This window comes from Chloroflexus sp., assembly GCF_056331925.1.
On record NZ_JBWGQH010000029.1, the window covers coordinates 17,494 to 63,145 of the forward strand.

45 protein-coding genes, 1 tRNA gene and 1 riboswitch are annotated in these 45,652 nt (G+C 55.2%); of the genes, 12 read left to right on the forward strand and 34 right to left on the reverse strand.

Translation table 11 applies throughout. The annotated features are described in order from the left end of the window. From AC01ZF_RS14350 to AC01ZF_RS14415, 14 genes are all read right to left on the reverse strand, one after another. On the reverse strand, nucleotides 1-206 hold a 206-nt coding region (locus tag AC01ZF_RS14350; protein WP_476575452.1), incomplete at its 3' end, for a hypothetical protein. Nucleotides 207-225: 19 nt separating this feature from the next. After that, nucleotides 226-1,380, reverse strand: a complete 1,155-nt coding sequence (gene moeB / locus AC01ZF_RS14355; RefSeq protein ID WP_424677245.1) for a molybdopterin-synthase adenylyltransferase MoeB — start codon at nucleotides 1,378-1,380, stop codon at nucleotides 226-228. After that, nucleotides 1,377-1,661: a MoaD/ThiS family protein gene (locus tag AC01ZF_RS14360; RefSeq protein ID WP_424677246.1), complete on the reverse strand. Its 285-nt coding sequence runs from the start codon at nucleotides 1,659-1,661 to the stop codon at nucleotides 1,377-1,379. The genes moeB and AC01ZF_RS14360 overlap by 4 nt, the downstream gene beginning before the upstream one ends. Before the next feature lie 78 nt (nucleotides 1,662-1,739). Then, on the reverse strand, nucleotides 1,740-2,216 hold the full coding sequence (locus AC01ZF_RS14365) for a M67 family metallopeptidase (RefSeq protein WP_012616235.1): 477 nt from the start codon (nucleotides 2,214-2,216) through the stop codon (nucleotides 1,740-1,742). Nucleotides 2,217-2,298: 82 nt separating this feature from the next. After that, a complete protein-coding gene (locus tag AC01ZF_RS14370) occupies nucleotides 2,299-3,228 on the reverse strand; it encodes a PLP-dependent cysteine synthase family protein (protein WP_424677247.1) in 930 nt (309 codons plus the stop codon). A gap of 34 nt (nucleotides 3,229-3,262) precedes the next feature. Continuing rightward, nucleotides 3,263-3,649, reverse strand: coding sequence for an iron-sulfur cluster assembly scaffold protein (locus AC01ZF_RS14375; RefSeq protein ID WP_424677248.1), 387 nt, complete (start codon nucleotides 3,647-3,649; stop codon nucleotides 3,263-3,265). Between the two features lie 144 nt (nucleotides 3,650-3,793). Next, nucleotides 3,794-4,645 carry a sulfurtransferase gene (locus AC01ZF_RS14380; RefSeq protein WP_424677249.1) on the reverse strand — a complete coding sequence of 284 codons (852 nt, stop codon included), beginning with the start codon at nucleotides 4,643-4,645 and terminating at the stop codon, nucleotides 3,794-3,796. Between the two features lie 71 nt (nucleotides 4,646-4,716). After that, nucleotides 4,717-5,037, reverse strand: coding sequence for a non-heme iron oxygenase ferredoxin subunit (locus AC01ZF_RS14385; RefSeq protein WP_287908651.1), 321 nt, complete (start codon nucleotides 5,035-5,037; stop codon nucleotides 4,717-4,719). 126 nt (nucleotides 5,038-5,163) lie between these two features. Then, nucleotides 5,164-6,579: a Fe-S cluster assembly protein SufB gene (gene sufB / locus AC01ZF_RS14390; protein WP_424677250.1), complete on the reverse strand. Its 1,416-nt coding sequence runs from the start codon at nucleotides 6,577-6,579 to the stop codon at nucleotides 5,164-5,166. A gap of 35 nt (nucleotides 6,580-6,614) precedes the next feature. Beyond that, complete coding sequence (gene sufU / locus AC01ZF_RS14395) at nucleotides 6,615-7,007, reverse strand: Fe-S cluster assembly sulfur transfer protein SufU (protein WP_424677251.1); 393 nt, start codon at nucleotides 7,005-7,007, stop codon at nucleotides 6,615-6,617. A gap of 14 nt (nucleotides 7,008-7,021) precedes the next feature. Continuing rightward, entirely contained in the window at nucleotides 7,022-8,260 is a 1,239-nt protein-coding gene (locus tag AC01ZF_RS14400; protein WP_424677252.1) for a cysteine desulfurase, read from the reverse strand. A 101-nt stretch (nucleotides 8,261-8,361) separates the two neighbouring features. Continuing rightward, nucleotides 8,362-9,576: a Fe-S cluster assembly protein SufD gene (gene sufD, locus AC01ZF_RS14405; protein ID WP_424677253.1), complete on the reverse strand. Its 1,215-nt coding sequence runs from the start codon at nucleotides 9,574-9,576 to the stop codon at nucleotides 8,362-8,364. An 11-nt stretch (nucleotides 9,577-9,587) separates the two neighbouring features. Beyond that, nucleotides 9,588-10,367, reverse strand: a complete 780-nt coding sequence (gene sufC, locus AC01ZF_RS14410; protein ID WP_424677254.1) for a Fe-S cluster assembly ATPase SufC — start codon at nucleotides 10,365-10,367, stop codon at nucleotides 9,588-9,590. Between the two features lie 34 nt (nucleotides 10,368-10,401). After that, nucleotides 10,402-11,079, reverse strand: a complete 678-nt coding sequence (locus tag AC01ZF_RS14415; RefSeq protein ID WP_424677255.1) for a helix-turn-helix transcriptional regulator — start codon at nucleotides 11,077-11,079, stop codon at nucleotides 10,402-10,404. Nucleotides 11,080-11,323: 244 nt separating this feature from the next. Between AC01ZF_RS14415 and AC01ZF_RS14420 the strand changes: the two genes are divergently transcribed. Then, nucleotides 11,324-11,587 (forward strand): DUF4177 domain-containing protein, encoded by a 264-nt coding sequence (locus AC01ZF_RS14420; RefSeq protein WP_424677256.1) that lies wholly within the window; start codon nucleotides 11,324-11,326, stop codon nucleotides 11,585-11,587. A gap of 67 nt (nucleotides 11,588-11,654) precedes the next feature. On the opposite strand, the gene AC01ZF_RS14425 is transcribed toward AC01ZF_RS14420, so the two are convergent. From AC01ZF_RS14425 to AC01ZF_RS14465, 9 genes are all read right to left on the reverse strand, one after another. Next, nucleotides 11,655-12,866, reverse strand: a complete 1,212-nt coding sequence (locus AC01ZF_RS14425) for an AAA family ATPase (RefSeq protein ID WP_424677257.1) — start codon at nucleotides 12,864-12,866, stop codon at nucleotides 11,655-11,657. 215 nt (nucleotides 12,867-13,081) lie between these two features. After that, a complete protein-coding gene (locus AC01ZF_RS14430; RefSeq protein WP_424677258.1) occupies nucleotides 13,082-13,927 on the reverse strand; it encodes a hypothetical protein in 846 nt (281 codons plus the stop codon). Then, entirely contained in the window at nucleotides 13,920-14,705 is a 786-nt protein-coding gene (locus AC01ZF_RS14435; protein ID WP_476575453.1) for a class I SAM-dependent methyltransferase, read from the reverse strand. Before AC01ZF_RS14435 ends, AC01ZF_RS14430 begins: the two co-directional genes overlap by 8 nt. A gap of 86 nt (nucleotides 14,706-14,791) precedes the next feature. Next, a complete protein-coding gene (locus AC01ZF_RS14440; protein WP_424677260.1) occupies nucleotides 14,792-15,940 on the reverse strand; it encodes a glycosyltransferase family 4 protein in 1,149 nt (382 codons plus the stop codon). A 64-nt stretch (nucleotides 15,941-16,004) separates the two neighbouring features. Then, nucleotides 16,005-16,079 (reverse strand) — tRNA-Cys (locus tag AC01ZF_RS14445). A gap of 280 nt (nucleotides 16,080-16,359) precedes the next feature. After that, nucleotides 16,360-16,842, reverse strand: coding sequence for an aminoacyl-tRNA deacylase (locus AC01ZF_RS14450; RefSeq protein WP_424677543.1), 483 nt, complete (start codon nucleotides 16,840-16,842; stop codon nucleotides 16,360-16,362). A 13-nt stretch (nucleotides 16,843-16,855) separates the two neighbouring features. Further along, nucleotides 16,856-17,860, reverse strand: a complete 1,005-nt coding sequence (locus AC01ZF_RS14455) for a sensor histidine kinase (RefSeq protein ID WP_424677542.1) — start codon at nucleotides 17,858-17,860, stop codon at nucleotides 16,856-16,858. 137 nt (nucleotides 17,861-17,997) lie between these two features. Further along, nucleotides 17,998-19,134 (reverse strand): homoserine O-acetyltransferase MetX, encoded by a 1,137-nt coding sequence (gene metX / locus AC01ZF_RS14460; RefSeq protein ID WP_424677541.1) that lies wholly within the window; start codon nucleotides 19,132-19,134, stop codon nucleotides 17,998-18,000. A 79-nt stretch (nucleotides 19,135-19,213) separates the two neighbouring features. Next, nucleotides 19,214-20,509: a homocysteine synthase gene (locus tag AC01ZF_RS14465; protein WP_424677540.1), complete on the reverse strand. Its 1,296-nt coding sequence runs from the start codon at nucleotides 20,507-20,509 to the stop codon at nucleotides 19,214-19,216. A gap of 102 nt (nucleotides 20,510-20,611) precedes the next feature. Beyond that, a riboswitch (SAM riboswitch) is annotated at nucleotides 20,612-20,723 on the reverse strand. Between the two features lie 568 nt (nucleotides 20,724-21,291). Between AC01ZF_RS14465 and AC01ZF_RS14470 the strand changes: the two genes are divergently transcribed. Continuing rightward, on the forward strand, nucleotides 21,292-21,678 hold the full coding sequence (locus AC01ZF_RS14470; protein ID WP_424676934.1) for a LysM peptidoglycan-binding domain-containing protein: 387 nt from the start codon (nucleotides 21,292-21,294) through the stop codon (nucleotides 21,676-21,678). A 61-nt stretch (nucleotides 21,679-21,739) separates the two neighbouring features. Here AC01ZF_RS14470 and AC01ZF_RS14475 read toward each other — a convergent pair whose 3' ends face one another. The 6 genes from AC01ZF_RS14475 to AC01ZF_RS14500 form a co-directional block, all read right to left on the reverse strand. Then, nucleotides 21,740-22,150 (reverse strand): ATP-binding protein, encoded by a 411-nt coding sequence (locus tag AC01ZF_RS14475; protein ID WP_424676933.1) that lies wholly within the window; start codon nucleotides 22,148-22,150, stop codon nucleotides 21,740-21,742. 15 nt (nucleotides 22,151-22,165) lie between these two features. Continuing rightward, nucleotides 22,166-22,531 carry an STAS domain-containing protein gene (locus AC01ZF_RS14480; protein ID WP_424676932.1) on the reverse strand — a complete coding sequence of 122 codons (366 nt, stop codon included), beginning with the start codon at nucleotides 22,529-22,531 and terminating at the stop codon, nucleotides 22,166-22,168. 6 nt (nucleotides 22,532-22,537) lie between these two features. Further along, the gene (locus AC01ZF_RS14485; RefSeq protein ID WP_424676931.1) at nucleotides 22,538-24,508 is read right to left on the reverse strand and encodes a glycosyltransferase; all 1,971 of its coding nucleotides are present in this window, start codon (nucleotides 24,506-24,508) and stop codon (nucleotides 22,538-22,540) included. A gap of 3 nt (nucleotides 24,509-24,511) precedes the next feature. Further along, entirely contained in the window at nucleotides 24,512-26,560 is a 2,049-nt protein-coding gene (locus AC01ZF_RS14490) for a cellulose biosynthesis cyclic di-GMP-binding regulatory protein BcsB (RefSeq protein ID WP_428113480.1), read from the reverse strand. Further along, complete coding sequence (locus tag AC01ZF_RS14495) at nucleotides 26,557-29,382, reverse strand: response regulator (RefSeq protein ID WP_428113478.1); 2,826 nt, start codon at nucleotides 29,380-29,382, stop codon at nucleotides 26,557-26,559. Before AC01ZF_RS14495 ends, AC01ZF_RS14490 begins: the two co-directional genes overlap by 4 nt. A 142-nt stretch (nucleotides 29,383-29,524) precedes the next feature. Then, nucleotides 29,525-30,436: a DMT family transporter gene (locus tag AC01ZF_RS14500; RefSeq protein WP_424676928.1), complete on the reverse strand. Its 912-nt coding sequence runs from the start codon at nucleotides 30,434-30,436 to the stop codon at nucleotides 29,525-29,527. Nucleotides 30,437-30,541: 105 nt separating this feature from the next. Between AC01ZF_RS14500 and AC01ZF_RS14505 the strand changes: the two genes are divergently transcribed. Next, the gene (locus tag AC01ZF_RS14505; protein WP_476575454.1) at nucleotides 30,542-31,267 is read left to right on the forward strand and encodes a plastocyanin/azurin family copper-binding protein; all 726 of its coding nucleotides are present in this window, start codon (nucleotides 30,542-30,544) and stop codon (nucleotides 31,265-31,267) included. Between the two features lie 118 nt (nucleotides 31,268-31,385). Here AC01ZF_RS14505 and rlmD read toward each other — a convergent pair whose 3' ends face one another. The 3 genes from rlmD to thrC are packed head-to-tail and all read right to left on the reverse strand — an operon-like array spanning nucleotide 31,386 to nucleotide 34,944. Next, a complete protein-coding gene (gene rlmD, locus AC01ZF_RS14510; protein WP_428113475.1) occupies nucleotides 31,386-32,582 on the reverse strand; it encodes a 23S rRNA (uracil(1939)-C(5))-methyltransferase RlmD in 1,197 nt (398 codons plus the stop codon). Between the two features lie 10 nt (nucleotides 32,583-32,592). Then, nucleotides 32,593-33,588: an STAS domain-containing protein gene (locus AC01ZF_RS14515; RefSeq protein ID WP_424676925.1), complete on the reverse strand. Its 996-nt coding sequence runs from the start codon at nucleotides 33,586-33,588 to the stop codon at nucleotides 32,593-32,595. A 30-nt stretch (nucleotides 33,589-33,618) separates the two neighbouring features. After that, nucleotides 33,619-34,944, reverse strand: a complete 1,326-nt coding sequence (thrC, locus tag AC01ZF_RS14520; RefSeq protein WP_424676924.1) for a threonine synthase — start codon at nucleotides 34,942-34,944, stop codon at nucleotides 33,619-33,621. 331 nt (nucleotides 34,945-35,275) lie between these two features. Between thrC and mltG the strand changes: the two genes are divergently transcribed. Genes mltG through AC01ZF_RS14540 form a run of 4 tightly spaced genes read left to right on the forward strand, consistent with a single transcriptional unit; the run spans nucleotide 35,276 to nucleotide 38,727 of the window. Continuing rightward, complete coding sequence (gene mltG / locus AC01ZF_RS14525; protein WP_424676923.1) at nucleotides 35,276-36,358, forward strand: endolytic transglycosylase MltG; 1,083 nt, start codon at nucleotides 35,276-35,278, stop codon at nucleotides 36,356-36,358. Then, nucleotides 36,337-37,194, forward strand: a complete 858-nt coding sequence (aroE, locus tag AC01ZF_RS14530; protein WP_424676922.1) for a shikimate dehydrogenase — start codon at nucleotides 36,337-36,339, stop codon at nucleotides 37,192-37,194. Before mltG ends, aroE begins: the two co-directional genes overlap by 22 nt. Next, nucleotides 37,191-37,931, forward strand: coding sequence for a prepilin peptidase (locus AC01ZF_RS14535; RefSeq protein ID WP_424676921.1), 741 nt, complete (start codon nucleotides 37,191-37,193; stop codon nucleotides 37,929-37,931). Before aroE ends, AC01ZF_RS14535 begins: the two co-directional genes overlap by 4 nt. A 16-nt stretch (nucleotides 37,932-37,947) precedes the next feature. After that, nucleotides 37,948-38,727, forward strand: coding sequence for a nucleotidyltransferase family protein (locus tag AC01ZF_RS14540; RefSeq protein ID WP_476575455.1), 780 nt, complete (start codon nucleotides 37,948-37,950; stop codon nucleotides 38,725-38,727). On the opposite strand, the gene AC01ZF_RS14545 is transcribed toward AC01ZF_RS14540, so the two are convergent. Together AC01ZF_RS14545 and AC01ZF_RS14550 are read right to left on the reverse strand one after the other, a co-directional pair. After that, nucleotides 38,724-40,016 carry an adenylosuccinate synthase gene (locus AC01ZF_RS14545; protein WP_424676919.1) on the reverse strand — a complete coding sequence of 431 codons (1,293 nt, stop codon included), beginning with the start codon at nucleotides 40,014-40,016 and terminating at the stop codon, nucleotides 38,724-38,726. The genes AC01ZF_RS14540 and AC01ZF_RS14545 overlap by 4 nt on opposite strands. A 117-nt stretch (nucleotides 40,017-40,133) precedes the next feature. Beyond that, nucleotides 40,134-41,333, reverse strand: coding sequence for an aspartate aminotransferase family protein (locus AC01ZF_RS14550; protein ID WP_424676918.1), 1,200 nt, complete (start codon nucleotides 41,331-41,333; stop codon nucleotides 40,134-40,136). Nucleotides 41,334-41,469: 136 nt separating this feature from the next. Between AC01ZF_RS14550 and AC01ZF_RS14555 the strand changes: the two genes are divergently transcribed. The 5 genes from AC01ZF_RS14555 (at nucleotide 41,470) to AC01ZF_RS14575 (ending at nucleotide 45,242) form a co-directional block, all read left to right on the forward strand. After that, a complete protein-coding gene (locus AC01ZF_RS14555) occupies nucleotides 41,470-42,099 on the forward strand; it encodes a class I SAM-dependent methyltransferase (RefSeq protein WP_424676917.1) in 630 nt (209 codons plus the stop codon). After that, on the forward strand, nucleotides 42,077-42,715 hold the full coding sequence (locus AC01ZF_RS14560) for a ribonuclease HII (protein WP_424676916.1): 639 nt from the start codon (nucleotides 42,077-42,079) through the stop codon (nucleotides 42,713-42,715). Before AC01ZF_RS14555 ends, AC01ZF_RS14560 begins: the two co-directional genes overlap by 23 nt. Next, the gene (locus AC01ZF_RS14565) at nucleotides 42,712-43,251 is read left to right on the forward strand and encodes a hypothetical protein (protein WP_428113468.1); all 540 of its coding nucleotides are present in this window, start codon (nucleotides 42,712-42,714) and stop codon (nucleotides 43,249-43,251) included. The genes AC01ZF_RS14560 and AC01ZF_RS14565 overlap by 4 nt, the downstream gene beginning before the upstream one ends. A 46-nt stretch (nucleotides 43,252-43,297) precedes the next feature. Next, nucleotides 43,298-43,780, forward strand: coding sequence for a hypothetical protein (locus tag AC01ZF_RS14570; RefSeq protein WP_424676914.1), 483 nt, complete (start codon nucleotides 43,298-43,300; stop codon nucleotides 43,778-43,780). Nucleotides 43,781-43,991: 211 nt separating this feature from the next. Continuing rightward, nucleotides 43,992-45,242, forward strand: a complete 1,251-nt coding sequence (locus AC01ZF_RS14575; protein ID WP_424676913.1) for a hypothetical protein — start codon at nucleotides 43,992-43,994, stop codon at nucleotides 45,240-45,242. Nucleotides 45,243-45,652 lie beyond the last annotated feature (410 nt).

Genomic DNA, 45,652 nt, shown 5'->3' on the forward strand with positions numbered 1-45,652 from the left:
TCTTCCGGTCCGACGACCCAACCGCTACCGTTAAAGAGAGGGCGCGAAGGGCGCAGAGTACGCGAAGTTGTTGGATCGTCTTCCGGTCCGACGACCCAACCGCTACCGTTAAAGAGAGGGCGCGAAGGGCGCAGAGTACGCGAAGTTGTTGGATCTGTATGGGATTGTAATCGGCGCGATCCTACCCAACTCAAAACAATGTTCACGCCCTTTGCGCCTTTGCGTTTAATACTTCGGCAAAGATGGATCCACTTCGTCGGCCCAGCGTAGAATACCACCGACCAGATTCTTCACCTTGCGGAACCCCACGCTCTTGAGCAATTCGACCGCGCGCCCACTCCGTGCGCCGCTGCGGCAATAGACCACAATTTCGCGGGCCGAATCAAGTTCATTGATTCGTTCAGGCAATTGGTCAATCGGTATCAGCTTATCGGTACCGGGGATCGAAGCAATTGCCACTTCATACGGGTTACGGACATCGAGTAAGAAGGGACGGTCGGGCCGTTCCAGCCATTCAGCTAGCTCACGGGGAGTAATCTCAAATTGGTTCGACAACGTCGACTCCTCTGGCACAAGACCACAAAACTGCTCGTAATCGATCAACTCAGTAATCGTTGGATGATCACCGCAGACCGGGCATGATGGGTTGCGGCGCAGCTTCAGCTCGCGGAAGCGCATTGCCAGTGCATCGTAGAGCAGCAGCCGCCCGATCAACGGCTCGCCAATACCTGTAAGCAATTTTATCACTTCTGTGGCTTGAATGGTACCGATCACGCCGGGTAATACTCCCAACACACCACCCTCGGCGCAGCTCGGCACTAACCCAGGTGGCGGTGGTTCTGGGTAAAGACAGCGGTAGCAGGGTCCGCCATCACGCACCGAAAAGACTGTTGCCTGGCCCTCAAAGCGGAAGATGCTGCCATAGACGTTTGGTTTGCCCAGTAGCACACAGGCATCGTTCGTCAGGTAGCGGGTCGGAAAATTGTCGGTACCGTCTACGATTACATCGTAGGGACGCATCAACTCCAACGCATTCTCCGAAGTAATCCGTGTCTCATATGTCGTAATCTCGATATACGGATTAAGGTCTTGCAGACGACGCTTGGCCGATTCGGTCTTCGCGATCCCGACGGTACTGGTGCCATGCACTATCTGACGCTGCAAATTTGAAGCATCAACCACGTCAAAATCGACCAGCCCAATATGACCAACACCTGCGGCGGCCAGATAGAGAGCTAACGGCGAACCAAGCCCACCAGTACCGATGAGCAGGACACTGCCTTGTTTAAGTCGGCGTTGACCGGCCATCCCGACTTCTGGCATGATCAGATGGCGCGAATATCGGGCAATTTCTTCGTTTGAAAGGGTTACCTCGCTCATTGCCGTCCTCCACCGGCAATTGCCGGAATAATGCTCACCGTATCGCCATCACGCAACGGTGTTGCTTCGCCATCGAGGTAGCGAATGTCCTCATCGCCGACGTAGAGATTGACAAAGCTGCGCAGCCGACCCCGATCGTCGAGCAAATGGCGACCTAGCGCCGGATACAGCTCAACAAGGCCGCGAATTAATCCGCCAACATCACTCGCGTCGAGCGTAACACTGGCGTTACCACCGGCATATTGGCGCAGTGCTGTGGGAATTGTTACCGTTACTGCCATCGTCTATGCTCCTTTTTTCTTATTGCACGCTTGTCAACTGCGGGATACAAAGATATTACCGATGCCAAAACCACCGTCTCATTCGGCAGTAGCAACTTCCACCGGCTCAGCAATAAAGCGTGTACCTTCGTTCACGAGCAACCATGAGGTCAGCTCGGCGGCAACACCGTTACGCACAGATTGAATGACAAACGAAAAACCTGAACCACTGATCGCCTGTGCGCCAATCCGGTCGCGCTCGGAGGGAATGGCAGCCGCATCCGGGTGTGAATGGTAACAACCAATGATTTCATAGCCCGCAGCACGCGCCGAGCGTTCAACACGCAAATAATCGCGCGGGTCGAGGTAGAAGCGATCGCGCCGCGAAGTCGGATCGTCGGTGATGGCCAATTGTAGCTGCCCACTCCATCGATTTTCGAGCGTTACCACTTCTAACACCGTCTTGTGTTCACCGTTCAACGTACCGACCAGCAATCCAACACATTCATCGGGATAGGTCGTTTCGGCATGAGCAACAATCGTTGCCAGCGCCTTCGCCGGAAGAATCAGTGCCATAGCCACCTTAGTTCGTTCGCCGTGTTTGATGTTGTTCACCACGCAACCTATCTTTCTGTGTACGCAGCAATGTCCATTACGATCAAATCCCAGCCCCTTCAGCAAACCCCGGGTCTTCCCAGAACCGTTCGCTGAGGTAACGATTAGCGCTATCGCACAGGATGGTGACCACCACCCCGCTGCCGGCCTCCCGAGCCACCCGAGCCGCAGCCACCACATTCGCCGCTGCTGAAATCCCGACCAACAGACCGGTTCGTCGCGCTAACCATCGCGCCATCGCAAACGCCTCTTCGCTCCGCACTTCAATCACTTCATCGGCCTGTTCGGGACGGTAAATTGCCGGCACAAATTTGGTTGAAGCCATGTGCTTCACACCTTCGAGAGCGTGGTACGGACTATCAGGCTGAACGGCAATCATGCGAATCGCCGGATTGTATTCACGCAAACGCCGGCTAGCACCCATAAAGGTACCACTTGTACCAAGGGCAGCCACAAAATGCGTAAGCCGACCATCAGTCTGTTGCCAGATTTCGGGGCCGGTGGTCTCGTAGTGGGCTTGGGGGTTGGCCGGATTGCTATACTGGTCAGGATAAAAGTAACGATCGGGATATTCGGCGACCAAGGCACGAATAGCAGCGATTGCGGCATCCATACCTTCAGCCGGATCGGTCAAGATCAATTCGGCGCCAAGCGCCCGTAAGATGCGGCGTCGTTCAAGGCTAGCGTTAGCCGGCATCGCCAGCGTCACTCCGTAGCCCAGTACCGCGCCGATGGTGGCATAGGCAATACCGGTATTACCGCTGGTGGCGTCGGCAATCCGCATTCCCGGTCGCAGCGAGCCGCGTTGCTCACCATCGCGGATCATCCAGAGCGCAGGACGATCCTTCACCGAACCACCAAGATTGTACCATTCGGCTTTACCGTAAAGCTCAATACCATCCGGCAGATCGAGAGCATGATGAAGCGGTAAAAGGGGGGTATGACCGATCAGATTGAGGAGTTCAGGTATCATCTTGGCTCACTTATAACCGGCACAATACGCGGTACTACGATTGGCGCATCGCCATCTGGGCAGCCGCCTTGAGCACACGGTACGCTAATGTCGCACACTGTGGCCGCGCTTGCAGAATATCAGGGCCAACCACCTCAATGGCGGTCACCTCATCGAGTGCAGCCAGATCGGCCAGGGTCGCACCCTGTAACCGTTCGATCAGAATTGATGCGGTACCCAGACTCACACTACAACCCTGACCCGTAAATTGAAGGGCTGTTAGGCGACCATCGGACGCCACATGCAGATAGACGGTCAACGTATCGCCACAATCAGGAACACCGCCGCTGTACGTCAATGCATCGGCGAGTTCGCCATAGTAGCGGGGGCGACGGTAATGATCGAGCAGGCGTTCGATAGCATCTTGGTGCGAAGCAGTCATGGGCGTGCAACCTAGGTATTAGTTAGCAAGACGGCGTCGCGTAGCGAGACGATTGCTCATACACAACGCGATACTATTCGGTCAACGGATAAACGAAGCATACCGCCTTTCGCTTATCCGTTGACGAATGAACGATCGTCTCAGTTAGACATTCTTCTCAATTGGCAAGCCAACACTGTTGCCCCACTCTGTCCAGCTACCGTCATAGTTACGCACGTGCGGATAACCGAGCAGGTAGGTGAGAACAAACCAAGTGTGGCTGCTGCGCTCACCGATACGGCAGTAAGCAATCACCTCTTTGTCTGGGGTTACGCCATGGGTAGCGTACAGCTCTTGCAACTCCTCAACACTCTTGAAGGTGCTGTCTTCATTCACAGCCTTCGCCCACGGGATATTGACCGCCGTCGGAATATGGCCACCGCGCAGCGTTCCCTCTTGTGGATAATCAGGCATATGGGTCCGCTCACCGGTGTACTCTTGCGGACTACGTACATCGACAAGAACACCCTTGCGCTGGCGGACAAACTCGAGCACTTGATCGCGGAAAGCACGGATCGTCGAATCATCACGCGGTGGCGCCACATACGAACCGGGAGGATACAATGGCACCTCGCGGGTGAGCGGGCGACCTTCTGCAATCCATTTCGCCCGACCACCGTTCATAATCCGCACGTCACGATGACCGAACAATTTAAAGACCCAAAATGCGTAAGTCGCCCACCAATTGTGCTTATCGCCGTACAGGACGACGGTAGTATCGTTGCTGATGCCCTTGGCCCGCATCAGTGCCGCAAACCGCTCGGAATCGAGGTAGTCGCGGATCACCGGATCGTTTAAATCCTGCACCCAGTCAATCTTCACCGCACCGGGAATATGACCAGTATCGTACAGTAACAAGTCCTCATCGCTCTCAACAATGCGAACCTTAGGATCGTTCAGGTGGTCGGCAACCCACTGGGTTTCGACCAGCGCTTCAGGATGGGCATAACCGCTCATTGCAACCTCCACTTGACCTGGAACTCTATTTCGCTGCCATTGTAGCGTGTTTTCAACAATTAGTCAAGTTCTTACTCAGAAAACTCAACAAATATCCGATCGTCGCGTACTTCACAGCGATACGTAGCAACCGGAGCAAACGCCGGCAATGTACGAGGCTTACCGGTGCGAAGTTCAAAGAGCGAACCGTGCATTGGGCACTCGACACATAACTCTGTAGTATCAAGCTCACCTTCGCTCAACGAGGCTTCATCGTGGGAACAGAGATCGTCAAGGGCATACACTTCACGCTCAGCAACGCGGAAAACGGCAATCCGGTGCCCATGAATAGTAAAGGCACGCCCACTACCAACCGGTACATCATCCAGCGAACAGACCTCAACCAACGACATAGATTGCTCCTTCATCTGACGACTACACAAACCGACACGCGACCGTTCACACACAATCACGCCATACACAACACGAGCGCTCCCATTGTTGGGAGCGCTCGCCATTCCCGCATCCCGCACTGCGGTCTAACCCACCGAACCTTCCATCTCAAGCTGGATAAGACGGTTCAATTCAACCGCATATTCCATCGGCAGCTCACGGGTGAACGGCTCCATAAAGCCGAGCACGATCATCGAAAGCGCGTCCGACTCAGAGATACCGCGGCTCATCAGGTAGAAGAGCTGCTCAGCACCGATGCGGCCAACCGTTGCTTCGTGGGCCAACGTGCAGCGATCCTCTTCGATCTCGATATACGGGATCGTATCCGACGCCGACTTCTCATCGAGGATCAGAGCATCGCAGTTGACATTGATCTTCGCGCCATAGGCACCCGGCGCCACCTTAGCTAAACCGCGGTAGGTTGTCTTACCACCATCTTTGCTCACCGACTTGTTGGTGATGCGCGAGGTCGTTTCGGGAGCGAGATGCACCATCTTGGCGCCAGCGTCTTGGTGCTGACCACGCCCGGCATACGCTACCGAGAGCACCTCACCACGCGCCTTGCGGCCCATCAGATATACCGACGGGTACTTCATGGTCAGCTTCGAGCCGATGTTGCCGTCCACCCACTCCATACTTGCCTCTTCATAGGCCACCGCTCGCTTGGTGACGAGATTGAAGATGTTGTTGGCCCAATTCTGGATGGTGGTGTAGCGGAACTTGCCACCTTTCTTGACAATGACTTCGACCACCGCCGAGTGGAGCGAGTTGGTGCTGTAGATCGGCGCCGTACAACCCTCGATGTAGTGGGCCTCAGCCCCTTCATCGATAATGATCAAGGTGCGCTCAAACTGACCCATCCGCTCAGCGTTGATGCGGAAGTAAGCTTGCAGCGGAATATCAACCTTCACACCCTTCGGCACATAGACAAACGAACCACCCGACCAGACCGCAGTGTTGAGCGCGGCGTACTTATTGTCTGCTGCCGGCACTATAGTGCCGAAGTACTCTTTGAAAAACTCAGGATATTCCTTCAACGCAGTATCAGTATCGAGGAAGATCACACCTTGCTTTGCCCACTCTTCGCGCAGCGAGTGGTAGACAACTTCTGACTCGTACTGAGCACCGACACCGGCGAGGAATTTACGCTCAGCCTCAGGAATACCCAACCGCTCGAAGGTGTTCTTGATCTCCGGCGGCACCGCATCCCAGTCGGTCTGTGGGCGTTCGTTGGCCCGCACAAAGTAGTGGATGTCGTCGTAGTTCAACTCGGCCAGTTCGGGATTGGCCCACATCCCGACAAGCGGCGTTGGCTTCTTATTGAAAATCTCCAACGCGCGTAGCCGTCGCTTCAACATCCACTCAGGTTCACCCTTCATGCCGGAAAGTTCGCGCACAATGCGCTCATTCAGGCCCTTGGGTGCTTTATAGACATAGCGCTCTTCCTGTCGGAAGCCGTAGCGCGAGTAGTCGAACTGCAAATTAACCGCTTCAGCGACCACTGTTTCACTCCTTTACTAGTATCGTGCGACGCCTCTTATATATCTTCATCCTCCTGCCCCACCCCATACAAACCGGCTTTGAGCGCCTTCAACGAGAGCAACGCGCACTTGAGCCGGGTAGGATTGTGGGCCAGCGGTATTCCAATGATCTCGAGCAAGTCATCCTTGCTAAACTGCTTGGCCTCGGCGACCGGCTTACCCTTAATCGCTTCGGTCAGAAGCGAAGCACTGGCCTGACTGATCGCACAACCACGACCGGTAAAACGCACATCAGCGATGACGTCGTTGACAATCGCTAGTTCGAGCCGGATCTGGTCGCCACACAACGGATTACGCTCCTCGCGAATCACCGTCGGTGCCGGCAAATGGCCGTAGTTGCGTGGATGACGGGCATGCTCGAGGATCTGTTCACGATAGATGTCATCCATAGCTGCTTCACGTACTAGGCAAAGATGTGCCGTGCCTTATGCAATGCCACCACCAACCGATCGATCTCTTCGGGCAAATTGTAGAGATAGAAGCTAGCCCGGGTCGTTGCCGGTACGCCAAGCACCCGATGGAGTGGCTGCGTACAATGATGGCCGGCCCGCACCGCCACCCCTTCTTGATCGAGGATAGCGGCTACGTCGTGCGGATGCACTCCTTCGAGCGAGAAACTCACTGCACCACCTCGATCCGACCCTGCCGGTGGCCCATAGACGGTCAGGCCCGGTACCTCGGCCAACCGCTCGAGGGCATATGCCGTCAATTCTTGCTCATAGGAGTGGATCGCCGTCAAACCGACCTCTTGCAGGTAATCGGCTGCTTCACCGAGCGCAATTGCCTCACCAATCGCCGGCGTTCCCGCCTCAAACCGAGCCGGCACGACGGCAAACGTGCTGTGATCGAGTTCAACCAGGTCGATCATCGAGCCACCACCGAGAAACGGCGGCATCGCGTTGAGCAGCTCACGCCGCCCCCATAGCACGCCGATTCCGGTCGGACCACACATCTTATGTCCACTAAAGGCAAGAAAATCGACCCCTAACGCCTGCACGTCTACCGGCATATGTGGTACACTCTGCGCAGCGTCGAGCAGCACCCGTGCCCCAACCGTTCGTGCCCGCGCCACAATCGGTTCAACCGGGTTAATCGTCCCAAAGACGTTCGATTGGTGTGTAAACGCAACCAACTTCACCCGCTCATCGAGCAAGCGGTCGAGGTCATCGAGCACCAACCGACCCTGACCGTCAAACGGCAAATAGACCAACTCAGCACCGGTGCGTTGTGCCAACAACTGCCATGGTACGATGTTGGAATGGTGTTCCATCATCGTGAGCAAGATGCGGTCACCGGCCCGAATATTGGCGCTCCCCCACGAATACGCAACCAGATTGATCGCCTCGGTGGTATTCCGCACAAAGATCACTTCGCGCTGACTTGGTGCATTGATCAGACGGGCCAGCTTACCACGTGCTCGCTCGTAGGCAAACGTCGCCTCCTCGCTCAGCCGGTAAACCCCACGATGCACGTTGGCGTTATAGCGCCGATAGTAATCTTCCAGCGTCTCGATAACGCGCTGTGGCTTTTGAGATGAAGCCGCACTATCGAGAAACGCCAGCGGCTTGCCATTCACCTGCTGATGAACAATCGGAAACTCGCGCCGCAAAGCTATCACATCAAATTGAGACAAAGTCGCCATAGCTGTACCTTCATCTGAGCACCGGTCTGATACCGGCGCCAGACTAGCCGTCAAAGTGATCGAGTGGTATGCTTCACGGTAAACCACCTCAACGGCAGCAATTAAATCTTTGCTGCGATTTCAGCGATCAACTCAGCACGCAACTCTTCGAGCGGAATCGTATCGAGCGCCGGCTCGAAGAAGCCCATCACGATCATCCGTTGCGCTTCGGCACGCGGAATACCGCGAGTTTGCATATAGAAGAGCTGCTCTTGATCGATGTCGCCGCTGGTTGACGCATGCCCACCTTTCAGCACATCATTCGTGCTAATCATCAGGCCGGGAATACTATCGTTACGCGCCTTGGGGCTAAGGTGCAAGGCATGCTCTTCCAGCCGAGTACTGGTAGCCGCCGACTCGTGCTCGATCTTGATCATACCATCGAAAACACTGTAGGCCGTGTCGTTGACTACCGTCTTAAATTGCATGAAACTCTCGCAATTATGACCGACGTGACGCATCCACGGCGCGATCACCAAGTTCTGGGTATCGGCAGCAAATGTCGCACCGAGCCAATTGAGGCGTGAACCATTACCAACCAGTGTCGTCTCGGCTTCGATATGCTGCACTTGACCACCAAGCTGGATCGACGTCCATTCCAGATTGGCATCGCGATTCAGGATGGCGCGCTGACCGGCCAGATGGTAGACACCGCGCCCCCAATGTTGAATGCTGATGAAGCGGACACTTGCTCCATCACCAACGAAGATCTCGGTGATCGGACCGGCAAAGGAACCGGCACGCTGATCGAGCGAGGTAAACTCCTCGATCAGCGTAACGCTCGCCTGTGGTTCAACGATAACTAAGGTGCGTGGAAAAATCGCTACACCATCGGCACCGAGCGTATAGATCAGGCGAAGCGGCACCTCGATAGCGGCGCCCCTTGGCACGTACAGGAACGCACCGTCTTGCCAGAGAGCAGCCCGCAATGCGCTAAACTTATGCTTCAACGGCTCAACTGCCGTATCCATATATTTCTGGATCAGTGCTTCGTGCGAGCGTAACGCCGCCGCCAGTGTCGTAAAGACAACACCTTGCGCAGCCAACGCCGGATCCCACTGGATCGCAGTCGCATGCGCACTATCCGAGGGAGTAATCGTCGTCGGATCAAGCTTGCTAAGATCGGTTCGCCGCCACTCAGGCGGATTCATCTGGGCAAAGGCAGCCCATGCTTGCCGCCGACGCTCGGTAAGCCATGCTGGCTCGCCGGCAGCTTGCGAACGCGCCACGACGAACTCGGCGCTGATCTCGTTCAAAGTAGGCAACGTTGTTGTCATGGGCATCTCCCTTAGGCGGCACCGGCCAGCTCCTCACGGAGCCAATCGTAACCCTTCTCCTCCAATTCAAGGGCCAGTTCAGGACCGCCCTCACGTACAATGCGACCGTCCATCATTACCGACACGACATTGGGTTTGATATAATTGAGCAGGCGCTGATAGTGGGTAATAACCAACACACCCATGTGTGGGCCGGCCATCCGATTTACACCATTAGCCACAATCCGCAGCGCATCAATATCTAACCCAGAGTCGGTTTCGTCGAGGACGGCCATCGACGGCTTAAGCAACATCATCTGTAAAATCTCAAGGCGCTTCTTTTCACCACCGCTAAAACCATCATTGAGATAACGACGGGCAAAGCTCTCGTCCATCTCTAGCAAGTTCAAGCCTTCACGAAGCAACTTGCGAAACTCAGCCGCCGGAATCGCCGTCTCCTTCGGATCTTTGCCCTCTTCTGCCCGGTGTGCATTGATCGCCGAACGCAAAAAGTTTGCCACTGTAACGCCCGGCACTGCTACCGGATACTGGAAAGCGAGAAACACACCCAGCCGGCTACGCTCATCAGGTTCAAGCTCCAGCAGATTATGGCCTTTGTACCAAATCTCGCCACCCGTTACCTCATACGCAGGGTGGCCGGCAATGATATACGACAGTGTACTCTTACCGCTGCCGTTAGGCCCCATAATTGCGTGGATCGTACCCTGACGTACCGTCAGATTCACACCGCGCAGGATTTCCTTATCACCAATCCGCGCGTAGAGATCTTTAATAACCAAATCGTTGCTCATGAACTCCTCACCACATCATACAAAATAGATAACCTTACACATCAGGATTAGCATCAGCAGCCGGTGGCGTTAATGTCAGTGGAATATCGTGTGGGCGCAGCACAAAGCGACAGTTGTGTGCGCCGGATCGGATCGTATCTTCGAGTACAAGCTTTTCGCCCAATACATACTCGATCATACGCCGCTCCATCGAACAGACCTCAGGATGATCGGCTGCCACATCGTAGAACGGACATGCGAACAAGCGTAACACATCGCCCTCAGGATCGATCTCAGCCGGCACACCACGCTGCTCGAGCAAAGCGCGCAGCTCATTGAGCCGAGCAGCCACGCCGGTACCGGCCATTCGATCGGCGTACTCGCTCGCCAAACGCCTACTTACCCGGTCAAGCAATTGCTCAACCTTCCCTTCCCCTTCTAGTTCGATCAGCTCACGCAGTAAGGTACTGATCAAGCGATCGTACTGTTTGGGGAAGGACTTCTGCGCTTTTTCCGACAAGGTATAAACCAGTCGTGGCCGACCCGGTCCGTTGCGCTCACTGGTCACTTCAACCATATCTTCTGCTTGCAGATGCACCAAATGATCGCGCACTGCCGTCGTGCTGACGCCGAGCAAATCGGCCAGTTCTTTGACGGTCGCTCGCCCATGGCGCTGTAAATAGCACAAGATCATGCCGGCCGGGCTATCAGGTGGGTACCGAGTGTGTTCCATAGTCGCACTACTCCGAACTACTACTGGATAGTCTACCAGCATTTTGAGCTATTGTCAATAAAAAAGCCAAAAACTTTTTTTATTCGAGGGCGTGGGGCGAACAGATACCTATTAGTGTAATTCTGTAATTGACATTACGAAATATTGGGGCTACACTACAGCATGTGCCCGACAGACCGGGGGCACACTGGCAATAGCGGGTGGCCGGCGCCACGGTCACCCGCCCGATCACAAGGAGTTTCGTATGCGCTGGGAGTACAAAGTTGTGTTTGTTGAGGCATGGCAGCGTGTCTCTGTTGAGGGGCACGAGAGCTATCCCGAAACCGGCGAACGCAATACCGGATTTGCCCGCCGCTTTCTCAACGGACTAGGTGCCGAAGGCTGGGAAGTGTGTGGTGTGCAACTGATTATGCCGGGGCGAAGCTATCTGATCCTCAAACGGCCATTGGCCGATGGTGCTGAACCCGATCTGTCGGTAGCACGTCGACCTAATCCAAACGCGCCGTAGTAACGCAAAGAACGCAAAGAACGCTGAGAGCGCAAAGCATGCAGACAGTTTCCTCCTCTTTGCGCTCTCATCTCCCACCATCCCGCGGATCGCGGCGAGGAGCGATCCGTGGACCGCGTGTCGTGAAAATACCACCTTCAGTAGCGTTACTCCGCTCGTGGGTCAGGCTAATGCTGGGAGGCTGTGGCCCGTCGCTCTGACCGACGGCCAACCGTTGCAATTCTTGCTGGCGTAATTCCTCTGCAAGCTCGAGGAGTTCCGGTTTTTCGCAATAGTAAAACTGTAGCGCTTTACCGTGCTCATCGATCCCGGTGTAACGAACCTCTACCAGACTACCGTGGGAAATAGCACCGGAGGCCATTAGATCGGCAAGCTGCGCATCAATATCTTTTAAAATGCGCTGCCGTAACGGACGAGCACCAAATCGTGAGTCAAACCCTTTTGTGAGTAAGTACTCTTTGGCTGCCGGCGTCACCTGCACTTGAACCGCGTAGCGCAAGTATTGCTGATTGCACTCGGCGATCATGCGGTCAAATACATGGCTTAGGGTTTCAGCAGAGAGTGGTCGAAAAGCGATAATTTCATCAAGCCGATTAATCCATTCCGGCTGAAAAACTTTCTGGAGTGCTTCAAACCCGATCTGATAAATATCGCGCCCTGTCGCCTCGACATCGATATGGGGTGTGCGAAAGCCAATCGTGCGTCGGTCGAGAAAATCGACCATCTCTTTTGCACCAACATTTGTCGTAAAGATCACGATGCTGTTCTGAAAACTGACCCGTCGCCCACCGTTGAGTAAGAGGATCTCGCCATCTTCCATCACTTGCAAGAGCAAGTTCCACAACTCCGGCGTCCCCTTTTCGATCTCATCAAACAAGACCACACTATGCTCTTGTTCGATAATATCAGGGTTAAGCAGTGGCTTCTGGTCGCGGCCAACATAGCTCGGCGGTGCGCCAACCAATGCACTCACTTCATGCCCTTGACTAAAGAGTGAGCAATCGATCTTGAGAAAGGCACTACCATCAGGCCGCAGCAGTTCGGCCAGCGCCCGGGCTGTCGCCGTTTTACCAACACCGGTGGGACCAAGAAACAAGAGGGTGGCGCGAGGACGGCGGTTATTACCGGCAGAAAAGCCATATCGTGACCGATTCAACACACGGATGATGCTCTCAATCGCTCGCTCTTGGCCGAAAATTTGGGCACGTAGTCGACGTTCAATCTCATCGAGTGGATTTTGATGACCGCGCACGGCCAATTTCATTTCACCATCACTCATAACGCCTCCCTTGCCAACCACCGGCTGTTCTGCCTCACTGCGCCAGTTTGGACAAAGCGCGCCTGTAATGATAGTGTCGGGATTGGCGCTGCCCATCGATACCGCACGCTATCTTGATGTGGTTGTCCGTTCATATCGCTCAAGCAAACGATCTACACGTAACTCGGCAATTATTGTAGCACTTATCGTTATGTTTATCATTTGCTAAATTGTCATTAGCGCAGCCAAGCTAAGGCGGTAGTCACGACAATAATCGAGAAAAACAGCAGCGCCAATGGAAAACCGCCTAACAGAATGATGAAGCCAATGTAAGGTAATGAACCACAGGCATACGCCACACTCACAACGATCATCAACATCCGACCTCGTTTGCGTCCAGTAGCCCAATCGATCAAACGAGATAGCAGATTTCCGGTCATCGGGCCGAGCAAGAAGGCGACGATAAATCCAAAAAAGCCGGCCCAGCCGATGACCACTCCTGCGACGAGTGTGACCAACAGTGCGTAGATCAGAACGACGACCCCGGCCACCAGCAGTTGGGTCGGCCCAACCTGATAGTTCACCGGTGTCCGCTCACGGGCACACTCTGGACAGATCTGGCCAACCGGTGTGGCCCGCGCACATTCGGGGCAGATCGGACGCCCACAACTGATACAGCGCAGTCCCGTTTCACGTTGCGGATGGCGGTAACAGACGAGTGTCTCCGATGCCGGCATGACCGATGCTGCCGGTGTTTCCTCTACCGCGGCTTCTTCCCGTTCGCGTACCTGTACTCCGGTCGGCGCCAACAATTCACCCGCCGCAAGGCGTGCTTCGACTTGCTCGAGCGTTGCTCGGGCCTCACTGTTTTCGGGATCAACGGCTAAGGCACGCAGCAGATATTCTCGCTTGTCACGGTACGGGCGTAGCGCTGTTGCCATGCCGAGCAACGCATCGACACAGTGCGGATCAATTTCAAGCGCCTCGCGAAAGCGCAATCGCGCTGTTACGGTATCGCCGGCGATCAAGGCTGCTCGTCCGGCCGCTACCAATTCAGCGGCTGTGATTGTCGATTCAGTCATAGCGTCTCCGCAGTACGAAAAAATAATATGCGCCATCGGGCGGTGCCGGTGCTTCGTAGATTCGACGCAATATCGGCTCCCACAATAAGTTGGGCGTGAACGGCGGCGCCAACAACCAACGCCCGGTTAGTGCGCGGGTCAATAAACTTGGCGCACCGTAATAATGACTAATATCGAAGAGCTTGAGAGCGGCATCGCTGATGTACGGCCGACACGCCTCAACGGTAAAACCGGCTTGGGTAAACCGTGCTTCCCACTCGGCTTGGCTCAGCGTGTTGTAGTGGTACGATATCCGATTAAACCAACGTCCGTACCAACTACCGTCGAAACCAAGTCGATTGAGAAGCCATGTCCCAAAGAGGGCCTGCGGGAAGCGTTCCCCTACTACCGAGGCAATAAACGGCCCACCCGGTCGCACCACGCGCGCTATTTCACGCAGAGTTTGGTCGAGTGGTTTGACATGCTCGAGGACGCAGTTGGAGATCGCTGCGGCGAACGTGCCATCGGCAAAGGGAAGTGCCTCACCGGTTGCCACAGCGAGACCGGCATACACCCCACGGCGCGCAGCTTCGTGCGTATCATTGATGCGTGGGTCGATACCGACAATATGCTTGCCGGGAAGCGCAATCTGCACGAAAGTCCCATCGCCCGACCCGATATCAATAATTGGCTCGGGCAGATCGGGGGCTAACTCGGCAAACAACCGCGCTTCTACCGACCGAATCATCGCGCGGTGGATCGGCAACACTACCAAATGTGGTCGTAAATAGTCAGGCATACTTATCTTTCGACCTGCCCGTGGTGGGTAAAATACTCACCACAAGTGTTTTGCTACCACTATGAAATATTGTACCGCGTTCACCCTCAATCGGCGACACCGAGTGAGCGAAAGAGTTGCTCGTACATCTCTGCCGTGCGTTCAGTGCTAAACAAAGCTGCTACCGTTTCACGGGGACGTACATACTGCGACCGATGGGCAATTATGTCGAGGATCGCTTCGGCCAATGCGTTCGCATCACCGATTGGCACCACCTTCCCCATGCCGGTCATCAACGGCGGTTGACGCACACCGGGCAAATTACTGGCAACCGTCGGTGTCCCGCATAGCATTGCTTCGACTTGCACCAATCCAAACGTCTCGGTCGAATTGAGTGACGGTACCACCAGCACGTCAAGATTGGGAAAGAATGCCGCCATCTCGCGCGGATTCAGTGTACCAAGGAACGTCCAATGGTCACGAAACTGCTCAAACAGCGGGGCCAGGCGGCGTGCATAGGCCTCTTCGCCCAAAACATGCTCATGCTGCCCGGCAAAAAGTACCCGAGCCGTGGGATAGATGGCAAGGATGCGCGGTAGCGCAGCTAAGAGTACCTCGACCCCTTTTTCGGCAGCGAGACGAGCAGCCATCCCGATCACCGGTCCTTGCAAATTCCAGCGCCGTCGAAACGCTGCAATTTCATCGTCCGATACCTGCGCCACTTCGACCGGCGGTGGAATGATTGTCACCTTCCGACGCCACTGCCGGAGATAGGGTGAATGGTCGGCAAAGTCTTGCGTGTAGGCGACGATTCGGGTTGCCAATGCTGCTGCTGCCTGGTTAGCAATCGCAACAACTTGATTCGCCACCCGATTGAGCAAGCCTGGTGGAAGCTTGAGATCGCTATGGTACGTCAACACAACCGGTTGTTTGAGCACCTTGCCACGTAACGCCAACCCCGGTGCATCAAATTGTGGCAAGTGCAAGCTCATTGCGTCGTGTTCAAGCGAAAGGCGGGTCGCCAACCACCCAAACGTCGGCATAATGACCCCTTTGCTCACCCGAGCGACTACCGGCGCCCGCACGATCCGTACTCCATCAAGAAACTCGATCTTTGGCAAACTCGGATCGTACTGTGAGGTGAGTACGGTGACGGTATGCCCCCGCCGAACAAGCCCATGAGCCAGCCGTTCGACATAGATCGTTAAGCCGCTCGTATAGGGACGATAGTACGTTAAGGCACACAAAATTCGCATATATTCGCATATAGTGGATGAAACAAAGAACGAGAGGTAGTAACCTCTCGTTGACGGATACTTCTGGAGGCGACGGCGGGAATCGAACCCGCGAATGGCGGTTTTGCAGACCGCTGCATTACCACTTTGCTACGTCGCCACCGAACTTTATTGTAGCACAAACTAACCCGTGGTGCAAATCGGCATGGTACCCAGAGACATCTGTGAGGTGCGCATGGCTTAGTAGGGATTCGGTACCATATCTATAATTCCTCCAGCCAACATCGTATGATGTTTTTATCATTCCCACCCAAATACTATCATTTTATTATGTTTCTCTTCACCTGTAACGACACAACATTGCCAATACATAATGGGTGGATTGTGCAAGGAGACTGTTCTTGATTGCGATGATGAGATAACACGAACGTGCAGCATTATCATGACGACGGTGATACGCAAGCCGCAATCGCTCCCACCGTTGCACCGACCACCCGTACCAAATCAGACGGCGCGATCCCGATCATCACCCCCCGCTGCCCGGCATTGACGTAGATCTTCGGCTGCACCAGCGCCGACTCATCGAGATACGACGGCCAGCGTTTCGCGATGAGCGCTAAAGCGCCGATACCACCAACCCGTAATCCGGTCAACCGCTCAGCTTCGACATGAGGAGCCATCTCGACGCGCTTCACGCCGGCAAGTACAGCCAATCGTTTGAGATCGAGTTGGCAATGAGCCGGTACCATCGCCAACAATGGTCGATCACTCTTGGCAACCAGTGTCTTGAACACATGCGCGGCCGGCATACCAATTGCCTCGGCAACTGCCACCGCATCAGGCAGCGTTGGATCATACTCATGCACGGTGTAGGGGATCTGCTGCCGTTCAAGCACACGCATTGAGTTGAGTTTGCCGCTCATCGCAAGACCTCACTCATCGTTCCACCGACGTTGAGACTGACACCGGTGTAACCGGGATTGAGACGAAAAAGGTCGTTCCTTTGCCGGGCTGACTGGTCACAGCGATTGAACCACCAATGGCTAAACATAACCGTTGGGCAAGCGCCAGACCGATCCCAACACCATCGTATCGCGGGGTGAGCACCTCATCGAAGCGGGTAAACGGCTCGAAGAGCAGATCAAGCTGCTCGTTACTCATGCCGATACCACTGTCGCTGACCGTCAGATTCAACAGGGCCGACCCCTCGGTGCTCGACTTCAGACTAACCCGCAAGGTGATCATACCATCTTGGGTAAACTTCGTCGCATTATGCAAGAGCTGGAGTAGGATCTGACGAATTTTCGCCCGATCACCTTCAATAATTATGGAAGGATCACTATCAAGATCGATGGTTAACCGATTGTGCCGCTGCTGTACAAGTGGAAGGATAGTCTTTTCGAGTTCATCGAGCAAGAGACCGAGTGACCAATGATCGTGATACACCTCAATGTCACCCACCTCCAGCCGAGCTAACACGATCATGTTGTCGATCAATTCCAATAACTGTTTGCCCGACTCGTAGATGCGTTGTAACCAGGTAATCGTTCGGTCTGCTTGTGCTGTGCCGTTCTGTACATCTTCCAGCAGCAATTCACTGTAGCCGAGAATCGTCATCAGCGGGGAACGCAATTCATGACTAACATGAGCAAGAAACGCACTTTTCGCTTTAGCGGCAACGGCTGCTTCCTGTTGCGCGACGGCCAACTCACGTTCAAGCTCGGCCAGACGGCTCCGCATGTGCGACGATGGCGTGACCCTCGACGTAGCGACGAGCCACCCACCACCAAATGCTGCTAAGATCGCCGGCCACCACCAACCCGCCCATACAAACACGGCTATCGCCGTTCCTAGAGCCACAATGGCAAGGAACAGCAACCACCCCTGCCGCGAACTCGACAGCCTCCGCAAGCGCCAGATCAGTAGCCAGAAGCACTTCAATGGTCTCCTCGTACCGAATACGCCAAATAGCATCTAGATGTGGATACTATCTTACCGCAAATCGGTAACGAGGCGAACAAGACATTTTTAATAAACTGATATATCTAATATCTCATACGCCAAGCCAAATGTCACTCCTATTCCGACCCTACCCGATCCAAAAATTCCCGAATGACAACACTCTGGGTAGCTATATCGGTCAGAAACGCATCGTGGCCGGCATCAGTCATGATCAGGTGCGTTGTAAACGACCGCCCGGCAGCCTGTGCCGCTGCTGCCATGTGATACGTCTCGCTCGGTGGATAGAGCCAATCGCTGCTGTAGGCCAACGCCAAAAACCGTGCTCGTGTCAGATCAAACGCCGCTGTTAACGAGCCGTAGCGCGCCGCAAGATCCCAACTGTCCATAGCGCGCGTGATCGTCAAATAAGAATTGGCATCAAACCGTTCGTTGAAACGCGCCGCCTGATGCTCAAGATAGTGTTCAATCGCAAAATGTGGCCCAAGGTCAAGCGGTCCGGAATCACCGCGCCGCCCAAACCGCTGCTCCAACTTTGGCTCACAGAGATACGTAATATGACCGAGCATGCGTGCTACCGCCAAACCATCACGTGGCGGCTCACCATCGTAATAGTCGCCACCACGCCAACGCGGATCGGCCATAATTGCACGCCTGCCGATATAATTCCACGCTACCGTCTGTGGACTCGAACGTGCGCTCGTCGCCAACAAGATCGCACCACGCACACGCTGCGGATACTCGACCGCCCATGCCAATGCCTGAAATCCACCCATCGAACCACCGGCTACGGCCAACAAGGTATCAATCCCAAGGGCATCAATCAGGCGTTGTTGGGCGTGTACCATATCCTCAATGGTAATGATCGGAAACCGTGAACCGTAGGGCTTCCCATCAACTGGATGTGGACTCGATGGGCCGGTCGAACCGCGGCAGCCACCGATCACGTTCGAGCAGATCACAAAGTAGCGGTTGGTATCAAATGCGCGGCCCGGCCCGATCATTCCATCCCACCAGCCCGGTTTGCGATCAGTAGGACTATGATAACCGGCCGCGTGTGCATCACCCGACAAAGCGTGCAGAATCAGAATGGCATTCGAGCGGTCGGGCGCTAGTTCACCGTAAGTCTCGTAGGCAATCGTCAGTGGCCCCAGTGTCGCACCGCTCGTCAGGGGCAGCGGTGTCGTCCAATGCATGCGCTGGGTACGCACGAAGCCAACCCCTTCGGGGGTTGGCGCCGAAGCAATTGCTTCCATATCGATCCTCTCCCTGTCAGCAAGGAACGAGAACGAGCTGCGGCGGCAACGCCATTGTTACCACCACATCGGTCAGAAACTACGATGGTGTTCCGGCCAACGCCTGATCGAGATCGGCCAAAATATCATCTATTGTTTCAAGGCCGATAGAGAGCCGCACGTAGTCGTCGGTCACACCGGTGAGACGCTGTTCTTCAGGGGTCAACTGGCTATGCGTCGTCGTCGCCGGATGGATTGCCAAACTCTTGGCATCACCGATATTCGCCAAGTGTGAGAAGAGGCGTAACCGTTCGATAAAGATTCGTCCAGCGTTACGCCCACCCTTCAAGCCGAACCCGACGATCCCGCTCTGTCCGCGCGGCAGATACTTTTGGGCCAACGGATAACTCGGGTGGCTCGGTAAGCCGGGGTAATTGACCCATGCTACCTTCGGATGTTCGCTGAGATAGCGCGCGACGGCTAACGCATTCTTGCTGTGCCGTTCCATCCGCAACGGCAACGTCTCCAGCCCTTGCAAGAAGAGGAAACTGTTGAACGGGCTGAGGGCTGCACCAATATCACGGAGGCCTTGCACACGCGCCTTGATAATATAGGCAAGATTGCCAAAGGCCTGCGTATACACCAGGCCGTGATAGCTCGGATCGGGGTTGGTGAAATCAGGGAAACGCCCACTCGCCGCCCAATCAAACTTACCACTATCGATAATAATCCCACCGATAGCGGTGCCATGCCCCCCGATATACTTCGTCGCCGAGTGAATGACGATGTCGGCGCCGTGCTTGATCGGCTGCCACAGATACGGGGTTACCGTCGTCGCATCAACAATGACCGGCACACCCCGCTCGTGCGCAATCGCCGCAATCCGCTCGAGATCGAGCACATCCAGCCGCGGGTTACCGACCAGTTCGAGAAAGAAAGCCTTCGTTCGATCATCGATCGCCGCTGCAAACCCATCGTAATCACGGGCGTCAACAAAACGGGTCGTAATACCCAAACGCGGTAAGGTGTGACGGAAGAGATTGTAGGTACCACCGTACAAATCCGATGAGGCGACGATATTATCACCGCTACCAGCCAGATTCAAAATTGCCAGCGTCTCGGCAGCTTGCCCTGACGACAACGCCAATGCACCCACCCCACCTTCCAATGCGGCCATACGCTGCTCGAATACGTCGGTGGTCGGATTCATAATGCGGGTGTAGATATTGCCGAACTCTTGCAGGTTGAACAAGCGGGCTGCGTGGTCGGTGTCTTTGAACTGATAGGATGTTGTTGCGTAGATCGGTACTGCCCGTGATCCGGTTGTCGGATCCGGAATCTGTCCGGCGTGTAAGGCAAGCGTCTCGAAACCGGTGAAGCGTGGCGTGTCAGACATGCAATCCTCCTCAAATAGATGCCCGGTGTAATAGGCAACAAAAACGCCCTCAACTTCGATGAGGGCGTGAAATAACAAGTGCGGATAACCACGATTCCACGTCGCTCATCTTCCAGAACACTTCTGCCGGAATTAGCACCGTTCGCATGCGGCGACGCATGCGAGGGTTGCTGCGGTTTCAACGGGCCGGTCCCTCCACCGCTCTGGATGAGTGCGTGTGTGTTGTTGAGGTGCGTTTTGGTGTCGCCTTCACCAACGTGATGTCGTAAATATAAACTATACGACGTGTATTTGTCAAGTATCACTTCTCAGGCTCTGACATGCGCTGGGATCAAGGATCCTACACACCCTGCGACATCCCAGCTCGTGGTGAGACGGCAGCCCAGCGCGCAAGCTTCCACAACACGCTTACAGATGTCTCGCTGCGCTCGACATGACAGGGAGCGACGGACGGCTGGCGGCGCGCACCCTATCCAGGGCAGGCAACCCCCTCTGTCATTTCGCGCGCAGCGAGAAATCTTGGCATCCGTTGTGCGGCGCGCGCCATGAAGCAGCGATAGGGCATCGAAGCGACGTTGCAGAACCGGACGGATATGGATACCCTTGGGCATGCAGCGTACCGTATAGGTGTTGCAAACTAAGTCTATTGGTTGTAAGGTTCCTCATTTTTTACCTTGGATGTCTTAACCCACGTCCGAATCTCACTCATTTGTATTGACGCCCTCCCATGCGACTGCTACAATGTCTAGTTGTGACAAATAGTACAACATGAGAGGGTGATCGTGATCCGCTACGTGTGGCTTTGGTTCATTGGGCTGCTGATTGTATCGATGAGTATGGGGCTAACCGCGTGCTTTCCCGAGCCGCCACCGCACAACTTGCCTACCTTGCCGGTCGTGCTCGACATTACCCCTGCCCCAACCATCGACCTCGATGCAACGGCGACGGTCTATGCCAGTTTGTCGCGCCCAACCCCAACGGTTGCCGCGTTGTACGTTGTCCAGGCCGGTGATACGCTGAGTACAATTGCCGAACGCTTTGGGGTGACGGTTGATGAATTGGTGGCAGCCAACAATCTGACCGATCCCAACTTCCTCCAGCCCGGTCAGACGTTACTCATTCCATCGTTAATCGGTACGCCACAACCAATACCCACGCCGACACCGTGAGACCCTGCCCTGGTTGTGGTTGAAGATGGAGCAGGGTTAGAGTAGAATGTTTCGGACAGCGTTAGGGGTGGATGAACAACACTAACCGCCAACAATTCCGCTCGCGCAGCCGACGGTACTGCAACCGGTCAAGGATCGCTGCTGCGATTGCGAGTCCCCTTCCCCGTTCTTCCCAATCGTCAGGGAGGACGAACGTCGACTCTGGCCTTTCCCATCGGTGACCACGATCAACGAGTCGCGCCTCGATCAGGTGTGGTGTACAGCGGAGCCGCAACTGGATTGGCTCCGCTTCCGCGGCAACGGCATACTGTAAGATATTCGCAACCACTTCCGCGAGAGCGGTACTAAGCCGTATCTGCGCCTCCGGTGCTACTCCGGCTTCAGCCCAAAACGCATTCAATGCGGTGTGGAGCTGGTCGATCCCTTCTGCGAGCACTGGGCTGAGTTCGTAATGGCGTTCGATACGGTGCATACGATAGATCTGTTGTCACACAGCGTGCAACGCTTCGTCTACATTGGGGTATGGGCGCAAGACGCGATTGAGCGTTGTCAATTCTAAAATCGCCTGTGCTTGGGCGTTTAGGTTAGCTAGGCGCAGATCACCGCCGGCGAGCCGTGCTGCTTTCAGACCACCGATGAGCGCACCTAAGCCTGAACTATCCACAAAACTGACCTCCCCCATATCAACGACGATCAAGCGGAAACCTTCACGAACGATCTGGGATAAGCGCTGCTTCACTTCCGTGGCTACCAAGAGATCGAGACGGCCACGTAGTTGGACGATAACTGCACGTTCATTCATCGGGTTGACGGTAATTTCCATCAGTGCCCCTTTCATAAACTCTTCTAGCATAGCGGTTTACTGCTCCTCGGTGGGTTGGTACAAAGCAGCATCGATGACCACACTAAGCATTATCAGATCGTACACCGCCCAAAAAATATTGACAAGTACGGGAAGCCCATCATTGCGCCAGCCCAGTGTTAGTTGCAGCAATCCCACGACAATTGAGACTGCTAAGAGTATCATCATCGCTAGTTGCCAGCGCACTAAGCCAAAATATCGCCCGGTCTGTCGGGTTTTGGGAGTGACGATAAATCCTAATTTCTTGCCAAACCAGACATTGGCAGCCGCAGACACTACCGCTTTAATCCAGAGCGGGAAGAGCGCCAAACTATACTGCTGCCCGCGCCATGTTGGTCGCCCCCAACTGATCACAGCAAACAAGAGCTGGTTGATCAGTAAATATGGTACTAAGCGCCAAAAAAATTCAGCCGATAACGCATTCACCGGCAAGAGGCCAAACAACAGAAACAGTGGCGGTGATATAAGGTAGATAATCGTTGGTACGCCTGACAGATAACTCCACATTGTATCAAAATAGGCCAGACGCTGCCCCCAGCTTAACCCTGGGAGCGTCAACGGGTTTTCCCGCAGCATAACCTGTATCGTCCCCTGCGCCCAACGGAGGCGTTGTTGCAACGCACTACGCAAATCTTCAGGTGCTAATCCGTGGGCTAGAATCTCATCGTGGTACACCGAACGCCAACCACATGCGTGGAGGCGCATCGATGTTGACATATCTTCGGTCACCGAGATGGTTGAAATCGGGAGATACTCCATCGCTTCATTGACGAGCAGCGGTATCAGTTGACGCACCGTCTCAATGGCAGCCAACGGCGAGCGTTCGCGGGCTGCAAGCTCGGCCAAGATCGCTTCGTCATTCAGCGACCGCATAATCTCTGCCGCTTCAGCAGCTTGTATCTCGGCCAAATCGGCCATTATTTGCTGTAAATCCGCTGCTACTATCAAACGTGCCGCCGCTTCTGCCCGCTGCTGAAAGCGTTCGGTTACTTCTTGGAAGGTATCGCCGCGGCTAAGTTCGTGCCGGGCCTGCCGCACCGCCTGTCGCAATGCGCGCAACGCTGGTGCGATGCGATGACGGTCAGCTTTGGTCAACGTTCGTTCAGCTCGCTTGACGACAGTGTCAGCTTCACGTAAGGTACGCCGAATACGTCGCTCGACATCGCGTACAAAGAAGCGAATACCGGTCCGGGCTAGCGCCTCGCGGCGTAGTACGGCATTCGAGCCACAGAAAAATGCCGCGTTCCAGCCGTCTTTGCCTTGCTGAATCGGACCGTAAAACAGCGGTGCCTGGCTGCCGAACGGATCGCCTGGCGGTACATTGATGAAATACTGTGGTGTTTGCACCAACGCAACCAACGGATCGGTAAAATAGCCGAGGGTACAATCGAGAATGGTTGGCAGCGGTACCTGATCGGCATCGAGGATCAGAATAAAATCACCGGTCGTGTGTTCAAGGGCGTTGATGAGATTGCCGGCTTTGGCATGACGGTCAAATCCCTGCCATACCGGTGAACGGATGATGTATCCGCAACCCTCTTCGGCAGCCATTGCCCGCATCGCCGGACTATTACCATCATCAAGCAGATACGTCTGATGCGGATAGCGGATAGCAATGGCGGCTCGCACCGTCTTGCGTACTAATTCCACCGGCTCGTTGTAACAGGTAATGTAGACATCAACGCGCAATCCCGGCGGTGCTGGCGGTGGCTCGCCCCGTTCTTTGAGCCGAAACACGGTTAAGCCAAAGAGAAAACTACCGATGTAACTGTAGAGTTCGGCTCCGAACAATGCCAGGGCAAACCACCACGCATGCCAATTGAGCGATACCGTGCCTCGCCAGAGAAGATAGTAGGCGCCAAGGATGAGGTTAGTGATGACCAGAATCTTGATCAGACCGCGGCGGAATGCGGCCCATTCCGCCGGTCCCCAACCAATCCGGAGTAAGGTTGTCCGCGCGTATTGCATACCTTACCGCCACCATCGGATACGAATCACGAGGATTGCCGTAGCCAGTAGAGCAATAAACAAAATGGCACCGATCACTTGCCAGACGGGGAGTCGTTCGAGGAGCACCACCTCAATCGTTGGGGTCAAAGTCTGTGGCGGTTTAGCTAACGGCGTCGTCAACGGTACGACGGTAATGTCAAGATTACTGCTAATCTGGGCTTGTGATCCTCGTAAGACCTGTAATAAATCCCGTTCCCGTAGACTGCGTACCCCCAATTGCAGTCCTTTACCGTCAGTCGCTTCGATCCATAATATGCGTGCCTGAGCTTGCCACGGTGAGCGAACAACACTCAGTGTAGCTTGGGTACTACGCCCAGGTTGGTAGACAAAAGGTAGATTCGTAGTGGAGTTCAGAGCAGTTGCGACCGGATTGCGGTTGCGATCACCCAAGACGGCCAGCGGCCCACCGCGATCATCGCCAAGGGTGTCGGCGGTAAGTAAGATTGGTGGCGGCAGATCGGGTAAGCCTCTCCATCGCCCGATTGCGGTCCCTAATTCAAGACCGGCCTGTACCTCGCTCAGATCCGGTTGTGGCGGGAGGACCAGCCGCACCGGCCGCTCACCATCCAACATTGCCGGAAACCGACCGAGATCGTCGCTTGCCGCCGGATCGTTTGGTAAGCGCCACGCGGATGTTGGTTCGATAATCGCCCACGCTGCTGTCGTATCCACCTCTTCACAACCGATATTAGGGAGATCAAGGTAGAGCCGTACCTGTAGATCGATACGACGTAATGGAGTACCGTTCAGATCGCTGTTAAGCAGATCGGCGGGAAGCTCAAACCGGTACCGTTCTATCGCTGTAGAATTGACGCGGAGGCGTTGTGAACCGATCGTTATTCCATTGACTGTTGCCGACAGCCACGACGAGTCGGGCATTAGGCCGGCAGCCGTAACAACGTGCAGTTCTAGCGTTGCCCCCACTCGCAGATCCCAAGCAGGTGGTCGCTCGAAAGCAAAGTCGATGCGATGTTCACCGGCGCCTACCACCTGCCGTTGTTCTACCCCAAGTTGGGCAAAGCTAGCGGCTCCCTCACGCCAAGCCGCTGCAACCGTAGTTGGTGGTGGCTGGGTGACGGCTAACACAGATGCTGCCGGCAAAGCGTGGGTGAGTGCTTGCGCTGCATAGATGAGCGCGTTCGGTGTGGCGCCAGCGACCAATAAGCGCGGTGGCGTGATCGGGGCCAGTGCTAGTAACCCATGGTCAACCGGTAGAGGTTCCCCGTCAACTTCATACCTGTTTCCATTCCAACGCACCGTTCCCCAATCACCATCCGGTAATGCACCATAAGCGACAACAATGGCCGGTGTCTGCGGTGGGATCGTTTCGGCAACGTTGATCACGGAGTCTTGTCCGGCCAAGGCTGCCCACCGGCCCACAGCGAACGCCACTGTACCGGCAGCGTTCAGGGATGTCGGGTCAGTTGGTGGAGACAACACGATGGTCGGCGGTAGGCGAGTTGCCGGCGCGCTCAATGGTAAAGGTGCGAAGAGGGCAGCTACATTGGCGAGGGTCCCTGCCGTCACCGGCTGTACATCTAGGCGGAGGGTTGAATCACCGCTTACGACCACCCATAGCGCCGGATTTTGCACCTCCTCACAGGGGTCATCGGTCAATCGCATATGAAATTGCACTTGGAGAAACAAACCCGGTCCGTTAAAGCCGGCAATCGGCAAAGAGACGGTCAACTGGCCGTTTTCAGCATTGTCGGCGGTGAGACGGATACTCGCCAGCGATTGCCCATTCAACGCAACACTGAGCGTCGAACGATCAGGCTTGAGTAACGGTGAATGCGTGAAGCGCAAGGTCAACACACCGTCACTTGCCGGTTGTAAGCCAAGTGGTATCGGAAAATAGTAGTCAAGCACCGCATCAATGCCACGGGCTGTACGATCACCATAGCCGAGATCGGCAAAGCGTAATACCGTTCCTTGAGCAACAACCGGCGCCGGCAAGCAGATCGACCAAAATGCAAGAATACTTACCATCCACCAGCGCCACACGATCATACGCTATCCTCAGGTGTCAAATCTCGAACTAACACGACGACCGTCAAATCGTCGGTCAACGGACCAAGTAATGCCGGCAGCGCCAATAGGCGATCAACTATCGCCGTAGCTCGCATCCCGTCTTCAAGCAGTTCGTTGATCAGAAACGGATCTTTGGCCAATGCCGGCCACGGATCGAGCAAACCATCACTAAACAAGATGAAGGCATCACCCGGATTAAGGACTGTTTCGCCTTGCCGGTATGGTTCTTGCGAAAAGATACCGAGCGGCGCACCACGCGGTTCAAGTCGATCAAATTGTCCACCGTGTCGTCGAATGAAACCCAGCCCGTGACCGGCATCGACAAATGCCAGGGTATGTGTGTTCAGATTCAACTGCGAATGGCACAGGGTGACAAAACTACTCGTCCGGTCCAGATCGGCATAGAGGGCATTGACGGCATACCGCATATTTACTTCTGGCGATGTTTCCCGCGCCACCGAACGGATGACGGCGCGGGTTGTTGTCATTAACAGTGCCGCCGACATCCCTTTGCCCATCACATCGCCAAAGGTCAGATTAAGCAAGTGTGGAGCGGGGAAGTGCCAGTCGTAGAAATCACCACCCACATCACGAGCCGGAATGCACCGAGCGGCAATGGTGTAGCCCGGTAAGCGTGGCATTTGCTGCGGCAGCATTTCGGCTTGGATCTGGGCAGCGTGCTTGATCTCGGCTTCTAGCTCACGACGTTTCTGCTCCAACCGGCGTTGTAACGCTGCATTTTCTCGTTGGAGGCGTAGATTAGTGAGTGTCCGTTCCAAAACGACCAGTAGCTCTTGCCGGTCGATCGGTTTGCGCAGGTAATCGTCGGCGCCGTGACGGATCGCATTCACCGCGATCTGTTCCGAACCGAAGGCTGTCGTCATTATCACCGCCGGTTCTGGACCGATCCGGCGTATCTGATCGAGGACATCAATACCACTCAGTTCCGGCATCAGAATATCGATGAGGGCAACATCAATCCCACCTTGGACAATGCGCTGCAAAGCCTCGAAACCGCTCTGCGCTATCTCCACCCGGTAGCCCGCATCAACCAACCAAATTTGGAGCAAGCGACAAATGTTCGGGTCGTCGTCCACTACCAAAACGACCGGCGCCTGATAAGTTTGGCTCGGTGAGGGTGGCAGAGTACGGCGTTGCGGCACTTGCACCGAGTGCGTATCGGCAATCACAACGAGATTACGACCTTGGTTTTTAGCCTGATACAGTGCTGTATCGGCTTTTTCAAGTAACGAACCGGTGTCCATCCCCAAACTCCACTCGGCAACGCCGGCAGAGAAGGTGACACGCAACGGCTCACCTTCGCGCTGGTGCTCGATATGGGCAAATCGTTCGCGCAGGCTATCGATCACCATCGCTGCGCTCGCAGCGCGCGTGTCGGGCATAACAACCAAAAACTCTTCACCGCCGTAGCGCCCAATCACATCGGTTGTCCGTAAACGTTGACGGAGAAGGCGGGCCAGACTTTTCAGGACGCGGTCACCCACTTGGTGGCCGTGGCGATCGTTCACTTGTTTAAAATGGTCAATATCGATTAACACGACCGATAACGATTGCCCATTCCGCCGTGCACGCGCTACTTCTCGCATCAAGAGATCCTGCGACACACTGTGGTTAAACAAGCCGGTCAAGCCGTCACGTACCATCAGGCTCCGAATGGCGCGGGCACGTTGAATGCGAGAACTCACTGCTGCTACCAGGTGTTCGAGATTAATCGGTTTAGTGAGGAAGTCATCGCCGCCACGCGCCAACGCGGCCAATTGCGCCGAACGGTCAGTTTCACCCGACAAGAACACGATCGGGATACTGTGGTATTCCGGTTGTTGACGAATCACAGCGGCTAACTCTTGCCCACTACAGCCCGGCATATAGATATCGAGTAAGATCAGATCAGGTTGCTGCTCGGCCAGCAACGTCGGCGCTTCCAGTGGGTCGGTCGTTGCGATCACTTGCATACCGGCAGCCCGTAACGCTAGTGCGTATACTTCAGCCATCAGCGGCGAGTCATCGATGATCAGCACTGTGTACGGTTCGCTAATCGTGCGTTGGGTCATCTGATCGATCTGGTCGATCAATACCCCAAGATCAATAGGGCGCGTAAAATATCCGCGCCCTCCGGCACGCACGGCAGCTAGCCGCAAGGTAAAATCGGCACTGTTCGCGGTAAAGATGATCGGTATGCGATCCCCATACCGATCATGCACGACGGCGGCTGCCGCAATCCCGCTCTGCGGTCCCTCCGCTAGATGCAGATCGATAATCACTAATTGTGGTGCCTCACGCGCAATTGCCGCTAATAATTCAGCACTGCTGGTAAAGCATTCAGTCTTATAGCCGAAATAGGTAATCTGACGGGCAAGTTCGGTCGCCTCTTCGGGGTTATGACCGGCGAGATAGATTAACGTTGTGGTCGTGACCGGCTGCTCTTGAATTACCGTGGTCAGCACCGACGGCGGGTTGCGGAGTGTCTCTAGCAATTGAGCAACGAGACCGGCGATCGATGAGAAATCAGCAGGCAAGTCATCAGCACTGATCAAGGATTGCAAGGCAATATCGAGGGCGCGGGCTGTTTCGCTAACCGCCGTCAACCCAAACGTGGCACCTGAACCGGCAAGATTATGCGCTAATCGTTGCAACTCACGCAGATCGTCCCGGTCATACGTACCGGATTGCAACCGTGTCCAGATGGTCGTGATGCGGTTAGTCTTCTCTTCCAGTTGAGCAAGGTATTGCTGCTGAAGTTCGGTAAATAAGGTGTGTGCCGCGCCGGTATGTGTGTTCATAGTGATCTCACGCTCTTGCCGCCCACACCGGTTTATGTGTGTCTGCGGTATTTACCGTTATCATATCTGATCAAACGATACGTTTATTACTCCTTTCAAGGTTTTTTTCTGCTTCTATGACAGAATGATAACAACTACGTGATTATCGGCTTTGTGTTGTTGGGGAAGTGGTCACCACCAGCGCTACTCCGATCGAAGCAACAATCAACCCGCCGAGCGCACATAGTCCTAATCGTTCACCGAACAATATCCAGGCTTCAAGCGCAGTCACCGGTGGTACTAGATAAAATAAGCTGGAGACACGCGCTGCCGAACGTGCTCTGATAAGGAACATCAAGAGCAAGATTGCCCCAATCGATAACACAAGAGTGAGCCACAGCAAGGCTCCAATGAGTTCTACTCGCCACTCAATAGTGTGGGTCTCGATCAGCAACGCCAGTGGCCCGGTAACAGCCAACGCACCCACATACTGTGCCCACGTTCCACTCAGCAATGGTAAACCGGTGCCAAATCGTTTTTGATACAACGTACCGGTAGTAGTTGCCAATAGGGCGATGATGGCTGATCCAAGCGTTACCGGCGTAATGATCGGTGGCCCGGCAACCATAATTTTATCACCGATTACGGCCGCTACACCAACTAAACCTAACCCCAACCCTAACCATTGCCGCCAAGCGATATGCTCACCGAGCATCCACTGGCTAACCAGCGCCGTGAGGATTGGCTGTAAACTCACGATTAGCGCCGTTAAACCGGCCGGCATCCCGCTATCGATGGCAAAAAAGACCCCACCGAGGTAGCCGCTGTGTAGCAGGATACCGACCACCGCACTGTGTCCGTAAGCACTTGGTTGGCTCAGCCACGGCTGACGAAGGATGATGGTTAACATCCCCAGGAGGAGTAGGACTAATCCAAAGCGGATGCTCAGAAACGTGAACGGCTCGATGTACGGTAGCCCGAACCGTGCGCCGATGAAGCCAGTACTCCACAATAGGACAAACAGCAGCGGAGCACTCGTGGTGAGATGGACGGTAGGAGTCGTTTGATTTTTCATGCAACCTTCTTATCTAAAATTACAAAACCTTTACCTATCAAGTTCTCATTTTATGCTAAACTAGAGTATGTGCTTAATCTCACGATTTGAAACAGGAGGTTCCCGATGAGCTGGCGAGGTTCTGGCAGCAGTTTTCGCCCGCGAAGTAGTGGTGGCAGCCGCAGTAGTGGTAACGGCGGTTCGACCTTTTCCGGCGGTAGCGCCGGTGGGCCGCCCCTGATTGTAATGATGGGCTTAGCGTTTGGGGTCGGTTTCATCATGCTTCTCGTCATGATCGTATCCAACGTGGGTCAAGGTGGTGCAATTGCTTCGGCGCCACGGCCAACGGCGACTCCACGGCCAACGGCGACCCCTCGTCCCACCAGTGCTCCGGCTGCGACGCAACCGACGACGGCCCCGGCTGCGCAGGCGACAAATGCGCCCGGCGGTACGAATGTCGTAAATGAGACACCGGCCCAAACTGTTGAGATACGACCTGATCCAAATGCTCTTGCGTTCGCTCAGACATCACTGTCGCTACCGGCTAACACGGTTGTGAAGCTTGACTTTATCAACCAAAACAACCTTGGTGTCCAACACAACTGGGTGCTGGTCAATGGTGGGGATGATGTGGCTGCTGCTGTTAACAACGCTGCGCAAAATAACGCTGACGCGCTGTTTGTCCCACCACCTGATACACCAAATGCTCTAGCCTGGACGGCAATGCTTAACGCCGGTCAGACCGGCAGCGTTACCTTCCGCACACCGCCGCCCGGTACCTATCTCTACATCTGCACCTTCCCCGGTCACTATCTTGCCGGGATGAAGGGTACTTTGACGGTGACGCAGTAGGGTATGTTGGGGAAGATTAGGTAGTGACGAGGGCGGGCAGCCATAATGGCTGCCCTTGCTGTTAGCGCGGCTTCGCTAAGAGCTTCGTCTCGTCGGGTCGGCCATCGGCTTCTTTTTGTTACCCGCTTCGTTCCAAGACAGCAATCGTTTCAATGTGCGGTGTATGTGGAAACATATCGTAGCCACGTACATCGGTGATCCGATATGCTGCTTGCAGAATATGAAGATCGTTGACCTGGGTTAATGGATTACACGAGACATACACGATCCGCTGTGGGCCAATCCTTAGTAATTCCTTACACACCTGAGGTCCTAGTCCAGTCCGTGGCGGATCGGCCACGATTACTGGCAAGCTACCGCTCGGTTGTGCGTGTAGGTAGTCAAAGGTATCGGCGCAAATCGGGTTGAAGTTGGTGATCCCATTGACCACCGCATTGTGCCGAGCTAAGGTTACACTCTCCGCTACCGCCTCCACGCAATCAACGACGGCTGCCCGTCGGGCCAAGTGTAGCCCAATCGCACCGACCCCACCGTAAAGATCGGCGACGCGCATTGTCGGGTTAGGGTTAGCAGCAGCTACAGCATCACCGATCAGCCGGTCAGCTAAATAGACGTTGTTCTGAAAGAACGTATTGGGACCGATAAAACACGTCATTTCCCCGATCCGCATCGCCAACGTTGCGGACCCCCAGTGTTGTCGCGGTTCGCCAAATGAAACGTCGGTGAGCGTGTTATTAATGAGCCAGTGAAAGCCAACCACACCCGCTTGAGCTAATGCTGTCATTGCTAATTGGGTCATAGTCTCTTCATCGCCACCGGCTGCGGTAACCGCCGCCAACAGCAGTTCATCCATGGCGTTACGCCGGACAACGATGTAGCGCAGAAAACCGGTATGCATACGGATGTCATAATCGGCGATCCCCAGCTCGCCGGCCCGTTGCCAAACAGCCCGCGCTGCCGCGAAAGCCGTTGGTGGAATCAGGTGGCACGTGGTTAGCTCGATAATATAGTTAAACTTACCCCGCGCGCGCAGCCCAAAGCGGCCCTTCGTAGCGACGTAATCCATTCGCGTGCGGTATGCAAACGGATTTGGTGATGGTATCACGATAAACTCGTCAACCGTAATCCCCCCGGTTGCGTACAGTTCACGTAACACGTCTGTCTTGGCGATGACCTGATCGGCATACGACCGGTCTTGAAATGCGCAACCACCACACTCCAGCGCATGCGGACAGCGCGGCGCAACCATCTGACCGGTGAGCGTGCGTGCCATCACCGCTTTGCGTAGGGTTTTGGCCGTAAATGTCGTCACCACAGCCACAACCTCAGTTCAAATCACTTCGCTGCTTCCGTACAACTTTTACCTGCTCATCCATCCAGCGTTGCAACGCTTCTTGGGGCGATGCAGCTACATCGAGTTCACTCAGTTCAATACCAATGTGCGTCAGTGTTAACGCGACCTGTGCCGAAACTCCAGTCAAGATGACTCGACATCCGAGTAGTCGCAATGCACGCACGGTTTGGGTCAATGCATTTGCTACCGCTGTATCGATCACCGGCACGCCGGCGACATCGAGAATAACGAGATTGACACGCCGCTCATGCACAAGTTCGAGTAAGCGGCTGGTGATCTTACCGGCCCGACGGCTATCGATGCCACCGACTAATGGTGCAAGCAGCACTCCTTCGGCAATGCGCACTGCCGGTGTCTCCAATTGACTAACCAACTCGAGCAGCTCTTGCTGGCGCTGATTCTGCTCGACTAATTCCTTACGTTGTTGCTCAATCGCCGCTGCCCGCTCGGCAATTTCGGCGCGCGCTGCTTGAGCATTTGCCGCATTTTGTTCAGCTTCGATCCGGGCCATGTCGAGCGCATAGCGGGCAGTAGCAAGAACGATGACTTGCACAACATAACTGACCAGTGTACCTAGATCAGCCAAAAACCCGTTGATGGTGCTGTCAGTCGCAATGTCACGACCGAGCAGTACGAGAAGGATGGTAAAGCCTACCCCAGCTACCCATCGGGTATTGGTGATTGCTACGGCAAACGCCAGCGGCGTAGAGATCAAAATCAGTTGTTTATCAACCGGTATGGTGGTAGCTATTATCAGCGTAATACCACCAGTAGCCAAAAACCGGGCACCTTCCCACCCTCGCCAATACAGCCACGTTGCCACACCAAAAATAGCTGAAATGAGGAGCGTTAGAATGATTGTAAGTGGTGATTCACCCACGAGTAAATTCGATAATCCACGTATTAACGCATAGACGGCCATGCCACCCATCAGGGCGAAGGCCAACTGTCGCTGACCGATTTTCACACAACCTCCTCATCGGTTGCTACAACATACTTATCCAAACCGGCGGTCGATTTCACGGCGTACTGCATCGATATCTGGTGGTAGTTCGATTGGGGGGTTACGATACTGACCGATGACGTCGCGTAATGTACCTTCATGATACTCGACCTTGAAACGGCTAAACTTAAGCCCATGCGCTGTCGAAATGACGACGACTCGATCACTGCGCTTGATCTCACCCCGTTGCACCAATTTGATCAGCGCGGCCAAAGCTACACCGGTATGGGGGCAGGCATATGCACCGGTGCGGTCGGCACGAGCGGCGGCATCGGCGAGTTCCTGCTCGGTTGCCTGTTCGACGATGCCGTTGAAGCGACGCAGGATGCTGATCGCCCGATTAATGCTAACCGGATCGCCGATCTGAATCGCACTCGCCGCTGTCGGTTGGGCTTTGATCGGCTGATATTCGCGAAAGTCGGTCAGGTACGAGCGATAGAGTGGGTTGGCGTTAGCAGCTTGTGCGGTCACAATCCGTGGCAAGCGGTCGATCAACCCTAACTCGTACATCATGAGCAAGCCCTTGCCGAGGGCAAAGGTATTGCCGAGATTGCCACCGGGAATGATGATCCAGTCCGGCACTTCCCAATCGAATTGCTGCACGATCTCGATCCCAACCGTCTTTTGCCCCTCGATCCTCAGCGAGTTGAGCGAATTAGCTAAATAGATGCCGTTGTCGGGATTAGCCGTGATTTCGCGGACAATCCGCATGCAGCCATCGAAATCGGTATCGAGGGCCAGCACAAGCGCACCGTGGGCGACCGGCTGTACCAATTGGGCAATGCTCACCTTACCTTTGGGTAGAAAGACAATGGTGGGAATACCGGCAGCCGCACCGTATGCAGCCAACGCTGCCGATGTATCACCGGTTGAGGCACAGGCAATCGCACGGATCGGTTTACCCTCACTGATCATCTGCTTGACAACGCTGACCAGCACCGTCATTCCGAGATCTTTGAACGAGCCGGTGTGCGAATTACCACACATCTTGATCCACAAATCTTCTAGCCCGATCTCACGCCCAAACCGTTCGGCCCAGAAGAGGTTGGTCCCGCCTTCAAACATACTGACGACATTTTCGTTATCGACAATTGGGCAGACCCACTCTTTCTTGCCCCATACGCCACTGCCATACGGCCATGTAGTGCGCATCCAGCGCTCATCGAATAGTCGTTTCCACTCTTCAGGGCTGCGTTGAGCTAGTGCCGCCATGTCATGCTGCACTTCCAATAACCCGCCTGATCGACTGTAGTACACTACTTCTGTGAGCGGATAACGCTCGTTGGGGTCATCTTGAGCGGCAAACCAAGCGTGATACATTGTTTCTCGCTCCTGTTGCAGAAATATGGAAGCGGCAGGGGCATGTTTAGGTTGCTCCCTTATCCTTAATCTGTGCCGGTACAAACGTCATGCCTGTTTGATAGTCAATCCCGCTCGTCGCCGAGGCGCTGATTCGCCGTTATCATACCATTGAACGCACGGTTCGTACATCCGCAGTATGGCAACCGTATCACAATGAAAGCGTCTGTTATAATACCTCTGGTACAGAACAACGGTACAGTCTGCCCTGATCGGTATCTAACAGCAACATCACCTAGACCTTTGTTGATGAATGTACGGTGCCGTTCTCAGCACAAGGGAGGTTATCACGATGCGGCATGTCCGCGCCCTCTTATTCGGTCTTTCGCTCCTAGCACTGGTAGTCTCGTGTGCGGGTTATGTCTTCTTGAGTGAATTGCGGGCGACACCGGCGACTACCAACACACCGGTTGAGTTTATCGTCGCCCCCGGTGAAACAACCAACGATATTGCGAATCGGTTGGCCGAAGCCGGTTTGATCCGCCAACCGGCCCTCTTTCGCGCATTGGTACGCTGGCGCGGTCTCGATCAGCAGATACAGGCCGGGCGCTATGTGCTCAGCCCGACGATGACAATGAGCGAGATTCTGATCGTCTTACAGAGCGGAAAGGTGGTCAACGATATTCAGATCACGATCCCGGAAGGATTGCGCCTCGAAGAGATCGCTGCGATTATCGCTGCTGCCGGCCTCGTGAACGAAAACGATTTTTTGACCGTTGCTCGTGACGGCGACCGATTCCGTGCAGATTATTTTCTGCTCAATAGCTTGCCGGAAGGGGCGACGCTCGAAGGGTATCTCTTCCCCGATACCTATCGGTTTGCCCCCTCGTCTGACGCCGAAACAATCGTGCGTAAGCTGCTCGACCGCTTTGTTGAGCAGTATAGCACGATTGAGCGTTCGGTACGGGTACCGGGTGTTACCGTCCATCAAATCGTCACAATGGCGTCAATTGTCCAACGTGAGGCAGCTCTCCTCAGCGAGATGCCACGTATTAGCGCGGTCTTCTGGAATCGTCTCAAACCGCAATATGCCCCCATCTTCGGTGGAGGGTTGCTCGGGGCCGATGCAACGGTACAGTATGCGATTGGCTATGATCCCGGTGAAGGTACGTGGTGGAAACGTAATCTGACCGTTGATGATCTGGCGATTCAAAGTCCGTACAATACGCGCATCAATCCCGGCTTGCCACCAGGCCCAATTGCTGCTCCCGGCCTCGCTGCGCTCACAGCTGCGGCTCAGCCCGATGAATCGTCACCCTATCTGTTTTTTGTCGCCAGTTGCGAGTTTGATGGTTCGCATAAGTTTGCAACGACTATCGAAGAGTTTCGTGTCTATGAAGCGGAGTGGTTGGCGTGCCAGCAGAACCGACCCTAACGGTGGAAATCATCTTGATCGGTGATCCGGTTGCACACTCACGTTCGCCCGCAATGCATAACGCGGCGCTCGCTGCTCTCGGCATTGCTGCACGCTACCGTGCCGTACAAACCTCGGCTGCCGAATTACCACAGCGGATTGCCGACCTGCGCCGAGCGGAGTTCCTTGGAGCAAATGTGACGTTGCCCCATAAGCAGGCTGTCATAGCGTTGCTTGATGAGATCGAACCGATCGCTGCTCGGATCGGTGCCGTCAATACGATTATCCGTCAACCCGACGGTCGCTTGTTGGGTACGAATACCGATGCCCCGGGGTTGCTGGCCGATTTAGCTGCTGCGGCATGGTCGCCGGCCGGTCAAACCGTGGTGATTTTAGGAGCGTCAGGGGCCGCACGGGCTGCTGCGTTTGCCCTGGCCGATGCCGGTGTCGCCGCGCTCACGATTGTCAATCGTCATCTTATGCGCGCGGTTGATGTAGCTGCGGCTGTGGCGGCTGAGCAACCGGCGCTGCGCGTGCGGGCATTGGCGTTGGCCGATCCGGCCGTGGCCGACGCCGTGGCTGAGTGTACGTTATTGATGAACGCTACGGCACTTGGCTGGCACGATGGGGAAACACCATTGCCCGATCCACCGGTTGGAGCGCATTGTCTGGTCTATGATATGGTCTACCGCGAGACGACCCTTTTGCGAGAAGCCGCAATGCGTGGCGCGCACGTGCGTGATGGGCGTGGCATGTTGGTTGAGCAAGGTGCGCTCGCGTTCGAGCGTTGGACTGGGCATCCGGCGCCACGAGACGTGATGTGGCAGGCCGCTTTTGGGGTGGAGCACAGACAATGATAGATCTCTTTGTCGTCGTTGTCGGTCTGGTGCTAGGTAGTCTGCTCAATATCCTGATCATTCGCTTGCCGCGCGAACGACGGTTGTGGGGGTGGCCGCGCTGTATTCGTACCGGCCAACCACTGCGCTGGTGGCAGCTCTTACCGGTGCTTGGGTGGGTACTCCAACGTGGCCGGGCCACCGATGGTCGTCCGCTGCCGGTGATCTACCCGCTGGTTGAAATCGGGAGCGCTCTCTGGCTCTGGCGGCTTTATGATCTGTACGGGTTCAGCCCACTCTTCGCCTATTTCGCCTTCGTCGGTGCAGTGCTTATCGTTACGGGCGTCGTCGATTGGCTCTACCGTTGGATCTACACCTTTGTCATTCTCGGTGGTGCCCTGATTGCTTTCATCTGGGGGTCAATCGCCGGTGCCGGCTGGCGCGAACTGCTGCTCGGTAGTTTGATCGGTGGAGTTGGCTTTCTGTTTCTCTACCTGCTGGCGTTAATCCTCTTCCCAGGCAAATCGGCTCCGTTTGGATTGGGTGATGTTTACCTCGCCATCTTTATCGGTGCTGCCCTTGGGTTGCGTCATCTGGGGCCGGCTTTGATCTACGGTATCTTTATGGCCGGGATCGTTGCAGCCGGTATCTTACTTGCCCGCCGGCTTGGCCGCGAAACCCCGGAATACTTGCCATACGGTGCGTATTTGTGTTTGGGTGTTCTCCTGTACGTCGCGTTTGGTGGTTACCGGTTGTAAGTGAAAAGGTGCTGCGATGATTGGTCTGATCCCCGCCGGCGGGATGGCTACACGCCTGGGACTGTTACCATGCAGCAAAGAGTTGTTACCGGTTGGTGGCTGGGCGGAACCTGATGGTTTGCGACCGCGCCCGATCATTACCTATCTGTTGGCGCAGTGGCAACGTGCCGGCATCACACAGGCATTCATTGTTGTTAAGCCGGGGAAGTGGGATATTCCCGCCTATTTGGGCGATGGGCGTGCGTTTGGGTTGAATCTGGCCTATCTGACGGTCCATGAGCCATACGGTGCTGCGTATACGCTCGCAGCCGCTATGCCCTTTATCGAAGACCGGTCGGTTGCCCTCGGCTTGCCTGACGTTCTGTTATCGCCCGACGATGTGTATGCGACGTTGGCTGCTCACCACGCAACCGCCCAACCTGATTTGACCCTTGGCCTCTTCCCCTGTGCGCGACCGCAAACCGCCGATATGGTTGATCTTGCCACCGATGGTCGCCAGGTGAAGGGTATTGTGATCAAGCCATCAAAGACGTCGTTGCGGTGGACATGGATGGCGGCGATCTGGTCGCCACGGCTGAGCGATCTTTTGGCAACGGTTGTTGCCACCGACCGAGCTGCTCGCCAACACGAAGCAAACCGCGCCGAATTGCATATCGGCGCGGTCTTTCAGGCAGCAATCGCGTCGGGTTTGCGCGTCGAAGGAGTTACCTTTCCCCACGGCCACGCCCTCGATATCGGGACACCAGCCGGTTGGGCGGCAGCCGTTCGGCTTGATCGGGAGCAGCCTCTTTCCTAAAATACGTCTGCTACCATAATCGTTTGTTCACGGCCTGGCCCGACCGAAATAATGCCTAGTCGCGCACCGACCAACTGGCAAATTCGGGCAACGTAGGCTTGGGCAGCATCAGGCAGATCGGCGAAGCGACGAACGTTGCGGGTCGACTCCGACCACCCCGGCATCTCTTCATAGACTGGTTCAACCTGGGAAAGGATGGCGGTGGTTGTCGGTGGATATTCGAGAATCGTATCGTTCAGCTTATAACCGGTACAAATCTTGAGCGTTTCGATACCATCGAGCACATCAAGCTTTGTAATTGCCAATGTATCGATACCATTGACCTGCGCCGCATAGCGCGCCATCACCCCGTCAAACCATCCGACCCGGCGCAATCGACCGGTCGTCGTTCCCACCTCAGCCCACGGCGTACCGATTTGTCGCAACGTATCGGCTACCATCCCATCAACTTCCGTCGGAAATGGCCCTTCGCCTACCCGTGTCGTATACGCCTTGACAACACCGATCACCGAGTTGATCCGCGTCGGACCAATCCCACTACCTTGACAGGCACCGGCTGCACCGGGCGGCGAAGAGGTAACAAAGGGATATGTACCGTGATCGATATCGAGCAGCGCCCCTTGCGCACCCTCAAGCAATACCGGCAAATCCTTGTCGAGCGCCCGATGGATAATCGGATGGACGTCGGTAATGTGATCGGCTAATCGCCGACCGTATTCCAAATACATCATATAGGTGTCGTGTAACGACAAGGGACGAGCGTTGTAGAGCTTCGTTAGAATGCGGTTCTTTTCTTCGAGGACGGTGCGTAGTCGATTCAGCAGTGTCTCTTCGTGCAGCAAATCACCCATCCGAATGCCGGATCGGCTCATTTTATCGGCATAGGCCGGGCCGATCCCGCGCCCGGTTGTCCCGATGCGTCCTTCACCCCGCGCCTCTTCTTGCAACTGGTCAAGCTGGATGTGGTAAGGCATAATCACGTGTGCCCGGTCGCTCACAAACAGCTTGGCTGTCGAGATGCCGCGTGCTTCGAGGTCTTCGATCTCTTTAATCAACGCTTCCGGGTTAATCACAACCCCGGGACCGATGACGTTGACGATACCCGGATCAAAAATGCCGGAAGGAACCAAATGCAACTTAAACGTGCCGAGATGATTTACCACGGTGTGGCCGGCATTATTACCACCGCCATAACGAATCACCAAGCGAGCACGGGCTGCCAGTAGATCAACGAGATGGCCTTTGCCTTCATCACCCCACTGGGCGCCGATCAACGCAACAACAGGCATCGCCGTTCTCCCTATTGCATCGCGTGTAATGTCCGAACTGTTGTTAACTACGACGACTTACGTTCGGGTAGACTACGTAGATCCGCTCTCTCCCTGATTGCCATCATGTCACTTTCTTCACCGTAACGACGCGCGCAATCCGGCCACGGCTTCATCGACATGGTGTGGCTCGATAATCAACGGTGGGAGCAAGCGGATAACATCCTCGCCCGCCGTAGCTACTAACAGCCCATGACGATGTGCTGTCTCGCGGACTGCCCCTGCCGAACCGGCAATACGGATTCCACGCATCAAACCTCGTCCACGCAATTCTAGGACGACATCAGGCCGCTCGGCAGCTAGATCGTGCAACGCTTCATCAAGGTAATTGCTCACCTGCTGAACGTGAGAGAGGAAATGCGGATCACTAACCTTGCGGAAGACCACTGCGCCTACTGCGGTAGCCAATGGATTCCCGCCGAAGGTAGTGCCGTGATCGCCGGGCTGAATGGCGTCCGCGACCGGTTGGCTCATCAAAATAGCACCGATCGGCAAACCTCCGGCCAGTGGTTTCGCTATTGTCATAATATCGGGTTGTACACCAAGCTGTTCGTGCGCCCAGAGCGTACCGGTACGCCCCATGCCACACTGAATTTCATCGAACACCAAGAGAGCATTGTGGCGTTGGCACAGTGCTCGTACCCCTTGCACAAACTCCGGTTCGGCTGCGCGCAACCCACCTTCACCCTGTACCGGCTCAAGCACGACAGCGCAGACATCATCGCCCATAACGGCTTCGAGTGAGGCCGGATCGTTGTAACGGGCAAAACGGACACCGGGCATGACCGGCATAAACGGTTCACGATATTTTTCGCGCGCTGTGATTGCCACTGCCCCCATCGTGCGCCCGTGGAAGCTACCGTCGAACGCCACAATCGTTGTCTTCCCTTCGCCGAAATGGGCACGCGCGTAGCGGCGGGCAAACTTGATTGCTCCTTCAATCGCTTCTGCGCCACTGTTACAGAAAAATACCTTCGCGAAGGCAGGACTGCTCTGAACCAAGAGTGCCGCCAGTTCAATCGCCGGACGGGTGTGGTAGAGATTCGAGACGTGGATCAAGCGCGCAGCTTGCTCATTGATGGCTCGCAACACGTCACGATCACCGTACCCTAGCGCATTGACGGCAATACCGGCCACAAAATCGAGGTAACACCGGCCTTCGCTATCGTAGAGATATACTCCCTCCCCGCGCTCGATAACGAAATCAGCGCGTATGTAACTCTGCAAGAGATAGTCGTGATCGGCTTGAATAAGGTCTGCGGCGCTTTCGCCGGTCATAGCTCGTCCTTTCCTTCGCAATCGGCTAACCTTCTCACGCAATTATACCACCGGCACAGTGTTGCCGTTCCTGCACAATTGCAGTTGGGTTATGGTATAACGGTAGGTGGTAGGTTACGTCATCACGTGAGCGTTCATGTCAAGATTCGTAACACGTTACCGGCAATTAGTTCGCTGGTGCTTTCACCGGCTGTACCACGAGTTTGCATGGAGCTACGACTTCATTGCGTGGCTCGTTTCGGCCGGGCATTGGCAACGGTGGGTGCAGGCCGCCGTGCCAATGTTGCGCGGTCGAGTGTTGGAACTCGGGTGTGGTCCCGGTTATCTGCAACAGGCGCTGGCCGGACGGGCCGGCGTCGTCGGGATCGATCTGTCACCGTTTATGCTGCGGCGAGCAGCACGTTTTACCAAACGACTGGTGCGTGCCGATGCTCGGCAGTTGCCGTTTCCCACCGCTAGCTTCGATACTGTTTGTGCTACGTTTCCCGCAGAATATATCCTCGACCCGGCCACCTTGGCCGAAATCCGGCGCGTCCTTGTTCCCGATGGTCAATTGGTCATTGTTGATGGGGGACGGTTGGAAGGTGGGTACGGGCGTGTGATCGATCTGATCTATCGTCTGATCTGGTTGGGCCGCACTCCACGCCAGTTACCAGAGGTGATACACATCGGTGATTGGCCGTTGCAGGTGCAGCGCGTGGTGGTAGGGGCAAGTAGTGTCTTGATACTGACCGGGAGACCCCATGCGTCCGGATCTAAGTATTGAGCAAACCCTGCTGGCACGTGGGTATCGCGTGTTGGTGGGTATTGACGAAGCCGGTCGCGGTTGTTGGGCCGGGCCGGTGGTCGCTGCCGCAGTCGTGTTGGATCCTATCGTGTACGAACGGCCAGGCTTGCTAGACGCTGTCGATGACTCGAAACAGTTAACAGTCATTGCCCGCGAGCGTGCGTACACTCTTGTCCAACGCTACGCACGTGGGATCGGTGTGGGTACGGTGCCGGCCTTTCTCATCGATGCCTATGGCATTCTGCCCGCTACTCGCCTTGCTATGACGCTGGCCTTGCTGTCGTTGCCTTGTTCGGTTGATGCGTTGTTGATCGATGCCGAACGTCTACCCGGTATTCGTGTACCACAAGAGTCGCTCGTGCGCGGTGACGCCCGTTCGCTTTCGATTGCGGCTGCTTCAATTATTGCCAAGGTGACCCGTGACCGCCTCATGCAAACTGCCGACCGCTGCTATCCGCAGTATGGTTTTGCCCTCCATAAAGGGTACGGAACCCCTGTTCACCGTCGTGCGCTCATGCAACACGGCCCTTCTCCATTCCATCGGCGTACCTTCCAGCCGGTACTTGAGCTTCTCGATTTGGCAGACTCGTCATGAATCTACGCGAACATCTCTTGTGGTCAACGCTACTCGCGGTAAGCCTCTACCCACGCCGTCCATTCGCCGCTGCTAGTCTTATTGCCGGTGGAGTACTCATCGATCTTGATCATCTCGTGCTTTATGTCAGTCGTACCGGTGATTGGAGTATTAGCGGTGCGCTCCACTACAACCGTTATCGCAATCTGTTTCCCAACCGCCACGATAACCGCCCTCGCTATGGTTCGCTCCGCTCGTGGTTGCATCAACCGCTGCTCGTACTGCCACCTCTCTGGATACTTGCTTATCGCCGAGCGTGGCTGCAACCTTTGGTGATCGGTATTACACTGCATCTCGTGCTTGATCATTTACCCCTCCCCTTCATCTGGGCGGCGTACTGGCGATCCGGTGGGCGCTGCATACGCTGTGGCACTGCCAATCACGTCAACGTATACCGACGACCTTGCCCATCCTCCCGCACAATGTGCTGGATCGTCCTGTGTCGACGGTGTGCCGACAAGCGATTGTGGTACACTGAAGATAGTATTTATATCTAAAACCTCTTTTGCCCTACCCAGCCGTTGCTGTGGAAGGAGTTCATATATGGAACCGGACGACTTCTCACCCGAAGACCCGATTACCGAACTTAGCCGTCTGGCCGGTGAAGCGATTGATAGTCAATCCACTGCGACTTCCACTGAGCGCCGGCGGCGCTGTAATCGGGTGCTTGAGATGGAGGCGCAAGGGTATATTACCGATGAGCGTGCATGTTTTTTGGCCGGTTTGGTCATGATCTGCGGTGAGTCGGTGGCCGATTTTCACCACGCCCATCGCTTCGCCCGGCGTGCTACCGAGCTTGGTGATGAACGTGCATGGACGCTGCGTGCTATGGCATGGGATCGCCTCCTGATCGAGTTGGGTCGCCCTCAACATTTCGGCACCCAGATTATCCGTATCGGTGGACGCTGGTCGCTAGGTGCAGTTAATCCGCGTGTCACCGATTGGGAACGCGCATTGTTCGGCGTGCCACCGTTGTACGTCCAACAACAACGGGTTGAAGAGTTGCAGCGCTCTGAACAAGGATAAATCCTATGAAGGGATACAGTAAAACTGTATCCCTTCTTTATGTTTTTGATGCGTATATTATGATAGAGAGTAGTACAAAATCCACCTAATTTTTACCACAAAATCATCTCTTCTTCATAAAAGTGTAATCTACCAAGATTGTTCGTGGCCCACTGTGCGCAGTACAGTTTCATTGCATTATCAGGCTCGTATCAACTCAAAGAGGGAAGCAATGAAACGGCTGTCGCTACGCTTGTGGTTTGCAGTTGGGCTGAGCATCGTTTTAGTACTTACGTTCGCCATTTTTATCTACGGTACGTCAGCCTCACAGGCACGGATTGAAATCTTTACCCCACATGGACTGGCACCGTGTGCAACAATTGACGCACCGGCGCCGGCGATTTTTCAGACCCAAACCCTGTTGGCCCGTTTCGATTACTACCGTGTGCTCGCTCCGCCGTTTGGCCCTGAACCGGTTGAAGTAGATATTACGTTCCCCGATGGTCGTATCTTTACCATCACGGCAGCGCAATTGCTCGATGGGGTTATTGATATGCCGACAAATGTTCAATTTGCCCGCTTTACCAACGAAGCCGGACAACTCTCGCTCAATCTGACGGTACCGGGGACGTGGCCCTACGGTTGTTATCAACTGACCGGACGTGGTCTCAGCAGCGGTGGTGCGAACACTGCTTCAGCATTCTTCGTCGTCATTCCCGGTGGGCGACCGGGGCCGAACGGGAATGTGATCTTACGCGCAACCCTCAACGGACAAGATACCAATGTTATCCAACAAGGCCAGATCCTCGAAATTGATGGGCGCGGATTTATCGGAGGTGAGCTGGTATCGTTCTGGTTAACCGCACCTGATGGTACCGTTATCGACTTCCCGCCCGGCCAGCAGGTAGTCCAAGCAAGCGCTAACGGTGCTGTTTCAACTTCATTCCAGTTTGAGGGTAAAAATCCGGTTGGACGATATACCGTAACAGCCCTTGGTAATACGAGTGGTTTTCGGGCTTTTGCTCACGTTGAATTGCGATCGCGGCCGGTAACACCACGTGGCCCAGCTCGCTTGTCAGTAGTCGTGCCCGCCGGAGCTACCGCACCGCAGCGTTCGATCTTCTACGCCAATGGCGATCTCTTCTTCCCCGGTGAGCGGGTTGATCTGTGGTTGACGATGCCCGATGGCGCAGTGCGTGGCTTTCCCTCAACCTTTGCCGATCCGGTAGCCGGTCAGTTTATGGTCGAGCTATTTCTCGATGAGCGATTACCGGTTGGTTTTTACCAATTGACGGCTCAAGGCGCAGTGAGCCAGCAGTTAGTGATCGCGACGTTCACCGTCACGCAAACGACCGACACTATTGCTAACCCGCAGCCAGTGCCACAGATCGGGTTAGATAATAATCCGACGACACCACCTGATCAAAGTTTCGTCGATCCCAACCCGGCAGATAGTAACGAATACGGCAACCCGGACGAATGAGATACGGTGCTACCGATTGACCGAGTATCTTCCGCATAATAGGATAGAGGTGCCGATGGCGGCAATCGCGTGGATGAGCGGGTTGGGCGGTGCGCGATTGCCGCAGGGCCGGGGTAGGTTGGGCGGGTTTGGCGCACCACGTGGTTGTAAGGGTATCCCAATCCGAAGACGGCTGCTATGCACGCTCCCCATAGCGAACCACACAAATGTTTCGTGTTACCCGTGACCGTCCTCCATTGTCACCCCGAGCGCAGCGAGGGGTCTGGTCACCCCGCGCCGCTTCCTCCATTGTCACCCCGAGCATAGCGAGGGGTCTGGTCACCGCGCGCCGCTTCCTCCATTGTCACCCCGAGCGCAGCGAGGGGTCTGGTCACCCCGCGCCGCTTCCTCCATTGTCACCCCGAGCATAG

Bases quoted from the DNA above. Each gene is read 5' to 3' on its own strand.
- AC01ZF_RS14490 (WP_428113480.1), bottom strand. From the start codon at position 26,560: ATGATCGTGTGGCGCTGGTGGATGGTAAGTATTCTTGCATTTTGGTCG.
- sufD (WP_424677253.1), bottom strand. From the start codon at position 9,576: ATGACAACAACGTTGCCTACTTTGAACGAGATCAGCGCCGAGTTCGTC.
- AC01ZF_RS14475 (WP_424676933.1), bottom strand. From the start codon at position 22,150: ATGCACCGTATCGAACGCCATTACGAACTCAGCCCAGTGCTCGCAGAA.
- AC01ZF_RS14555 (WP_424676917.1), top strand. From the start codon at position 41,470: ATGTCAAGATTCGTAACACGTTACCGGCAATTAGTTCGCTGGTGCTTT.
- AC01ZF_RS14365 (WP_012616235.1), bottom strand. From the start codon at position 2,216: ATGGCACTGATTCTTCCGGCGAAGGCGCTGGCAACGATTGTTGCTCAT.
- AC01ZF_RS14435 (WP_476575453.1), bottom strand. From the start codon at position 14,705: ATGCCTGACTATTTACGACCACATTTGGTAGTGTTGCCGATCCACCGC.
- AC01ZF_RS14565 (WP_428113468.1), top strand. From the start codon at position 42,712: ATGAATCTACGCGAACATCTCTTGTGGTCAACGCTACTCGCGGTAAGC.
- AC01ZF_RS14380 (WP_424677249.1), bottom strand. From the start codon at position 4,645: ATGAGCGGTTATGCCCATCCTGAAGCGCTGGTCGAAACCCAGTGGGTT.
- AC01ZF_RS14425 (WP_424677257.1), bottom strand. From the start codon at position 12,866: ATGAGTGATGGTGAAATGAAATTGGCCGTGCGCGGTCATCAAAATCCA.
- AC01ZF_RS14430 (WP_424677258.1), bottom strand. From the start codon at position 13,927: ATGACTGAATCGACAATCACAGCCGCTGAATTGGTAGCGGCCGGACGA.
- moeB (WP_424677245.1), bottom strand. From the start codon at position 1,380: ATGAGCGAGGTAACCCTTTCAAACGAAGAAATTGCCCGATATTCGCGC.
- AC01ZF_RS14370 (WP_424677247.1), bottom strand. From the start codon at position 3,228: ATGATACCTGAACTCCTCAATCTGATCGGTCATACCCCCCTTTTACCG.
- AC01ZF_RS14535 (WP_424676921.1), top strand. From the start codon at position 37,191: ATGATAGATCTCTTTGTCGTCGTTGTCGGTCTGGTGCTAGGTAGTCTG.
- AC01ZF_RS14440 (WP_424677260.1), bottom strand. From the start codon at position 15,940: ATGCGAATTTTGTGTGCCTTAACGTACTATCGTCCCTATACGAGCGGC.
- AC01ZF_RS14485 (WP_424676931.1), bottom strand. From the start codon at position 24,508: ATGCAATACGCGCGGACAACCTTACTCCGGATTGGTTGGGGACCGGCG.
- AC01ZF_RS14540 (WP_476575455.1), top strand. From the start codon at position 37,948: ATGATTGGTCTGATCCCCGCCGGCGGGATGGCTACACGCCTGGGACTG.
- AC01ZF_RS14450 (WP_424677543.1), bottom strand. From the start codon at position 16,842: ATGAGCGGCAAACTCAACTCAATGCGTGTGCTTGAACGGCAGCAGATC.
- AC01ZF_RS14560 (WP_424676916.1), top strand. From the start codon at position 42,077: ATGCGTCCGGATCTAAGTATTGAGCAAACCCTGCTGGCACGTGGGTAT.
- AC01ZF_RS14360 (WP_424677246.1), bottom strand. From the start codon at position 1,661: ATGGCAGTAACGGTAACAATTCCCACAGCACTGCGCCAATATGCCGGT.
- mltG (WP_424676923.1), top strand. From the start codon at position 35,276: ATGCGGCATGTCCGCGCCCTCTTATTCGGTCTTTCGCTCCTAGCACTG.
- sufU (WP_424677251.1), bottom strand. From the start codon at position 7,007: ATGGATGACATCTATCGTGAACAGATCCTCGAGCATGCCCGTCATCCA.
- AC01ZF_RS14500 (WP_424676928.1), bottom strand. From the start codon at position 30,436: ATGAAAAATCAAACGACTCCTACCGTCCATCTCACCACGAGTGCTCCG.
- AC01ZF_RS14415 (WP_424677255.1), bottom strand. From the start codon at position 11,079: ATGGAACACACTCGGTACCCACCTGATAGCCCGGCCGGCATGATCTTG.
- AC01ZF_RS14400 (WP_424677252.1), bottom strand. From the start codon at position 8,260: ATGGCGACTTTGTCTCAATTTGATGTGATAGCTTTGCGGCGCGAGTTT.
- AC01ZF_RS14420 (WP_424677256.1), top strand. From the start codon at position 11,324: ATGCGCTGGGAGTACAAAGTTGTGTTTGTTGAGGCATGGCAGCGTGTC.
- AC01ZF_RS14495 (WP_428113478.1), bottom strand. From the start codon at position 29,382: ATGAACACACATACCGGCGCGGCACACACCTTATTTACCGAACTTCAG.
- AC01ZF_RS14550 (WP_424676918.1), bottom strand. From the start codon at position 41,333: ATGACCGGCGAAAGCGCCGCAGACCTTATTCAAGCCGATCACGACTAT.
- thrC (WP_424676924.1), bottom strand. From the start codon at position 34,944: ATGTATCACGCTTGGTTTGCCGCTCAAGATGACCCCAACGAGCGTTAT.
- AC01ZF_RS14480 (WP_424676932.1), bottom strand. From the start codon at position 22,531: ATGCTAGAAGAGTTTATGAAAGGGGCACTGATGGAAATTACCGTCAAC.
- AC01ZF_RS14465 (WP_424677540.1), bottom strand. From the start codon at position 20,509: ATGTCTGACACGCCACGCTTCACCGGTTTCGAGACGCTTGCCTTACAC.
- sufC (WP_424677254.1), bottom strand. From the start codon at position 10,367: ATGAGCAACGATTTGGTTATTAAAGATCTCTACGCGCGGATTGGTGAT.
- AC01ZF_RS14505 (WP_476575454.1), top strand. From the start codon at position 30,542: ATGAGCTGGCGAGGTTCTGGCAGCAGTTTTCGCCCGCGAAGTAGTGGT.
- metX (WP_424677541.1), bottom strand. From the start codon at position 19,134: ATGGAAGCAATTGCTTCGGCGCCAACCCCCGAAGGGGTTGGCTTCGTG.
- AC01ZF_RS14575 (WP_424676913.1), top strand. From the start codon at position 43,992: ATGAAACGGCTGTCGCTACGCTTGTGGTTTGCAGTTGGGCTGAGCATC.
- AC01ZF_RS14375 (WP_424677248.1), bottom strand. From the start codon at position 3,649: ATGACTGCTTCGCACCAAGATGCTATCGAACGCCTGCTCGATCATTAC.
- AC01ZF_RS14570 (WP_424676914.1), top strand. From the start codon at position 43,298: ATGGAACCGGACGACTTCTCACCCGAAGACCCGATTACCGAACTTAGC.
- AC01ZF_RS14545 (WP_424676919.1), bottom strand. From the start codon at position 40,016: ATGCCTGTTGTTGCGTTGATCGGCGCCCAGTGGGGTGATGAAGGCAAA.
- AC01ZF_RS14385 (WP_287908651.1), bottom strand. From the start codon at position 5,037: ATGTCGTTGGTTGAGGTCTGTTCGCTGGATGATGTACCGGTTGGTAGT.